General features: G+C 72.9%; 48 protein-coding genes and 1 tRNA gene (2 of these 49 cut by a window edge). 25 read left to right on the forward strand and 24 right to left on the reverse strand.

The window, feature by feature from the left end; translation table 11 throughout:
* On the reverse strand, nt 1-137 hold the start of the coding sequence (locus RNC47_RS07755) for a rhamnogalacturonan acetylesterase (protein ID WP_394814732.1). Its footprint begins 688 nt before the window's first position; 137 of the gene's 825 nt are visible here — the first part of the coding sequence; it begins with the start codon at nt 135-137; the stop codon falls past the left edge of the window.
* A gap of 243 nt (nt 138-380) precedes the next feature.
* On the opposite strand from RNC47_RS07755, the gene RNC47_RS07760 reads away from it, so the two are divergent.
* Nucleotides 381-1202, forward strand: a complete 822-nt coding sequence (locus RNC47_RS07760) for a TIGR04222 domain-containing membrane protein (protein WP_311596763.1) — start codon at nt 381-383, stop codon at nt 1200-1202.
* On the opposite strand, the gene RNC47_RS07765 is transcribed toward RNC47_RS07760, so the two are convergent.
* Nucleotides 1199-1945 (reverse strand): barstar family protein, encoded by a 747-nt coding sequence (locus RNC47_RS07765; RefSeq protein WP_311596765.1) that lies wholly within the window; start codon nt 1943-1945, stop codon nt 1199-1201. The two genes, RNC47_RS07760 and RNC47_RS07765, sit on opposite strands and share 4 nt — an antisense overlap.
* A gap of 26 nt (nt 1946-1971) precedes the next feature.
* Nucleotides 1972-6426, reverse strand: coding sequence for a DUF6531 domain-containing protein (locus RNC47_RS07770; protein WP_311596766.1), 4455 nt, complete (start codon nt 6424-6426; stop codon nt 1972-1974).
* Between the two features lie 258 nt (nt 6427-6684).
* On the opposite strand from RNC47_RS07770, the gene nhaA reads away from it, so the two are divergent.
* From nhaA to RNC47_RS07785, 3 genes are all read left to right on the forward strand, one after another.
* A complete protein-coding gene (nhaA, locus tag RNC47_RS07775; protein ID WP_311596975.1) occupies nt 6685-7914 on the forward strand; it encodes a Na+/H+ antiporter NhaA in 1230 nt (409 codons plus the stop codon).
* A gap of 105 nt (nt 7915-8019) precedes the next feature.
* Nucleotides 8020-8562 carry a GNAT family N-acetyltransferase gene (locus RNC47_RS07780; protein ID WP_311596768.1) on the forward strand — a complete coding sequence of 181 codons (543 nt, stop codon included), beginning with the start codon at nt 8020-8022 and terminating at the stop codon, nt 8560-8562.
* A 1381-nt stretch (nt 8563-9943) separates the two neighbouring features.
* Nucleotides 9944-10954 (forward strand): hypothetical protein, encoded by a 1011-nt coding sequence (locus tag RNC47_RS07785; protein ID WP_311596976.1) that lies wholly within the window; start codon nt 9944-9946, stop codon nt 10952-10954.
* Nucleotides 10955-10960: 6 nt separating this feature from the next.
* Here RNC47_RS07785 and RNC47_RS07790 read toward each other — a convergent pair whose 3' ends face one another.
* The 5 genes from RNC47_RS07790 to RNC47_RS07810 form a co-directional block, all read right to left on the reverse strand.
* Nucleotides 10961-12055 carry an ABC transporter ATP-binding protein gene (locus tag RNC47_RS07790; protein ID WP_311596770.1) on the reverse strand — a complete coding sequence of 365 codons (1095 nt, stop codon included), beginning with the start codon at nt 12053-12055 and terminating at the stop codon, nt 10961-10963.
* Entirely contained in the window at nt 12055-12876 is an 822-nt protein-coding gene (locus RNC47_RS07795; RefSeq protein ID WP_311596772.1) for a carbohydrate ABC transporter permease, read from the reverse strand. The genes RNC47_RS07790 and RNC47_RS07795 overlap by 1 nt, the downstream gene beginning before the upstream one ends.
* Entirely contained in the window at nt 12873-13754 is an 882-nt protein-coding gene (locus RNC47_RS07800) for a carbohydrate ABC transporter permease (RefSeq protein WP_311596773.1), read from the reverse strand. The genes RNC47_RS07795 and RNC47_RS07800 overlap by 4 nt, the downstream gene beginning before the upstream one ends.
* Nucleotides 13744-15111 (reverse strand): extracellular solute-binding protein, encoded by a 1368-nt coding sequence (locus RNC47_RS07805; RefSeq protein ID WP_311596774.1) that lies wholly within the window; start codon nt 15109-15111, stop codon nt 13744-13746. The genes RNC47_RS07800 and RNC47_RS07805 overlap by 11 nt, the downstream gene beginning before the upstream one ends.
* Before the next feature lie 919 nt (nt 15112-16030).
* Nucleotides 16031-17251 carry a pyridoxal phosphate-dependent aminotransferase gene (locus RNC47_RS07810; RefSeq protein WP_311596776.1) on the reverse strand — a complete coding sequence of 407 codons (1221 nt, stop codon included), beginning with the start codon at nt 17249-17251 and terminating at the stop codon, nt 16031-16033.
* Nucleotides 17252-17342: 91 nt separating this feature from the next.
* Here RNC47_RS07810 and RNC47_RS07815 point away from each other — a divergent pair, with 91 nt between their 5' ends.
* On the forward strand, nt 17343-18008 hold the full coding sequence (locus RNC47_RS07815; RefSeq protein ID WP_311596778.1) for a winged helix-turn-helix transcriptional regulator: 666 nt from the start codon (nt 17343-17345) through the stop codon (nt 18006-18008).
* Nucleotides 18009-18049: 41 nt separating this feature from the next.
* On the forward strand, nt 18050-19291 hold the full coding sequence (locus RNC47_RS07820; RefSeq protein WP_311596780.1) for an amidohydrolase family protein: 1242 nt from the start codon (nt 18050-18052) through the stop codon (nt 19289-19291).
* Here RNC47_RS07820 and RNC47_RS07825 read toward each other — a convergent pair.
* From RNC47_RS07825 to RNC47_RS07840, 4 genes are all read right to left on the reverse strand, one after another.
* Nucleotides 19288-20451: an endonuclease/exonuclease/phosphatase family protein gene (locus RNC47_RS07825; RefSeq protein WP_311596782.1), complete on the reverse strand. Its 1164-nt coding sequence runs from the start codon at nt 20449-20451 to the stop codon at nt 19288-19290. The two genes, RNC47_RS07820 and RNC47_RS07825, sit on opposite strands and share 4 nt — an antisense overlap.
* Before the next feature lie 119 nt (nt 20452-20570).
* Entirely contained in the window at nt 20571-20732 is a 162-nt protein-coding gene (locus tag RNC47_RS07830) for a hypothetical protein (RefSeq protein ID WP_311596784.1), read from the reverse strand.
* Nucleotides 20733-20804: 72 nt separating this feature from the next.
* On the reverse strand, nt 20805-21014 hold the full coding sequence (locus RNC47_RS07835; protein ID WP_311596785.1) for a hypothetical protein: 210 nt from the start codon (nt 21012-21014) through the stop codon (nt 20805-20807).
* A gap of 15 nt (nt 21015-21029) precedes the next feature.
* A complete protein-coding gene (locus tag RNC47_RS07840) occupies nt 21030-21842 on the reverse strand; it encodes a class I SAM-dependent methyltransferase (protein WP_311596788.1) in 813 nt (270 codons plus the stop codon).
* Between the two features lie 110 nt (nt 21843-21952).
* On the opposite strand from RNC47_RS07840, the gene RNC47_RS07845 reads away from it, so the two are divergent.
* Entirely contained in the window at nt 21953-22804 is an 852-nt protein-coding gene (locus RNC47_RS07845) for an AraC family transcriptional regulator (protein ID WP_311596790.1), read from the forward strand.
* Between the two features lie 78 nt (nt 22805-22882).
* Here the strand turns inward: RNC47_RS07845 and RNC47_RS07850 are convergent, their stop codons facing one another.
* Nucleotides 22883-23983, reverse strand: coding sequence for an alkene reductase (locus tag RNC47_RS07850; RefSeq protein WP_311596791.1), 1101 nt, complete (start codon nt 23981-23983; stop codon nt 22883-22885).
* Between the two features lie 64 nt (nt 23984-24047).
* On the opposite strand from RNC47_RS07850, the gene RNC47_RS07855 reads away from it, so the two are divergent.
* The 4 genes from RNC47_RS07855 to RNC47_RS07870 all read left to right on the forward strand — a co-directional run bounded on the left by RNC47_RS07855 (nt 24048) and on the right by RNC47_RS07870 (nt 26940).
* Nucleotides 24048-24416 carry a MerR family transcriptional regulator gene (locus RNC47_RS07855; RefSeq protein WP_311596794.1) on the forward strand — a complete coding sequence of 123 codons (369 nt, stop codon included), beginning with the start codon at nt 24048-24050 and terminating at the stop codon, nt 24414-24416.
* Between the two features lie 89 nt (nt 24417-24505).
* The gene (locus RNC47_RS07860) at nt 24506-25474 is read left to right on the forward strand and encodes an aldo/keto reductase (protein ID WP_311596796.1); all 969 of its coding nucleotides are present in this window, start codon (nt 24506-24508) and stop codon (nt 25472-25474) included.
* Between the two features lie 636 nt (nt 25475-26110).
* On the forward strand, nt 26111-26518 hold the full coding sequence (locus RNC47_RS07865; RefSeq protein WP_311596797.1) for a hypothetical protein: 408 nt from the start codon (nt 26111-26113) through the stop codon (nt 26516-26518).
* Between the two features lie 116 nt (nt 26519-26634).
* A complete protein-coding gene (locus RNC47_RS07870; RefSeq protein ID WP_311596799.1) occupies nt 26635-26940 on the forward strand; it encodes a hypothetical protein in 306 nt (101 codons plus the stop codon).
* Between the two features lie 126 nt (nt 26941-27066).
* Here the strand turns inward: RNC47_RS07870 and RNC47_RS07875 are convergent.
* From RNC47_RS07875 to RNC47_RS07905, 7 genes are all read right to left on the reverse strand, one after another.
* Nucleotides 27067-27138, reverse strand: a tRNA-Cys gene (locus RNC47_RS07875).
* Nucleotides 27139-27254: 116 nt separating this feature from the next.
* Nucleotides 27255-28013 carry a GntR family transcriptional regulator gene (locus tag RNC47_RS07880; RefSeq protein ID WP_311596801.1) on the reverse strand — a complete coding sequence of 253 codons (759 nt, stop codon included), beginning with the start codon at nt 28011-28013 and terminating at the stop codon, nt 27255-27257.
* 20 nt (nt 28014-28033) lie between these two features.
* Nucleotides 28034-29071, reverse strand: coding sequence for a Gfo/Idh/MocA family protein (locus RNC47_RS07885; protein ID WP_311596803.1), 1038 nt, complete (start codon nt 29069-29071; stop codon nt 28034-28036).
* A 1122-nt stretch (nt 29072-30193) separates the two neighbouring features.
* Nucleotides 30194-31102: a sugar phosphate isomerase/epimerase family protein gene (locus tag RNC47_RS07890; RefSeq protein ID WP_311596805.1), complete on the reverse strand. Its 909-nt coding sequence runs from the start codon at nt 31100-31102 to the stop codon at nt 30194-30196.
* Nucleotides 31099-31881 carry an ATP-binding cassette domain-containing protein gene (locus tag RNC47_RS07895; RefSeq protein WP_311596807.1) on the reverse strand — a complete coding sequence of 261 codons (783 nt, stop codon included), beginning with the start codon at nt 31879-31881 and terminating at the stop codon, nt 31099-31101. Before RNC47_RS07895 ends, RNC47_RS07890 begins: the two co-directional genes overlap by 4 nt.
* A gap of 5 nt (nt 31882-31886) precedes the next feature.
* Nucleotides 31887-32954 carry an ABC transporter permease gene (locus RNC47_RS07900; RefSeq protein ID WP_311596809.1) on the reverse strand — a complete coding sequence of 356 codons (1068 nt, stop codon included), beginning with the start codon at nt 32952-32954 and terminating at the stop codon, nt 31887-31889.
* Nucleotides 32955-32974: 20 nt separating this feature from the next.
* Nucleotides 32975-33976 carry a substrate-binding domain-containing protein gene (locus RNC47_RS07905; protein WP_311596811.1) on the reverse strand — a complete coding sequence of 334 codons (1002 nt, stop codon included), beginning with the start codon at nt 33974-33976 and terminating at the stop codon, nt 32975-32977.
* 236 nt (nt 33977-34212) lie between these two features.
* On the opposite strand from RNC47_RS07905, the gene iolC reads away from it, so the two are divergent.
* From iolC to RNC47_RS07935, 6 genes are all read left to right on the forward strand, one after another.
* Nucleotides 34213-35262, forward strand: coding sequence for a 5-dehydro-2-deoxygluconokinase (gene iolC, locus RNC47_RS07910; protein WP_311596812.1), 1050 nt, complete (start codon nt 34213-34215; stop codon nt 35260-35262).
* The gene (locus RNC47_RS07915; RefSeq protein ID WP_311596814.1) at nt 35259-36137 is read left to right on the forward strand and encodes a Cgl0159 family (beta/alpha)8-fold protein; all 879 of its coding nucleotides are present in this window, start codon (nt 35259-35261) and stop codon (nt 36135-36137) included. The genes iolC and RNC47_RS07915 overlap by 4 nt, the downstream gene beginning before the upstream one ends.
* A gap of 64 nt (nt 36138-36201) precedes the next feature.
* Nucleotides 36202-37125: a 5-deoxy-glucuronate isomerase gene (gene iolB, locus RNC47_RS07920; RefSeq protein WP_311596815.1), complete on the forward strand. Its 924-nt coding sequence runs from the start codon at nt 36202-36204 to the stop codon at nt 37123-37125.
* A complete protein-coding gene (iolD, locus tag RNC47_RS07925) occupies nt 37122-39002 on the forward strand; it encodes a 3D-(3,5/4)-trihydroxycyclohexane-1,2-dione acylhydrolase (decyclizing) (protein ID WP_311596817.1) in 1881 nt (626 codons plus the stop codon). Before iolB ends, iolD begins: the two co-directional genes overlap by 4 nt.
* A gap of 37 nt (nt 39003-39039) precedes the next feature.
* Nucleotides 39040-40536: a CoA-acylating methylmalonate-semialdehyde dehydrogenase gene (locus RNC47_RS07930; protein WP_311596819.1), complete on the forward strand. Its 1497-nt coding sequence runs from the start codon at nt 39040-39042 to the stop codon at nt 40534-40536.
* 191 nt (nt 40537-40727) lie between these two features.
* On the forward strand, nt 40728-40919 hold the full coding sequence (locus RNC47_RS07935; RefSeq protein WP_311596821.1) for a MerR family transcriptional regulator: 192 nt from the start codon (nt 40728-40730) through the stop codon (nt 40917-40919).
* Here the strand turns inward: RNC47_RS07935 and RNC47_RS07940 are convergent.
* On the reverse strand, nt 40876-41442 hold the full coding sequence (locus RNC47_RS07940; RefSeq protein ID WP_311596824.1) for a DedA family protein: 567 nt from the start codon (nt 41440-41442) through the stop codon (nt 40876-40878). The two genes, RNC47_RS07935 and RNC47_RS07940, sit on opposite strands and share 44 nt — an antisense overlap.
* 188 nt (nt 41443-41630) lie before the next feature.
* On the opposite strand from RNC47_RS07940, the gene RNC47_RS07945 reads away from it, so the two are divergent.
* The gene (locus tag RNC47_RS07945; RefSeq protein WP_311596826.1) at nt 41631-41846 is read left to right on the forward strand and encodes a heavy-metal-associated domain-containing protein; all 216 of its coding nucleotides are present in this window, start codon (nt 41631-41633) and stop codon (nt 41844-41846) included.
* A 1049-nt stretch (nt 41847-42895) separates the two neighbouring features.
* Here RNC47_RS07945 and RNC47_RS07950 read toward each other — a convergent pair.
* Nucleotides 42896-44218 carry a citrate synthase gene (locus RNC47_RS07950; protein ID WP_311596827.1) on the reverse strand — a complete coding sequence of 441 codons (1323 nt, stop codon included), beginning with the start codon at nt 44216-44218 and terminating at the stop codon, nt 42896-42898.
* A 140-nt stretch (nt 44219-44358) separates the two neighbouring features.
* Nucleotides 44359-46623 carry an SF1B family DNA helicase RecD2 gene (gene recD2 / locus RNC47_RS07955; RefSeq protein WP_311596828.1) on the reverse strand — a complete coding sequence of 755 codons (2265 nt, stop codon included), beginning with the start codon at nt 46621-46623 and terminating at the stop codon, nt 44359-44361.
* Nucleotides 46624-46783: 160 nt separating this feature from the next.
* On the opposite strand from recD2, the gene RNC47_RS07960 reads away from it, so the two are divergent.
* The 4 genes from RNC47_RS07960 (at nt 46784) to RNC47_RS07975 (ending at nt 52513) form a co-directional block, all read left to right on the forward strand.
* The gene (locus RNC47_RS07960) at nt 46784-48820 is read left to right on the forward strand and encodes a PEP/pyruvate-binding domain-containing protein (RefSeq protein ID WP_311596829.1); all 2037 of its coding nucleotides are present in this window, start codon (nt 46784-46786) and stop codon (nt 48818-48820) included.
* Nucleotides 48817-49758: a hypothetical protein gene (locus RNC47_RS07965; protein WP_311596830.1), complete on the forward strand. Its 942-nt coding sequence runs from the start codon at nt 48817-48819 to the stop codon at nt 49756-49758. The genes RNC47_RS07960 and RNC47_RS07965 overlap by 4 nt, the downstream gene beginning before the upstream one ends.
* 123 nt (nt 49759-49881) lie before the next feature.
* Complete coding sequence (locus RNC47_RS07970) at nt 49882-50550, forward strand: DUF4142 domain-containing protein (RefSeq protein WP_311596832.1); 669 nt, start codon at nt 49882-49884, stop codon at nt 50548-50550.
* Nucleotides 50551-51076: 526 nt separating this feature from the next.
* The gene (locus tag RNC47_RS07975) at nt 51077-52513 is read left to right on the forward strand and encodes a DUF1996 domain-containing protein (RefSeq protein ID WP_449657346.1); all 1437 of its coding nucleotides are present in this window, start codon (nt 51077-51079) and stop codon (nt 52511-52513) included.
* 223 nt (nt 52514-52736) lie between these two features.
* Here the strand turns inward: RNC47_RS07975 and RNC47_RS07980 are convergent, their stop codons facing one another.
* Nucleotides 52737-53756, reverse strand: coding sequence for a PucR family transcriptional regulator (locus tag RNC47_RS07980; RefSeq protein WP_311596836.1), 1020 nt, complete (start codon nt 53754-53756; stop codon nt 52737-52739).
* 524 nt (nt 53757-54280) lie between these two features.
* Between RNC47_RS07980 and RNC47_RS07985 the strand changes: the two genes are divergently transcribed.
* The 3 genes in view from RNC47_RS07985 to RNC47_RS07995 are tightly spaced (at most 31 nt apart) and all read left to right on the forward strand, a layout consistent with a single transcriptional unit that may run on beyond the window.
* On the forward strand, nt 54281-54880 hold the full coding sequence (locus RNC47_RS07985; RefSeq protein WP_311596837.1) for a hypothetical protein: 600 nt from the start codon (nt 54281-54283) through the stop codon (nt 54878-54880).
* On the forward strand, nt 54867-56342 hold the full coding sequence (locus RNC47_RS07990; protein WP_311596838.1) for an NADH-ubiquinone oxidoreductase-F iron-sulfur binding region domain-containing protein: 1476 nt from the start codon (nt 54867-54869) through the stop codon (nt 56340-56342). The genes RNC47_RS07985 and RNC47_RS07990 overlap by 14 nt, the downstream gene beginning before the upstream one ends.
* 31 nt (nt 56343-56373) lie before the next feature.
* A protein-coding gene (locus RNC47_RS07995; RefSeq protein WP_311596840.1) for an SCO0930 family lipoprotein crosses the window boundary here: on the forward strand, nt 56374-57308 show its 5' portion. It continues 49 nt past the right edge of the window; 935 of the gene's 984 nt are visible here — the first part of the coding sequence; it begins with the start codon at nt 56374-56376; its stop codon lies off the right edge, out of view.

A 57308-nucleotide genomic window follows, 5' to 3' on the forward strand; every position in this document is an offset into this window, starting at 1 on the left:
GTGCGTGGCACCGGGCGGTTGTCCTCTCGGGGGGCGGCGAGGGCCGTTGGGGCGGCGGCGAGGCCGAGCGGCAGGGCGGCCAGGGAAGCGATCACGGCACGGCGGGTGGTCCTGGTGGTCCTGGTGGTCCCGATCACGAGAGCCCCTCTCCCGGGCGATGGAGCAAGCGCTTGCAGGATGGCGAAGACCGGGTTGACGGTAGGAGCGACCCGGGTCCTCGTCAATGGTTCCGGCGGGCAAGGCGCCCTCGGCAGAAAGGGTTTGCGGCCGCCGGAGGAAAGCTCAGATGTAGCTCTGGACTTGGGCCGGCGGCGGGTCGGCCGACGGGCAGGGGGAAGGAAAAGGGCAGAAGTGGGGGTTTCTGGCGCAGGGGGTGCGGCGTGGGTGTCGTGATCGTCGTGTTGGTGGGGAGCGTCGTGGCGAGTCTGGTGGGGCTCGTGGCGACGAGGGCGTGGGCCAGGCGGGAGCCGCCGGTGAAGGGGAGCGGTTCGACGCGCGGCGCCTACGAGTTGGCGTTTCTGGCGGGCGGCCCCGAGGCGGTGGCCGAGGCCGTGGTGCGGGTGATGAGGGAGAAGGAGCGGGTCAGGCTCGCCGGTGACCGCCTGCGGGTGCTGCGGCCGGTGGCGGACGACGATCTGGAGCGGGAGTTCCTCGCGCACTTCGGCACCGACTGGACCGCCTCCCTGGAGGACGTCATGGTCGGTCTCGTGACCTCGGACCCCGTGTGGGCGGTGAGCGACGAACTGGCCAGGCGCGGGCTGCTGTTGGACCTGACGCGGCACGAGACGTGGCGGCTCGCGGGCCGCGTGCACGACGTGGTGTGTCTGGTGGCGGCGCTCGGGCTGTCCGGGGTGCTGCTGGTGACGGACGTGGCGTGGTTCGCCGCCGTGCCGGCGGCGTTCGCCGGCGCGGGCGCGTTGTTCGTGGTCGGCCGCTCGCTTCGCGGCGGCCGGCTGACGCGGGCGGGCCACGAGGCGCTGCTGCGGGCACGGCGGAAGAAGCAGTTCGCGAAGCTGGTCTCCTCGGCCACGCCGGAGCGCCGGCGGGGGCACCGGGTCCGGTTCGGTTCGGGGACCGGCTACGGGCACTACGCCGGCGGCGGCTGTGGCAGCTCGTTCAGCACCGGCGACAGCGGTGGCGGCGGTGGTTCGAGCTGCGGAGGCGGCGGCGGGAGTGGCGGCGGCTGCGGCGGGGGCAGCTAACGCTGTTCGATCTCGACGCCGGCCGCCAGGAGGGGTTCGAGGAGGCGGTCGAGGTCGGGCAGGGCCCGGCGCGCCACCGCGAAGTCGTGCCAGACGAGCCGGAACGGGACGCGGGCGCCGAAGCCGCCGGCCAGGCAGTCGCGGAGGGCGTCGGAGTTGCCGCCGAAGTAGCCGGCCGGGCCGTTGATCGCCTCGCCGAGGGCACAGTAGAAGGCGAGGGGGTCGGTGACGGCCCCGCCGGCCAGCTCGTAGCTGGTGCCGGGGGCCCGGTCCTCCACCCGTGGCAGGCCGGGCGTGGAGGCGCGGACACGGGCGGCCTCCAGCCAGCCGGCGCGGTGTTCCGGGCCGCCGGTGGCCCAGCCGCCGGGGGCGGGTGGGAAGGCGCGGCGCCACTCCTCCCAGACGGGGCCGGCCGCGGGGTTCGGGTAGCGGAAGAAGTAGCCGTTGAGGAGGACGTCGAACCGGCCGTCCGCGGCCGGGTGTTGGGCCAGGACGGTCGGGCCGCCGACGTGGTAGGCGCCGATCACGCGGTCGGCCTGGTCGAGGATGGCGAGTTCCGCGTTCGGGAGTTCACGGCGGCCCGTCACCTCGGGCGACACGGAGCAGCCGAGGAGTTGGAAGGGGCGCCAGCCGCCGGGCTCCTGCTCGCTCTCGCCCTCCTCGGGGGCGGGGAAGAAGCCGGCGAGCTCGCGCGCGTGGACCAGGGTCGGTCCTGCCTCCTCGTGGCGGAGAACGAAGGTCATGGGTTCAGCCTCGCATGCGGGGTCGGTCAGCGGAGCCGGTTGGGCAGCACCCCGCCGTCCGGGAACCAGGGGGCGGGGAAGAGGAACGGGCTGCTGTAGTCGTGGTTGAGGACGAAGCCGAGGCGGCCGTCGGGGCGTTCCAGGATGCGGTGGTTGGTGCCGGGCACGTCCCACTCCAACGAGCCGCGCCACTGGTCGCGTTGGCGCGGCGGCACGTGGTCCGCGCGGTGGATGGTCTGGCGGCCGGTCGCCGGGTCGATGCGCGGGGTGCCCTGGCCCAACCGGATGTTGTCGTACTCGCGGACGATGGAGCCCGGGATGTTGTGCCGGTCGGAGAGCCGCAGCGGCGGGTGGGCCGCCAGGCCCAGCGGGTCGCTCCAGGTGTGCGGGTTGTGGACGTAGCCGTAGTGGTGCGGCGCGGGGGTGAGGCCGAGCGGGTCGGGGCTGGTGTAGCGGGCGATGGCCGGGTCGTAGTGGCGGAGCAGGTTGTAGTGCCAGCCGGTCTCGTCGTCCGCGTACTGCCCGGGGAAGCGCAGCGGGGTGGCGGTGGTCGCGTCGGGGTGGGCGGAGTGGCCCCACAGGGTGCGGCGGGCCTGCCAGGCGATGGTGCCGGTCTCGTCGACGAGTTCGGTGGGGGCGCCGACGAGGTCGGTGACGATGGCGTAGAAGCGGCGGTCGATCTCGCCGCGCAGCGAGCTCTCGGTCTGGCCGACGGGGAGTTCGCCCTGGTAGTCCCAGGTGAGGGTGGCGAGCCTGCCGTGCGGGCCGCCGGTGGAGGTCTGTTCCACGAGGGTGGTGCCGGACCAGACGAAGTCGGTGCGTTCGACGACGCCGCCGTCGGCGTCGAGGCGCTCCTTGGCGATGCGGCGGCCGAGCGGGTCGTAGTGGTACCGCCAGCGGGTGCCGTCGGGGGTGGTGACGGCGGTGAGGCGGTCCTCGGCGTCCCACTCGTAGCGCCAGCTCTCCGGCTTGCGGGAGAGGCGGGTGCGCTGGCGCAGGGTGACGCGCCCGGTGGCGTCGTACTCGTAGCGGACGCCGCCGGCGCGGGTGAGGCGGGTGCCGTCGAAGGCGCGGTCGCCGACGGCGTCGGCGGCGAGGGCGTCGGGCCAGGCGGCCTCGGTCTGCTGTCCCGCCGCGTCGTAGGCGTAGTTCTCGGTCCAGCCGGGGGCGGTGACGGCGGTGACGCGGCCGGCGGGGTCGAGGTGGTAGCTGGTGGCGCCGAGGTGGCTTTCGGCGACGGCGGTGAGGTAGTGGTCGGGCCGGTAGGCGAAGGCGCGCTGCCGCAGTTGGCGGCCGGCGACGTCGAGGCGCTGTCCGGTGAGGCGGCCGGCGGGGTCCCAGGTCTGGGTGAGGGCGAACCGGTCGTCGAGGCGGCGGGTGGTCTCGCGGCCGAGCGGATCGCGGTCGAAGGTGAGGGTGCGTCCCGCGGTGGTCAACGAGACGGCGTCGCCGGCCGCGTTGTAGCTCCAACTGCTGGTGTGCCCGCTGGGGGTGGTGCGCGAGAGAACGCGGCCGAGTTCGTCGTGGGTCTGGTCGACGGTGAGGCCGTTGACGCCCTCGGAGGTGATGCGGCCGAGCCGGTCGTAGACGATGACGACCTCGGCGCCCGGGCACTCGGCGCGGGTCAGCTGGCCGAGCGGGTCGTAGGCGTAGGTGGTCGCGGTGGACTCGGCCGTCTTGGTGGTGATGCGGCCGAGGACGTCGCGTTCGTAGGCGACGGTCTGGCCGAGGGCGTTGACGCGGGCGACGAGCTGCCCGGCGGCGTCGTGCCGGTAGCTGACGGTGCGGCCGTCGTAGTCGGTCTCGGCGATCAGCCGGCCGGCGTCGTCATAGGCGTAGTCCCAGGTGAGCCCGTGGGGTCCGACGACCTGGGTGAGCCGCAGCTCGGTGTCGCGGTGGAAGGCGTAGCGGGCGCCGTCCGGGTCGACGCGGGCGCTCGGCAGGTCGAAGGCGCCGTACTCGTAGGAGGTGACGCCGCCGTTCTCGTCGGTGTGGCTGAGGCAGTTGCCCTCGCCGTCCCAGGTCCAGGTCTGGACGCCGCCGACCTGGTCGGTGTGGCGCAGCGGCTTGCCCTCGGGCGAGTAGCTGGTGGTGGCGGTGGCGCCGAGGGGATCGGTGATCCGCACGAGGCGGCCGAAGGCGTCGCGCCGGTAGTGGGTGACCTCGCCCGTCGGGTCGGTGACGGCGACGGGCAGGCCGGCGGCGTCGCAGCGGACCCGGGTGGTGCGGCCCGACTCGTCGGTGACGGTGGCCAGTCCGCCGTGGGTGTCGTGGGTGTAGCGGGTGCGGTTGCCGGCGGGGTCGAGGACGACGGTGCGGTTGCCCGCGGCGTCGTAGGCGTGGCCCCAGACGGAGCCGTCGGGTTCGGTGATCTCGGTGGGCAGGCCGAGTTCGTTGTACTCGTAGCGGGTGGCCAGGCCGTCGGGGCGGATGACGGCCACGATCCGTCCGTTGTCGTCGAGTTCGTGGGTGGTGGTGCGGCCGAGCGGGTCGGTGGTGGCGACGGCGCGGTCGTAGCGGTCCCAGTCGTGGCGGGTGGTGTGCCCTTGGGGGCACCTCCCAGCGTTAGCTGGGGGAGGGTCGGTCTGGGCGATCAGTTGGTAGCAGTCGTTGAACTGGTAGACGGTGGAGTGGCCGAGGGAGTCGACGGCGATGGTGCGGTGGGCGGCCGGCTGGTAGTGGTAGCGGTATTCGAGGGCACGGTCGGTGCCGGTGGTGAAGACGCAGCGGCCCTCGTCGTCGTACTCGTACGCGTACCAGTAGCCGTTGCGGTCCTCCCAGCGGGCGAGCCGGTGGTGCGCGTCGTAGGTGAAGGTGAGGGGCCGGCCGGAAGAGTTGGTGATCTCGGCGAGCAGTCCCGCGTCGTCGTAGCCGTAGCGGATGAGGGTGGGCTGGTCGGGGTCGTTGAGCAGGCGGAGTTCGGTGACGCGGCCGTGGTCGGTGGTGATGCCGAGGTGGTAGCCGCCGGAGTGGACGACGTCGGTCGGCGCGCCGTGCTCGTCGTAGCGGACGTCGACGCGGTTGTCGTTGCGGTCGGTGACGGCCGCCAGGGGAAGGGTGTTGCCCGGGCGGCCGGGGACGGGCGCGAAGTGCAGGGTGCGGCCGGCCTCCGGCTGGTGCACGGCGAGGGGGGTGCCGGGGCCACCGTCCCAGCTCAGCTCCCAGCGGGGGCCCTCGACCGGCAGCACGGGCGCGTCGGGCAGCGGCCTGGGGTAGAGCAGCGTCATGCCGTCGGCGGTCAGCAGCCGGGCGCCGTACTCGTCGAGAACGATGCGCTGGTCGAGGGTGGAGGCCCAGGAGGCGCCGAACCAACCGCCGTCCCGGTAGGAGGAGATGTGGTGGCGCTCGACCACGAGGGGCAGCACGCCGGGGAGTTCGACGTCGACGGCGGACATCAGCAGCTCGCCGGTGGCCATGTCCACCGGGTCGCCGCAGGCGGTGCGGCCGTTCATCGGAATGCCCTCGCCCCGGGTGCGCCGGCCGAGGCCGAGCGCGCCCTGGCGTAGTCCGCGCAGTCCGGTGGAGCCGAGGGAGCGCATGCCTCGGGCGAGGCCGCCGAGGGTGGTCAGCCCCTTCATGCCGGGGATGCAGTCGAGGGCGGCGAAGGCGACGTCCCAGAGGGAGGCGCGGCCGTTGGCGTAGTCGTAGAGGGTGTCGGCGAGGACGACGAGGGCGGCGGCGAGGACGACCCAGGCCAGCGGTCCGCCGATGATCATGACGACGATGCCGAGGACGGCGACGACGACCTTGCAGATCTCGACGATGGTGTCCCAGTTCTCGGACACCCAGTGGATCGCGTCCTCCCACCAGCGGCGGTTCTGGATACCGGCGTCGGAGGCGGCGTCGATCTCGGAGGCGCAGGTGCGGGCGGCCTCCTCCCGCATCTCCTTGGCATCCAGGGCCAGTTGGCGGGCGGCGGAGAGGGCTTCCTCGGCGGCGTCGACGCGGGACTGGGCGGAGGTGGCGGCCTCGTTGGCGGCGGTGGCATCGCGGGTGGCGGCGCGGACCTCCGCCTCGGAGGGCGGTTCGACGTTCTCGCGTTCGCCCTCGCGTTCCAGGCGTTCGGCCTCGTCACCGGCTCGGGAGACCCAGTCCTGCGCGTCGGAGAGTGCCGCTTGGGCGGTGGAGAGGTCGGCCTGGGCGGATATCGCGCGGTCCAGGGCGCGGTCGGCCATGCCCTGGGCGGTCTCCAGCTTCGGCCAGTACGTCTGGAGGGCCTGGGCGGCCATGTCGTACGACGTCTGGAGCTTCTGGAGATTGGGCGGGACGCCATCGAACTCCGAGCGGAAGGCTTCGGCCGACAGTCCCGCCCAGTCGAGCACGGCCCGGTCCTCCGCCATGCCGCGAATGCGGCCGAGCGCCTCGCCGACGTCGTCCGCGAACGTCTGGAGCGAGTCGGCGAGGGTACGCACCTCGTCCGGGTCGCCGGGCGTCGGGTCCCGGTCCATGTCGACCGGACTCCAGTCGGACGGCCGTGCCACCGCGAAAACACCCCCGGAACCGGACGAACCCCTGTCACGTACCAGGGTCGACCAGCTTGTACGGCAGTTCTGTCACAGCTCCTCGACAGCTTGGCCCCAGCGCACGCGCCGGGCCGGGGGGAGCGAGATCACGCCCGAGCGGGTACGGTGTTAGGGCGGCGTAAAGGAACCGGTCGACCGGTAACCACAGCGTCGAAGGTGTGCCGGGAAGTCTGGTCGGCGGGTGTTGTCGTCGACCCGGAAGGGCCACTCTTCGTGCTGCCGTCGTTCAAGTCGAGCGCTGAGGACACGCGCAACCGCCGCTCCATCGCCGAGTACCTGAGGCTCGAGGTGTCCGGCGGCGTCATGCTGATCATCGCCGCCACGGTCGCCCTGGTCCTCGCGAACTCTCCGGTGAGTGACGGCTACTTCTCGCTCCGTGACCACCACCTGGACCTCCCCTTCCTCGGTCTCGAGCTGTCCGTCGGTCACTGGGCCTCGGACGGGCTGCTCGCCGTGTTCTTCTTCGTCGCCGGCATCGAACTCAAGCGGGAACTGGTCGTCGGCGAGCTGCGACGACCCGCCGCCGCGCTGCTCCCCGTGGTCGCGGCGGTCGGCGGGATGGCGGTGCCGGCGCTGATCTACGTGGCCTTCGCCGCCTCCGGCGGGGGCGACGTCGGCGGCTGGGCCGTGCCGATGGCCACGGACATCGCGTTCGCGCTCGGGGTGCTGGCCGTCGTCGGGCGGAACCTGCCGTCGGCGCTGCGGACGTTCCTGCTGACGCTGGCGATCGTGGACGACCTGATAGCGATCATGGTGATCGCGATCTTCTTCACGTCGACGCTCAACCTGTGGGCGCTGGCCGGGGCGCTGGCCGGTCTCGTGGTCTTCTACCTGCTGCACCGGAGGGACGTGCACGGCTGGTACGTCTATGTGCCGCTGTCCGTGGCGATCTGGGTGCTGATGTACAACAGCGGGGTGCACGCGACCATCGCCGGGGTGGCGATGGGGATGCTGCTGCGGGTGACGGCGGACGAGTTCGAGAAGGAGTCGCCGGCGGAGCGGGTCGAGCACCTGGTCCACCCGATCTCGGCGGGCGTGTGCGTGCCGCTGTTCGCGCTGTTCGCGGCCGGGGTGCCGATCTCGGGCGGGATGCTGGCCGACATGGTGACCGAGCCGGAGCCGCTGGGCGTCGTCGCGGGGCTCTTCCTGGGGAAGACGATCGGCGTCTTCGGCGCGACGTACCTCACGGCGCGGTTCACGCGGGCGCGGCTGAACCCGGCGCTGGGCTGGGCCGACGTGGCCGGCGGCGCGATGCTGGCGGGCATCGGGTTCACGGTCTCGCTGCTGATCGCGGAGCTGGCCTTCGCCGACCAGCCGGGGCTCGAGGAGCACGTGAAGGCGGCCGTCCTCATCGGCTCGCTCGTCTCGGCGATCGTCGCCTCGACGGTGCTGACGCTGCGCGGCCGACGCCACCTGGCGGCGGCACCGCCCACCGACGCTGACTGACGGCGGCGGGTATTCCCCACCCGCCCGCCCTTCCGGCTCCGCCGGGCCGGCGCGGGGGGGTTTATCGGTTTGCCGTGGGGCGGGGCGGTCGGATAGGAAGCTCGCATGTTGAGGGGCAAGAAGGTCGGGCTCAGGGCTCGGCACGAGGACGACATCCCGATCCTGCGGGCCGAGCTCTACGACGACGTGGTCAACGGCTCGCGGGCCGAGGGGCGGCCCTGGCGGCCGATCACGCCCGGCTCGAACGACTCGCGGCTCGTGGTGGACGACACCGTGGAGAGCAACGTCCCGTTCTCCGTGGTGGAGCTGGAGGGCGACACGCTGGTCGGCACCGCGAACCTGTGGGGCATCGACAACCACAGCCGGTCGGCGCACATCGGTCTCGGGCTGCTGCCGGCCGCCCGTGGCAAGGGCTACGGCACCGACGTGGTGGCGGTGCTGTGCCACTACGGCTTCGTCGTGCGCGGCCTGCACCGGCTGCAGATCGAGACGCTGTCGGACAACGTCGGGATGCTGACCGCCGCCGAGCGCAACGGCTTCGTCCGCGAGGGCGTGCTGCGCTCCTCGGCCTGGGTACTGGGCGAGTTCCTGGACGAGGTGCTGCTCGGGCTCCTCGCCGAGGAGTGGAAGCCGGACGCGCGGGGCTAGGTGTGCTGTTCGGGGAGGTGTCAGTGGTCTGCCGCATGATGCGGGGAACGTGACGGCTCACCCGACCGGGGTTCCCCAGGCCGTCCTCGGCGAGAGGTGGGATGCCGTGCGCAGGCCGGTCGCGGGTGAGGTGCCCGTGCATGATCGAAAGATCTACGTCGAGAGCGATCCGGGCAGTGCCAGACCGGACCTCCTCAAGGCGTTCACGGGTCAGAACAGCGGGTTGTGCGGGGCCGCGGTCCCGGGTGTGCTCCTCCTGTACACCGGGCTGTACGCGGGCGACGTCGGCTTCGTCGTGGAGGTCCACGACGAGGCTCCCGCGCTGGACCCGGTCTGGGAGGACGTGGTGGAGGTGTCCTTCCGCCCCAGGTCCGAGCACACACGGTTGGCGCAGTGGAACGGCGAGGCGGCCTGGGAGCTGGGGCTCGCCCGTACCGACTACCGGGTGCGGTACTGCGCCCGGGGCATGGACGAGGCGTCGGAAGTCCCCACCCGAGTGGCCGGAGAGCCACCGGCGGACAGCTACCTCCTGCAGTTCTGGCCCGCCCCACCGCGCCCGGACGAGGTGATCCGCCACACCTCCAGGGCCGCCGGGCAGTCGCACGGCTACGCGCGCGCGACGGCACGCACGCCCGAGCGGCTTGCCGAGGCTGAGCGCCTGACTCGCCAGGTGTTCGAGCGGGCCGCCAGGGAACGGGCCGAACGAGCGGCCGAGGAGCGGCGACTGCACTACGAGAAGTGGGAGTGGGGCGGACGGCTGCCGAGCGACGCGCTGCGCGGTGCCCGTGAGAGCAACGTCCTCGGTCTGCTCCGCTTCGACAGCGACCTGGTGCACGCCCTCGATCTGGCGGGCCCCGAGGTCCAGCGCGCAGTGGCGCTGTTGGCCGCGCGGCGGGCCTGCGAGGTGGCGGGCCTGGCCGAGGGGTCGTGGGTCGCCCGGGCGCTCTCCGAGTTGGCGGAGGGACGCCCGCTGCCACCGCCGTTCGACGACGCGGCCCGGATGTGGGAGGCCCTGGGCTCCGACCCCTCCGTGCCGAAGAGGTCGGTGCTGGGCGCGATACCTCCCGAGCGGGCGCCCTACGTCCCGCCACCGGCCACGGAGCCGGGGCACGAGGTCGTCGTCGTGGCACACCCCTCCGCCACGGCGAGCGTCCCGGGACAGATCTCACAGCCGCACTTCGCCCTTCCCGCCGTGCTCGCCGCCGCCGACCCCGCCCCGCTCACGGCGGCACTCGACGCGGTGTGGCACGCGCTGAACACCTACGGCGAGCACTACCCCGAGCTGCTGCGCGAGATCCGGTCGGCGTGCGTCGAGCGGGTGGGGAGCATCGCCGCCGCGCTCCGCGTCCGTACCACCCCGCCGCGGCCGCTGGACGTCACCATGGTCGTTCCGCGACTGGCCCCGCTGGCACGCACGGCGACCCGGCTGCACCCCCGCCCCGGATCTCCGTCACCGCACGACAGCTCGGTCGGCGGGCCGCTGCTCTGGCCCGCCGACGAGCCGTGGCCGCACTGCGACGGCCCACACGAGTGGGACCGGGTGAACAGGCCCCTCTCACCGGAAGACGTACGGCGGCAGCGGACCGACCAGGTGGCAGCGGCGGGCCGCCCGTGGCCCGATGGCCCGGTCCCCCTGCTGCCCGTGGCCCAGTTGTATGTGCGTGACGTCCCGCTGCCGCGCCCGCCCGGGCAGGCCGAGGCGGATCTGCTCCAGGTGCTGTGGTGCCCCTTCGACCACCCCGCGCAGCCCGAGACCGCGCTGTTCTGGCGGTCCGCCGCCGCGGTCACCGAGGTCCTCGCCACACCTCCCGAGCCTCCCGTGGTCCAGTTCCCCGGCTACCTGCCGGAGCCGTGCCTGCTCGCGCCGGAGCAGGTCACCGAGTATCCCGACCTCCTGGAACTGGGCGAGGAGCTGCGGCGGGAGCTGGCGGACTGGAAGAGGTGGCCGGCCGCCGGCGCCCCGGTGGACAGTGGGGAACGCCACCCGTTGCTGGAGGAGTGGAACAGGTGGCGGGCCTCGGGCGCCGCTGTGGACAGCTCTGAGGTGCCCTACTCGAAGGACTTCTACACGGAGTTCTATCGGGCCAGGCTGTCCCTCGCTCCCGGCTGGAAGGTCGGTGGCTGGACCCGTTGGGGCCTCACCGATCCCGTGCCCCGGATCTGCCGGGAGTGCGGCACCGAGGCGGTCCCGCTGCTGACCATCGCCTCCGGCGAATGGGACTCCGGTACGCACGACTGGATTCCTCACGAGGACCGAGCCCGAACCGCGCCGTCCACCACCGATCCCCAACCGTGGAACCCGACCATGCTCGACCTCGCCGGAGGCTACGACCTGCAGCTGTACGTCTGCCCGACGTCCCCGGACCATCCCCACATCGAGCTGATCCAGTGAGCCGGTTCAGGGGGTGGGTGGCGGAGGGGCGAGCAGTGTGCCGTCGTCGTCCGGGTCGTAGAGGAGGACGCGGTCGGGGCGGGGGCTGGCGTGGGCGGTCGTGCCAGGGCGGGCGTCGGTGTCCTCGGGGATGACGGCCTGGACCGTGCCGGCGGGGCCCTCCAGGGTGACCAGCTGGCTGCTGCCCAGGTTCTCCACGACCGTTATCTCGCCCGAGACGGCGTCCGCCGCGGGGCCCGCGACCAGCCGGACGTACTCGGGGCGGATGCCGTAGACCACCGGCGTGCCGCCCGGCAGGAAAACCGCGGCCGCCGGTGCCGGCAGCCGCGCGTCGCCGACCTGGACGTGGCCGTCGGCCGTGACCGTGCCGGCGAGGAGGTTCATCGGGGTGGAGCCGATGAACGAGGCGACGAAGGTGTTGGCGGGGCGGCGGTACACCTCCGTCGGGGTGCCGACCTGGCGGACCCGGCCGTCGGAGAGCACCGCGATCCGGTCGGCGAGTGCCAGCGCCTCCGCCTGGTCGTGGGTGACGAAGACGGTGGTCACGGCCAGCTCGCGTTGCAGCCGCTTCAGGAAGGTGCGGGCCTCCAGGCGCATCCTGGCGTCCAGGTTGGACAGCGGCTCGTCGAAGAGGAAGACCTTGGGGTGGCAGGCCATCGCCCGCGCGAGGGCGACCCGCTGCTGCTGGCCGCCGGACAACTGCCCGGGCCGTCGGTCGAGTTGCTTGGTGAGGCCGAGCTGGCCGGCCGTCTCGGCCGCCTTGGCGCGCCGTTCGGCGGTCGGGACGCGGCGGATCCGCAGGGGGTAGGCGACGTTGTCGGTGACGGTCATGTGCGGGAAGAGCGCGTAGTCCTGGAAGACCATGGCCACGTCGCGCCGCCCCGGCGGCAGCCGGGTCACGTCGGCGCCGCCGATGGCGACCGTGCCGGCCGTGGCCTGTTCGAGTCCCGCGACGGTGCGCAGGATGGTGGTCTTGCCGCAGCCAGAGGGGCCGAGCAGGGCGAAGAACTCGCCGTCGGCGATGGTCAGTTCGAGGGAGTCGAGGGCGCGGACGCCGCCCGGGTAGTCCTTGGTGAGTCCGGTCAGTTCGATCGCCGCCATCAGCGCTTGATCCCTCCGTGGAAGCGGAACCCGTACCGGGACGAGACAAACAGGAACATCAGCACCACCGGCAGCGAGTAGAGCAGCGAGAAGGTGGAGATCAGGGCCAGGTCCGGCTGCCCGCCCTCGGTGTAGAAGGTGTACATCACCACGGCCGCCGGGGACTTCTCCGGCGAGCGCAGCAGCAGGAAGGGGACGAGGAAGTTGCCCCACACCTGGGCGACCGACCAGACGCCGATGGTGGCCAGGCCCGGCCTGATCAGTGGGACGACGAGGTGCCGGACGATCTGCAGCGGTGAGGCGCCGAAGACGCGGGCGGACTCCTCGTAGGAAGCGGGCGTGGCGTCGGTGAAGTCCTTGAGGATGAAGATCGCGCTGGGCAGCAGCCCGCCGGTGAGCACCAGGATGACGCCCAACTGCGAGTCGATGAGGTCGAGTTCGTAGGCGAGGTTGAACAGCGGCACCATGGCGGCGGTGCCGGTGACGATGGACGACAGCAGCAGCAGGGCGTACAGCAGCGCGTCGCGGCCCGGCAGCCGGACCCGGCTGAGGGCGTAGGCGGCCAGCGCGCCCAGCGTCACCACCAGGGCACCGGTGCCGGCGGCCAGCAGCACGGAGTTCCGCAGGGAGCGCAGCGCGTTCTCGTTGTCCAGCAGCTCGCGGACGTTGGACAGGGTGAACTCGGGGAGCGAGGCGGCGATCTCGGGGGTGCGGTCGAAGGGGGTGGTGGCCAGCCACAGCAGGGGCAGCGCGAAGAACGCGAGCACCAGGCTGAGCAGCGTGTAGCGGCCGACGTGGGCCAGCAGTTCGCGGGGGCTCACGCGGCACGCTCCCGCCGGCGCAGCAGCCGCACGTAGACCAGCGCGATCACCAGGTTGATGAGCAGCATCAGCACCGAGAGGGCGGCGCCGTAGCCGAGTTCGCCGTTGAACAGCGCCGTCCGGTAGATGAAGACCGGCATGATCTCCGTCTCGTCGCCCGGGCCGCCGCCGGTGAGCAGGAAGGGCGTGAAGTCGTTGAACGTCCAGAGGCTGATCAGCAGCAGGTTGGTGAGGACGTGGCCCCGGATGCGGGGCAGCACGACGTCCCGCAGCTGGTGCCAGGCGGAGGCGCCGGCAAGACGCGCGGTCTCCAGCTGGGAGGGCGGCACGGAGCCGAGCGCGGCGGCGTAGAGCATCATCGAGAAGGCGGTGCCGCGCCAGATGTTGAAGACGATGATGGCCGCCATGGGGTGCTCGACCAGCCAGGCCGTGCCGGGCGTGCCGAGGAGCGCGTTGAGGGTGCCGTCCTCGCGGTCGAGCAGCGCGATCCACAGGAACGCGACGACGGAGCCCGGCAGGATCCAGGCGAGCAGCACCAGCGCCTCGACCAACCGCCTTAGCGCGCCGCGTCGTTCGCGCAGCAGCCAGGCGATGGTGAAGCCGAGGAGGGCCTGCCCGAGGACGGCGGAGCCGAGGACGAACTGCAGGGTGAGTCCGAGCGAGTGGCTGAACTGCTCCTCGTCCAGGGCGCGTCGGACGTTGTCGAGTCCGGTGAAGGCGGGCTCGGCGGCGGCCAGGCCGGTGAGCCGGTAGTCGGTCAGGCCCAGATAGACGGTCCACAGGGCGGGGAAGACGAGGAAGCCGGCGATCAGCAGCAGGGCCGGCGCGACGAACGCGGCCGCGCGGGCCCTGCCGAGCCCGGCGGCGTCAGCCGGCACCGCCGACGACCTCCTCGAGTGCCGTGGCGTAGTCGTCGGCGGCCTCCCGGGGCGTGCGCTCGCCGGCGGCGACGGCGCCGGTGGCTCCCTGGAGCAGCACCGACACCTGGGGGTACTCGGCGAGCGGCGGCCGGAAGGAGGTCAGCGGCAGCACCTCGTCGGCGATGAAGGAGAGCATCGGGTCGTCGGCGAGCACGGTTTCGTTGACGTCCTCGCGGGCGGTGATCCGGGCGCTGTCCTCGGCGGCGGCCGTGATGGCCTCGGCGGAGTTCATGAAGGTCAGCAGCTCGTAGGCGAGTTCGGCGTGGTCGCTGGCGGGGTTGACGGCGCGCACGCTGCCGCCCGACATGCTGACGAAGTCCCGGCCCTCGACGCCCTGCCCGGGCGCGGTGGCGGGGATGAGGGCCCAGCCGACGGTCTCGTCGCGGTCGGCCATCGGGGCCGTGCCGCCGTCCGGGTTGAGCACGCTGCGCCAGAAGTAGTCGCCCTCGATGAGGATGCCGATCTCGTCGTCGGCGAACTTCTGGAAGGACCGGTCGCGGCCCTGGGCCTCCTGCTGGAGCACGGGGTCGCCCAGGCCGCCGCCGTAGACGTCCGCGTAGAGCTGGAGGGCGGCGACGAGCCCGTCGCTCGCGCCGGTCCAGCCGGCGGCGTCGTCGTGGACGGCCTCGCCGGCGCCGGCGAGCAGCGGCAGCAGGCCCTGCATGGTGGTGGCCTCGCCCATGGTGGTGCCGGCGTTGAGCTGGATCGGGGTGACGCCGTCGAGTTCGCTCAACGCCTCGGCGGCGTCCAGGAGTTCGTCCCAACTGGTGGGCTGCCAGTCGTCGGTGGGCAGCCCGGCCTCCGCGAACAGCTCCTTGTTGTAGAACAGCACCCGGCCGTCGGTGCCGAACGGGATGCCGTACAACTGGTCCTCGTAGGAGGCGAGTTGCTGGACGGCCTCGGGGATCTGCGTCCAGCCCTCCCAGTCGGTGTCCGGCAGCGGCTCCAGGTAGCCGGCCTGGGCGAACTCGCCGACCCAGATGCCGTCCAGCGTCATGATGTCGGGTCCTGAACCGGCCTGGAGGTCGAGCGCGAGCCTGGTCTTGAACTGCTCGTCGTCGACGCCGCTGGGCTCGAACTCGACGTCCACCTCGACGCCGGCGGCCCGCTGTTCCTCCTCGAAGGCGGGGATCACCCAGTCCTCGATCCAGGCCGCCTCCTCGGTGTTCTTGCCGTCGCGCACCGCGTTGGCCGAGATGGTCAGGTGGACGGCGTCCCCGTCGCCGTCCGCGTCGGACCCCCCGCAGGCGGCGAGCGTGGCGGCGAGGACCGCCGTCCCGGTGAGTACTCCGGCTCGTCTGGTCAGCGTTCCCATCACCCATCTCCTCATCGAGACGACGCGGTACGGCTCATTGATCAGTACCCGACAAACCACCCCCCGAAAAACGTGCGCGCTACCGCGCCGGCCGACCACGCTGGCGCCGTGGCGCCACCGGGCCTCCGGCCCGGCCCCGGACGAGCGCGCCGGCCGTGGCCGGCCGCCGGCCGCCGGCCGTGGCCGGCGAGGAAGCGCGGCTGTGCCGCCGGCAGGCCCGGCGCGACGAAGGCCCGACGGGCCAACCGGCCGCCGTCTGCGGTGCGACTACCGCCGCGGGCGTGCCGGACACGGCCGGCGCCGACGGATCAGATGGCCCCGGTCTGGGGAACGGCTGCCGGCGCGGCTGCGCCGCCGGCAGACCCGGCGTGACGGAGGCGACGGACCAACCGGCCGCCGCCTCTGGCGCGGCTACCGCCGCAGGCACGCCGGACGCCGGCCCGCGAAGAACCGCGGCTGCGCCGCCGGCAGGCCCGGCGCGACCGAGGCCCGACGGGCCAACCGGCCGCCACCTGCGTTGCGACTACCGCCGCGGGCAGGCTGGCTGGCGGCCGGCGAGGAGGCGCGGCTGCGCCGCGGGCGGGCCGGCCACGGCCGGCGCCGACGGATCAGATGGGCGCGGTCCGGGGCACGGCTGCCGGCGCGGCTGTGCCGCCGGCAGGCTCGGCGCGACCGAGGCCCGACGGGCCAACCGTCCGCCGCCTGCGGCGCGGCTACCGCCGCAGGCAGGCCGGACGCGGCCGAGGCCCAGTGAGCCAACCGGCCGCCGTGTGCCGCCGCCGGCGGGGCGGACCAGCCGTCCGCGGCGGTAGGCCGGGTCGCTGAGGCCCAGCGAACCAACCGGCCGGCGCGGCTGGGACGCCGGCAGGGCGGACGCGGTCTGCCGGCGTGGCCGCGCCGCCGGGAGGGCGGATGTCGATCAGGCGGATTGCTGGCGGTAGCTGGTGAGGAAGCGGCCGATGCGGCTGATGGCGGATTCCAGGACGTCGGCGTGGGGGAGGGTGAGGATGCGGAAGTGGTCGGGGCGGGGCCAGTTGAAGCCGGTGCCCTGGACCACCTGGATCTTCTCGCGGAGGAGCAGGTCGAGCACGAAACGCTCGTCGTCGACGATCGGGTGGACCTTGGGGTCGATCCTGGGGAAGGCGTAGAGCGCGCCCTTCGGCTTGACGCAGGAGACGCCGGGGATCTCGTTGAGCTTCTCCCAGGCCACGTCCCGCTGTTCGCGCAGCCGGCCGCCCGGCAGTACCAGGTCCTGGATGGACTGCCGGCCGCCGAGGGCGGCCTGGATGGCGTGCTGCGCGGGGGTGTTGGCGCACAGCCGCATGGAGGCGAGCGTGGTCAGGCCCTCCAGGTAGTTCTTCGCGTGCTGGCGCGGTCCCGAGACGACGACCCAGCCGCTGCGGAAGCCGGCCACCCGGTACGCCTTGGACAGGCCGCTGAAGGTGAGGCACAGCAGGTCGGGGGCGAGCAGGGCGGCGCTGTGGTGGACGGCGTCGTCGTAGAGGATCTTGTCGTAGATCTCGTCCGAGAACACCATCAGGTGGTGGCGGCGGGCGAGGTCGAGGATGCCCTCCAGGATCTCGCGCGGATAGACCGCGCCGGTGGGGTTGTTGGGGTTGATGATGACGACGGCCCGGGTGCGGTCGGTGATCTTGGCGGCCATGTCGGCGAGGTCCGGGTACCAGTCGGAGGACTCGTCGCACAGGTAGTGCACCGCCTTGCCGCCGGCCAGCGTCGTCACGGCCGTCCACAGCGGGAAGTCGGGGGCCGGGATGAGGATCTCGTCGCCGTCCTCGACGAGCGCCTGCACCGCCATGGACACCAGCTCGGAGACGCCGTTGCCGAGGAAGACGTCGTCCACGTCGACGTCCGTCATGCCGCGCTCCTGGTAGTGCTGGGCCACGGCCCGGCGCGCGGGGAGGATGCCCCGGGAGTCGCTGTAGCCGTGGGCCTTCGGGAGGGTCCTGATGATGTCCTGCAGGATCTCCTCGGGCGCCTCGAAGCCGAAGAGCGCCGGGTTGCCCGTGTTGAGCCGCAGCACGCTGTGGCCGGCCTCCTCCAGGGCGTTGGCGTGCTCGATCACCGGCCCGCGGATCTCGTACAGGACCTGGCTGAGCTTGCTCGACTGCCGGAACTCCATGGCGCCGGACCTCCCTGTGGCGTGTGCGTCCACTTGGTTCTACCAAGTGATGACTTGGAAAGTCCAACCAAAACTTCCTACACTGACCGCCATGCCACGCCGAAGCTACGACCAGTACTGCGCCATCGCACGGGCCCTGGACACCATCGGTGACCGCTGGACCCTGCTGATCGTGCGGGAGTTGCTGGCCGGCCCGCGCCGCTACACCGACCTGCACGCCGACCTGCCGGGCGTCAGCACCGACGTGCTGGCCTCCCGGCTCAGGGACATGGAGCGCGACGGCCTGCTCACCCGGCGCCGCCTCACCGTGGGCGGCGCCGCCAACGCCTACGAACTCACCTCGCACGGACGTGCGTTGCTGCCGGTGCTGGGCGCGCTGGCCACCTGGGGCGGCCCGGCACTCGACGAGCGCCGCCCCACCGACGCGGTGCGCGCCCACTGGTTCGCCATCCCGCTGATGGACCGGCTCCGCCCGCTCGCCGCCGAACACCGGGGCGTGGTGGAGGTGCGGCTGCCCGAGGGCGTCTTCCACCTGCTCCTCTCCGACGGCCAACTCGCCTACCGCGACGGCCCGGTCGAGTGGGCCGACGCCCGCCTCACGCTGGACGTGGACACCTGCCGGGCGCTGGCCGCCGGCACCCTGACCGCCGAGGACGCCATCGCGACCGGCCGCCTCGACCTCGCCGGCGACACCCCGCTCGCCGACGCGGTGCGCGGCCGGACGCCGGCGCCCGCCCAGGAGCCCGCCTCGGCGTAGGAGCTCCGGAGACGGCCGGAAACGTGATAAACCGGGCAGCCATGGAACGTCTGCTGATCCGCACCGCCCTGCTGATCGACACCGACCCCGAGGCCGTCGCCCTCCCGGCCCACGACCTGCTGATCGAGGACGGCCGCATCGCCGCCGTCGGCCCCGGCCTCGCGACGCCGCGCGAGGCGACGGTGATCGACGGCCGCGAGCTGATCGTGCTCCCCGGCTTCGTCGACGCCCACCGCCACGTCTGGCAGGCCGCGCTGCGCGGCGTCGCGGCCGACGACTCCGACCTCGGCGGGTACCTCACCCGCGTCCTCGGCGAGATCGCACCCCGCTACCGCCCCTCCGACGTCCACGTCGGCACCCTGGCCGGCGCGCTGGAGTGCCTGGCCTCCGGGATCACCACCGTCCAGGACTACGCGCACATCCTGTTCACCCCGGACCACGCCGAGGCCGCGATCCTCGCCCTGCGCGGCGCCGGCATCCGGGCCGTACTCGCCCTCGGCCAGCCGCCGTTCGGCGAGGGGCTGACCCCGGACCAGGTCCGCGCCGTCCACCGCGAGCACTTCGTGACGGCCCCCGACGACCTGGTCACCCTGGCGCTCGCGCCGCTGGGCCCCGCCTACTCCCCCATGGAGTCCGTCGAGGAGCACTGGGGGCTCGCCGCCGAGCTCGGCCTCCGCCTCTACACCCACATCGCCAGCGGCCCGGTCGCGGAACGCCCGATCGCCGCCCTGCGCTCGGCCGGCCTCCTCGGCCCGCACCTCACCTTCGCGCACGGCAACTCGCTCCCCGACGACGAGCTCGTTCTGATCGCCGAGGCCGGCGCGGCCGTCGTCGCCTGTCCCGTCGTCGAGGCCCGCATGGGCTTCGGCCCGCCGCTCCCCGACCGGCTGCGTGAGCACGGCGTCACCGCCGCCCTCGGCGTCGACATCGTCAGCGCCACCGCCGGCGACATGTTCTCGCTGATGCGCGCCGCCCTGGCCGGTGGCCGCCTCTCCCCCGCCGACGTCCTGCGCCAGGCCACCATCGGCGGCGCCACGGCCCTCGGCCTCGCCGACCGCGTCGGCTCCCTCGGCGTCGGCAAGCAGGCCGACCTCGTGCTGCTGCGCGCCACCGACATCAACCTGCTCGGCGGCCGCCACGACCCCGTCGCCACGGTCGTCACGGCCGCCCACCCCGGCAACGTCCACACCGTCCTGGTCGCCGGGCAGCCCGTCCCGCTCGACGTGCCCGCCGACCTCACCACGGCGCTGGCGGCCTCGGCGGCGCACGTCACCGCCGGCTAGCCGGCCGTCGCCCGCACCTCCCGACACTCCTTCTCGACCGTGCCCTGGTAGAGGCACACCCGCACCACCGGCGAACTCACCGTGCCGGCGGGCGCGTTGAAGGTGTAGCAGCGGTCGGCGAAGGCCGGGTCGTTGCCGGTGAGGAGGCGGGTGGAGCCGGAGTTCGCGGAGACGTAGGCGCGGACGCCCCAGCCGTCGGCGAGGTTGTCGCAGACCCGGAGCCGGACGCTGTTGTCGGCGTAGGCCGTGGCGTTGGCCCAGCCGGCGTTCTGCCCGGCGCCGGCCAACACCGTGCCGGTGGTGGCGAGTCGGGGCTCGTGCACCGCCACGTCGACCACCACCGGGCGGTGGTCGGAGGCCGAGGTCGTCACCGTCCTGGCCGCCGTCACGTCGAACGACGGGGTGGCGTAGACGTAGTCGATCCGCGCGTCGTCCCCGTTGCCGGGCAACGTCACCGTTCCGGCACCCGTGTTGGGGTTGAGCTGCGTCCAGGCGTCGAGCCAGCCGGGGGCGGCGAACCAGGGCCGGATCTCGTTGTCGGGGCGGGCGTTGAGGTCGCCGGTGAGCAGCATCGGCGTGCGCATCGTGGCGGACGAGGAGACCCGGTCGACGACCTCACGCGCCTGCCGGTTGCGTCGTTCGGTCGCCTCCGCGCCGACGCCCGAGGACAGGTGCGTCGTGTAGACCCGCACATCCGTGCCGCCGACGTCGATCCGCACCCCGCCGAGGCTGCGCCGCACGGCGGTCGTGTCCGCCGGGTACTGCGGCAGCAGCGCGGTCAGCCGCTCCAGGATCGGGTACCGGCTGAGGATCAGGTTCCCGGCCGAGCCGCCGAACGCGTTGTCGTCGCTGCGCGCGAAGTGCGCCTGGTAGCCGGGGAACGCGTCGAGCAGCGTCTGCCACTGGTTCTCGCCACCGATCGCGCGGTTGTCGTGCAGTTCCTGCAACGTGACGACGTCCGGGTTCTGTTGCCGGATCACCGACACGATCCGGCTGAAGTCCGTGACGCCGTCCGTGCCTTGGCCGCCCTGCACGTTCCAGTTCAGCACCCGTAACGACACCGGGGCGGCCGCGGCCTGACCCGAGCCGGTCGTGACCACGCCCAGCACGGCGAGCAGGGCCGCCGCCAACGCACCCACGAGTCCACGCCTTCGACGCACGATCGCCTCCACTCGCCGATTGTCATGTCGGCGACAGGATGCGCTACGCGGGTAGCGCGGTCAAGACCACGAGGACGGCACCGTTCCGACGGCTACCCGCCGAACGTGACCATCCACCGCTACGCGGCGCCGGGCGAGGCCGCCTGACGGGCGAGGGCGCGACGAGCGAGGACTGCGCCGGTGAGGCAGGCCAGCGACGCGGTGATCAGGCCGAAGAACACGGGGTTGACCCAGGTGGGGACGATCTCGACGCCACCGCACACGGTGCTCAGGGGGATCAAGCTCTCGGAGTCGGGAGGGACGTCGCGGTCGGCCTTGAGCTCGCACACCCCCATGTGCAGGAAGCCGCTCGCCTAGGTCCACTGAGCGTAGAGGAGGAAGAGGACCGCGCCGCTGACGGTGATGCCGGCGAGGTGGGTGAACGGCTTGGGGCTGGCGAGGCGCGGGCGGCCGCCCTCCCGCAGGCGGCGGACGGTGTGGGCGACGAGGCCGAAGGTGGACATGAGCAGGACCGTGGGCACCGCGTAGACCGCGAAGGCTGCGAAGACTAAGAGGATCTCCATGCCGCATGGTGCGCGCTACGCACGCCCCCTCGCCAGCAGCGCCGCGTGCGGCAGCAGCAACTCGCCGTCCGGGGTGGTGAACTCGGCGCTCAGCGCCTCGAAGCGGGACCTGATCTCACCGACGACCGGCGCCGGTTGACGGGCGATCAGCTGGCCGATGGTGGCGACGCCGGCGGCCGGTCCGGCCCACCACTCCTCGATCGTCGTGCGGTGGTCCCAGCGCAGCGTCTCGCCGGAGGCCCGCGTGAGGCCGGCCCCGGTCAGCAGCGCCGCGAGGCCCTGCTCGGTGCGCGGGAAGTCGTCCTCGGCCGCCAGCGCCGGCAGGTCGGGTGGCCGGGTGACGCCGGCGGCCTCGACGGCGCGGCCGAGCAGGGTCTGTCCCGGGGCGGCCGGGGTGGCCCAGACGGTGACGGCCAGATGCCCGCCGGGGCGGGTGACGCGATGGAGTTCGGCGAGGGCGGCGCGCGGCCGGCCCACGTGGTTGACGACGAAGTTGCCGACGACGGCGTCGAACTCGCCGTCCGCGAAGGGGAGGTTCGGCAGCGTGGCGAGCCGCACGTCGGCGCCCGGCGCGGCGCGGGCGGCCGACTCCACCATGCTGGGCTCGGCGTCCACCGCCGTCACCCGGGCGCCGCGGGCGATGGCGGCCGCGGCGACGGTCCCGGTTCCGGTGCCGACGTCGAGCAGCCGGGTGCCGCGGCCGACCTCGGCGGCGTCCAGGAGCCGCGGCACCGGGTGGGCGCAGAGCCGCGCGAAGCCGGCCGCGTAGGCGGCGGCCCGCCCCGCCCAGGCGCGCCGCTCGGACTGGTCGAACGCGGTCGTCGTCATCCTGCCAGCGTAGGCGGAGGCCGGGCCCGACCGAATCGGGCACGGATTGTCGGGTCCGGCCCCGCGCGCTGCTCCTAGCGTGGCGGTCAGGGAAAGGAAGGAGTCCGCGGATGCTGGACGGGCTGAACCGGGCGTTGGCGGAGATCGAGTCACGCCTCGACCAACCCGTCGACGTGGCCGAGTTGGCGCGCCTCGCCGTGACGTCGGAGTACCACTTCCGGCGACTGTTCCGGGCGCTGGCCGGGCTGCCGCTGTCGGAGTACGTGCGGCGCCGGCGGCTCACGGTGGCCGGGGCGGAGGTACTGGCCGGGGAGCGGACGCTGTTGGAGATCGCGGTCCGCTACGGCTACGGCTCGGCCGAGGCGTTCGCGCGGGCGTTCCGGGCGATGCACGGCGTCGGTCCCGGCGAGGCCCGGCGGACCGGGGCCGCGTTGCGGTCGCAGCCGCGGATGTCCTTCCGGCTCGTGATCGAGGGGAATGGTGAGATGCGCTACCGGATCGTGGAGAAGGACCGCTTCCGGGTGGTCGGTTGGAAGGCCCGGGTGCCGATCGTGCACGAGGGCGAGAACGCGGCGATCGTCTCGTTCGTGCGGGGCATCGGGCGCGCGGCGTTGGACCGCCTCGCGGCGCTGTCCGACGGGGAGCCCGAAGGTCTGCTGCAGGTCTGCGACAGCGTGGAGACGGACCGTCCCGAGGGAACCGAGATCGACTTCTACCAGGGGGTGGTGACGGGCGCGGACGCGCCCGAGGGGCTCCCCGGCCTCGACGTGCTGGACGTTCCGGCCGGGACGTGGGCCGTGTTCGAGGCCACCGGGCCGGCGCCCGAGGCGTTCCAGTACCTGTGGCGTGACGCGTTCACGGAGTGGTTCCCGTCCAACCCGTACCGCAGCCGTCCGGGTCCCGAGCTCCTGAGCGTGCGCGGCGCGGAGGGGCGGCTCTGGCTGCCCGTGGAACGGGTGTGAGCCTTCCGGATGGGGCGGGTTCGTGGGGGGCTCGGTCTCCCGCTGCCGCGCCGGGCGGCCCGCGACGGATCGCCCGCCTCATGCCGCTAGCGTCGGGTAGTCGGTGTAGCCGGTCGGGCCACCCACGTACATCAACTGCCCGTCGCGGAGCGGGTTGAGGGGCGCCCCGAGGCGCAGGCGTGCGACGAGGTCGGGGTTGGCGATGAAGGCGCGGCCCAGCGCGATCACGTCGGCGCCCGCGGCCAGCAGCCGTTCGCCGGCCGCGCGGCCGCCGTCGGCGGGGAGCGGGCCGCCCCAGCCCAGGTTGGGGTTGGCCATCAGGGTGCCGGGCCAGCGCTTGGCGAGCTCCTGGTACAGGGCGTCGTCCGCGTCGGCGGAGACGACGTGGAGATAGCCGAGTTCGAGGTCGGATAGGGCGTCGACCAGGGCCGGGTAGAGCTCCTCGGTCTCGCCCTCGGCGATGCCGTTGACGGTGTTCCGCGGCGAGATCCGCAGGCCGACCCGGTCCTGGCCGATCGCCTCGGCGACGGCCCGGACCACCTCCACCGCGAACCGGACCCGGCCGGCGACGGAGCCGCCGTAGCCGTCGGTGCGGCGGTTGGTGTTGGCGGCCAGGAACTGGTGCAGCAGATGGCCGTTGGCCGCGTGCACCTCGACGCCCTCGAAGCCGGCGGCCCGGGCGTTGCGCGCGGCGGTGGCGAAGTCGGCGACGGTGGCGCGGATGTCGTCGAGGCTCATCTCGCGGGGCGTGACGGACGGTTGGCGGCCGGTCGGGGTGTGGATCGTCTCCGGCAGCGGGATCGGTGACGGGGCGACGGGGACCAGCCCGCTGGTATCCGGGTGCCCGACCCGGCCGCCGTGCTGGAGCTGCACGAACATCCGGCCGCCGGCGGACCGCACCGCGTCGGTGACCCGGCGCCAGCCGGCGACCTGGGCCTCGGTGTGCAGCCCCGGGATGTCGGGGTAGGTCTGGCCGGTCGCGTTGGGGGTGGTGGCCTCGGCGATGATCAGGCCGGCCGAGGCCCGCTGCGCGTAGTAGGTGACCATGAGGTCGCCCGGCACGCCGTCCGCGCCGGCGCGGTTGCGGGTCAGGGGCGCCATGACCAGGCGGTTGGGGAGGTCGAGCGGGCCGAGGCGGGTGGGTTCGAGGAGGGCGGCGGATTCCGGTGCGTGCGTCATGCCGGTACGGTAGAACTTGACATCAATGTCAGATTCAAGTCCGACTCTTCGCCGAGGAGGCACCATGCGCGTCGGTGAGCTGGCCCGCCGCACCGGGGTGAGCGAGCGTTCGCTGCGCTACTACGAGCAGCAGGGCCTGCTGCGTGCCGAGCGCACCCCGGGCGGCCACCGGGAGTACGGCGACTGGGCCGTGGACCGGGTGGTCCGGATCCAGGCGCTCTACGCGGCCGGGCTGAACAGCGCGACCATAGCGCGGCTGCTCCCCTGCATGCGCGACACGGACGGCGGCCTCTCGGAGCGCGGCGACGAGAAGCTGGTGGCCGAGCTGACCGCGCAGCGGCACCGCATCGACGGCCTGATCAGGGACCTGCTGCGCTCCCGCGACGTGTTGGACGAGGCGATCGACACGGCCTCGGCGGATCTCGCCCGCTGACCTCGCGCCCGGCCGTCGCCTCCCCCGGCCCTCGGTGCGAGGATGCGGTCGTTGGTCGCTGGTGTGCGCGACGAGGAGGGGTCGGCGGAATGCGAAGGAACAGGCTGGGCCGCAGCACGGTCGAGGTGACGGAGCTCGGCTGCGGCGGCGGGCCGCTCGGCGGCCTCTTCGCCTCGCTCGACGACGAGACCGCCGCGGCCACGCTGGCCGCGGCCTGGGACGCCGGGATCCGCTACTTCGACACCTCCCCGCACTACGGCATCGGCCACTCGGAGCGCCGCGTCGGTGCCTTCCTGCGCCACATGCCGCGCGCCGAGTTCATCCTCTCGACCAAGGTCGGCCGCCTCCTCGTCCCGCAGGACGCGGCGGGGCGCGTCGACGAGTTCCACGTGCCCGCCACCCACCGCCGGGTGTGGGACTTCTCCCGCGACGGCGTGCTCCGCAGCGTCGAGGACTCGCTCGCCCGCATGGGCGTCGACCGCGTCGACACGCTCTTCCTGCACGACGCCGAGGAGCACTTCGACGCGGCGCTGCGCACCGGCTACCCCGCGCTCGCCGAGCTGCGCGAGCAGGGCGTGGTGGGCGCCATCGGGGCCGGCATGTGGCACACCGGCATGCTCACCAGGCTGGTGCGGGAGACCGACGTCGACGCGGTGATGCTCTCCGGCCACTACACGCTGATCCAACACGGCGCCCTCGACGACCTGTTGCCGGCCTGCGCCGAGCGCGGCGTCTCCGTCCTCGCCGCCTCGGTCTTCAACTCGGGGCTGCTCGCCACCCCACGCCCCACCGAGGCCGCGACCTTCGACTACGCCCCCGCGTCGCCCGAGATCCTGCGCCGCGCCCACCGGGTGGCCGACGTCTGCGAGGCGCACGGCGTGACCCTGCCGCAGGCGGCGATGGCCTTCCCGCTGCGCCACCCGGTGGTCGCGGGCGTCGTGGTCGGCATGCGCTCCCCCGAGGAGGTCGAACGGAACGCCGCCCTGTTCGCCGCGGACGTCCCCGACTCGCTCTGGGACGACCTGCGCGCCGAGGGCCTCATCGACGAACGGGCGTGATCGTGATGGTTGAGGCCGTGACGAGAATCGAACCCACACAATGCGCTTTGCACTGGTCGCCGATGATCCGGAGAGCCGCCTCCCGCAGACCGTACGAACTGAAGGCCGTAGAACCGAGTGGATCCTCTTGGACGGGCGCGTACGCCGACAGGTCCAGAGGCCTATGCGAGGTAGCTGCCGCAACGAAGTTGTGATCCCTCGCCACCAAGCTCGGTGGCTAGAATACAGTCTCGACAATAAGTGAACTGTCCGGCGCAAGATCAGAGTTAGGACCAGGGCATCGTGGAAACGGGGCGGATTCTGTTCGGACTGTCAGCAGCACTGTTGGTCCCATGGGGGCTCGGCTGGCAGCGATCACGCCCCTACCTCATGGTCTTCTTCACCGTCCTCTACGGAAGTTACGCGATCGGACCATACCGAAGCGAGCAGAGACCTTGGCTAGCATTAGCCGCAATCACATTAGCCACTCTAGCCTTAATCCTTCTACAGAGCGCACCACGCACACCTTCGGTAACATTTTCAATCAGACTGTCTGTCGCCTCTGGTCCGGCGCCGACGGCAAGAAACATCGGGTTCGGCATGCTGGCGGCCGCAGCAATCTTGTCATGGTGGGCCGCCGGTCCAACCACTCGGGAGATGGGCGAAGCGCTGCTGCTGAACGACAGGGTGGCGATCTTTATGTCAACCGGGCTTGTTGCCGTGTTTGGCGGGGGAGCCTTAGCCAGGGCTGCGACCGCTCCAGTGCGGCGGGCGGTTGACGCGCTCCCCGAGGGCGACGCTCAACGTGGTCTCGCTGAAGACTTCATGATGGGCAGCCGCAGCATCGGCTTGCTGGAGAGAGGCCTCATGTTCGCCTTCCTAGCCGCCGGTCGACCTGAGGCCGCAGCGCTCGCCTTGACGGCCAAGTCCTTAGCGCGTGGTCCAGCATCCGACCATGGCAAGTATGCGTCTGAGTACTTCCTGCTCGGTACCCTGGCGAGTGTCATTGCTTCATTGGCCATGAGCATGACTGCTCGCGCGGCGGTCGGGCTGCCAGTCCTGTAGGAGGCGCGTTGGAGCTAAGCCAACATCCGCTCATCGAGAAGCTTCGCTCCCTCCAGTTGCCTGTCACGGACTTCGTCGTTGCCGGCAGTGGCCCGCTACTGGCCCATGGACTTCGCATGGACATCAGAGACCTGGATGTCGTGGCGCGGGGAGTCGCCTGGAAGTTTGTGCTCGATCTTGCCGACCCGATGATCCCCCCCTCCGGCTATGGCCACATGGTCGCGCTATTCGATGGAACCATTGAAATCTTCGACCGATGGCTCCCAGGCTCAAAAGAGCCTGACGAACTGATCGAAAAGGCGGAAATTATTGACGGAATTCCGTTCTGCCCTTTGCGGGAAGTTCTGGATTGGAAGCTGCGTTCGGCTCGACACAAGGATCGTACAGATATCCGAATCCTTGAAAAACACCTACGGAGCTAGCGCTACACGGAACCAACTCATCACACATCTGCATTGATAATGAGAGGCGATCGAGCCGCAGGCGCCAAGAAAACGACAGCATCTCTCGCTAATGCAATCTCTTCACCTTCGAATCCGCAAGACTTGAGGCCGTGACGAGAATCGAACTCGTGTAATTCGCTTTGCAGGCGAACCCCTGAACCACTCGGGCACACGGCCGGGCGCTTTCGCGTACTCACGACTCTGCCGCCCCACCGGTGGAGGGTCAACGGATCCGGGTGATCCGCAACGGGAACGGCACGGTGGTACACGCGCCGTTCATGAACGCCCCCGGCTCAGGGCCGGATCAGGAGCTGGAGTTCGAAGGTGTAGCGGGACGCGCGGTAGAGGTGGGCGCCGTACTCGACGGCCCGGCCGGTGTCGTCGAAGGCGGTGCGCTGCATGCTGAGCAGCGGGGCGCCCGGCGACTCGCCGAGGAGCGCGGCCTCCTCTGCGGTGGCGGCGCGGGCGCCGATGGACTGGCGGGCGCTGTGCAGGGCGGTGCCGGCGGCGCGCATCAGCCGGTAGAGGCCGGTGGCCTCCAGGTCGTCGCGGCCGAAGTCGTACAGCTCGCGGGGCAGGTAGTTGCACATGTGCGCCAGCGGCTCGCCGTGGGCGAGGCGGAGCCGCTCGACGCGCTGGGTCTCGGCCCCCTCGGCGATGCCGAGGGCGGCCGCGACCTCGGCCGGCGCCGGCACGGTGGCCACGTCGAGGACCCGGGTGGCCGGCCGCTGCCCGGCGGCCTCCAGGTCCTCGTACAGGCTGCTCAGCTCCAGCGGCCGCCGCACCTGGCTGTGCACGACCTGGGTGCCGACGCCGCGGCGGCGGACCAACAGGCCCTTGTCGACGAGGGCCTGGATGGCCTGGCGAACCGTGGGCCGGGAGAGGCCGAGCCGCGCGGCCAGGTCGATCTCGTTGCCGAGGCGGGTACCGGGTGACAGCCTGCCCTGCTCGATCGCCGCCTCGAGTTGCTGCGACAGCTGGTAGTAGAGCGGCACGGGGCTGTTGCGGTCGATGCTGAAACTCACGTCCACCGCGGTTCCCTCCTCGGTCATCGGGTGCTGAATATACGACCTCAGCGGTAGAAGGCCGGGCGGTCGACCATCTCCACGGCGACGCGCTGCCCGGTGCGTTGGGCCTCGACACCGGCCTCGCAGGCGGCGGCGACGGCGTAGCCGTCCCAGGCGCTCGGCCCGGTGACCTCCCCGCGCCGGGTCGCGTCGACCCACGCCTGCACCTCGCGGTCGTAGGCGTCGGCGAACCGCGCGATGTAGTCCTGCGCGATGGGCCCGCCCCAGCGGCCGGCGGTGTTGGTGAGCAGGCCGTGCGCCTCGCCGATGCGGGCGGTGCCGTTCTCGCAGACGGCCTCGGCCTGCACCTGGTAACCGAAGCCGGCGGTGGCGAAGATCTCGACGTCGACGAGGACGCCGGCGTCGGTCTCGAAGACGACGAGCTGCGGGTCGCCGATGCCGGCTGCGGCGTGCCGGCTCGGGGTGGGCCGCAGCACGGTGACGGCGGCGATCTCCTGGTCGAGCAGCCAGCGGGCGGCGTCGAACTCGTGCGCCACCGAGTCGTTGATCAGCATCGGCTCGGTGAAGTAGGAGTGGACCGAGACATTGCGGTGCCGGCAGTGCAGCATCAGGGCCCGGCCGAGCTCGCCGGCGGCCAGTACCTGCTTGAGTTGGGCGTACTCGGTGTCGTAGCGGCGCATGTAGCCGACCTGGATCCGGCGGGTGCCGTGCGCCTGCTCGGCTTCGAGGACGCGGAGGGCGCCGGCGGTGTCGGGGGTCATCGGCTTCTCGCACAGCACGGGCAACCCGCGGTCGAGCGCGGCGAGCAGCGTCTCCTCATGGGCCGGCCCCGGCGAGGCGATCAGCACGGCCTCGACGCCGGGCGCGTCCAGCGCGGCGGTGGCGTCGGCGTGCGCGGTACAACCGTCGATGCCGGCGGCGAGTCCCTTGGCCCTGGCCTCGTCCGGATCGGCGACGGCCATCACGCGGGCCCCGCTGACCACCTCATCGATCCGGCGGACGTGATCCGCGCCCATCGTTCCGGTCCCGATGACGGCGACGCCGAGCGTGTTCCTGGCCGTGGCGGTGGTGGTGCTGGTCATGCGCTGTGCACTGCCTTCTTCTCTAGAGATTCCATGAACTATCAACGAGCGAGCCGGGCCATTGGCCCGGGAAGAACCACCCCGGCCCCGCGAGGGGCCGGCTCCGGTTCGGGGGCTTCGCCCCCGAACCCCCGGCGCTCCCGGGCTTCGCCCGGGCCCCAGGGCTGCGGGACGGGCTGGCCCGAAGGGCTCGCGGGGCCCGGGCGAAGCCGCCAGGCCGCCCGCCGGGCCGGAGGCCCAGGCGCCCGGCCCGGAGCGCAGGGCCGGAACCACTGTCCCCAGCTCGCCAGGTCCCGGAGGACCAGGCGCCCGCGCGGGGCACAGCCTGGCAGGCGCCCCCTGAGCGTCCGCCCCGACGGCCGACCCTCCGGTCCCGGCCTGAACCCCACCCACCGGGCTGGGACCCAGGCGCTGCCCGTCCGGCGCGAGCCGGCCCGCCAAGCGCCGGACGGAACCAAGCCGTTCGGACCACCGATCCCACAGCGCCACAGGCCCCAGGGCCTGGAGCCCCGCGCACCCGGCGCGAGCCGGCCCGCAGGCCCGAGGCGAAGCCCCGGCGAGCCGGGCGGAGGCCCACCGGGCCTCGGGGCGAAGCCCCGTGGGCCCGTCGCCCGCGTGGAGGTGCGGACGTCCGGCGCGAGCCAGGGGGCCGGTCCCGGAACCGGGGACGCCCGCCCGCCGGGGTCCGGGGCGAAGCCCCGGGGGATCCGGCGTGGGTCCCGCCGCCCGAGTCCGGGGCGAAGCCCGGCCAGCCTGGCGGCGGCCCACCGGGCCTCGGGGCGAAGCCCCGTGGGCCCGTCGCCCGCGTGGAGGTGCGGACGTCCGGCGCGAGCCAGGGGGCCGGTCCCGGAACGGGGGCGCCCGCCCGGGTCCGGGGGCGAGCCCCGCGAGCCCTTCGGGCCGGCCGGCTCCGCAGCGCCACAGGGCCCGGGGCGAAGCCCCGGCCGGCCTGGCGGCGGCCCACCGGGCCCGGGCCGGAGGCACGGACCTCCGGCGCGAGCCGGGCATCCGCCCGCCGGGGGCCGGGGCGGAGCCCCGCACCCGCGGCGCGGTCCGCCGGGGGCCGAAGGCCCCCGGCGTGGTGGGCCCGCGCCGCCGCGCCGAGGCTTCGCGCCGCCGCGCCTAGGCCCCGCAGGAGGCCAGGAAGCGGCGCGTGCGGTGGGCGATGGGGAGTGGCTGGTCGGGTGCGCAGGGGTACATGTCCTGTTCGACGATGGCGAAGAGGTCCGTGCCGAGGCGTTGGGCCGCCGCCAGGACCGGTGGGAGGGCCGGGACGCCGGTCGGCGGTTCGCACATGACGCCGCGTTTCACGGCCGGCCCGAAGGGGACCTCGTCGGCGATGACGTCGGCGAGGATCGCGGGGTCGACCTGCTTGAGGTGGAGGTAGCCGATCCGCTCGCCGTAGGTCTCGATGAGCTTGACGCTGTCGCCGCCGCAGTAGGCGTAGTGGCCGGTGTCGAGGCACAGGTTGACGGCCGCGGAGTCGGTCGCGTCGAGGAAGCGGGTGACGTGCTCCTCGGTGGCGATGTGGGTGTCGGCGTGCGGGTGGACGACGATGTCGAGGCCGAACTCGTCGCGGACGGCGCGGCCGAGGCGTTCCATGCCGGTGGCGAGGTCGGCGAAGCCGGCGGCGGTGAGCTCGGGTTCGTCGGTGCGTTCGCCGGTCACCGGGTCGCGCCAGAACTCGGGGATGACCACGAGGTGGCCGGCGCCGACGGCCCGGGTGAGGGTGGCGACCTTCGCCACGTGGGCCCAGGTCTCGTCCCAGACGGCCGGGCCCCGGTGCAGGGCGGTGAAGACCGTGCCGGCCGAGACCCGCAGTTCGCGGCGGCTCAACTCGTCGCGCAGCACGGCGGGGTCGGTGGGGAGGTAGCCGTAGGGGCCGAGTTCGATCCACGGGTAGCCGGCCTCGGCGACCTCGTCGAGGAAGCGGTGCCAGGGCGTCTGCCGGGGGTCGTCGGGGAACCAGACGCCCCAGGAGTCGGGGGCCGAGCCGACCCTGATCCGGTCCAGTACCGGCGCGTCGCTCATGGTGCGGAGTCTCCTGTCAGTTCGTGGCGCAGCTCGTCCAACTCGGCGCCGCCGGCCATCTGGTGGGTGAGGTGGTCGAGGTCGACGTCGGCCCGGTCGGCGCTGAGTTCGACGGTGCCGAGCCGCAGCACCGTGAAGTGGTCGCCGACGAGGTACGCGTGGTGCGGGTTGTGGGTGATGAAGACGACGCCGAGGCCGCGTTCGCGGGCGGCGGCGACGTAACGCAGCACGACGCCCGACTGTTTGACGCCGAGCGCCGCGGTCGGTTCGTCGAGGATCAGGACCCGGGCGCCGAAGTGGACGGCGCGGGCGATGGCCACGGACTGCCGTTGGCCGCCGGAGAGCGAGCCGACGGGCTGGTCGACGTCGTCGAGGACGATGCCCATGGCGCGCAGTTCGGCGTCGGCGACGGACCGCATGCGGGGGATGTCGAGACGCTGGAACGGCCAGCGGCCACGGGTGAGTTCGGAGCCGAGGAAGAAGTTGCGCCAGACCGGCATCAGGGTGACGGTGGCGAGGTCCTGGTAGACGGTGGCGATGCCGCGGTCGAGGGCGTCGCGGGGCGTGGAGAACCGGGCCGGTTCGCCGTCGACGAGGAGTTCGCCGGTGGTGTGCCGGTGCAGCCCGGAGATGATCTTGATGAGGGTCGACTTGCCGGCGCCGTTGTCGCCGAGGACGCAGGAGACGCGGCCCGCGTGGACGGCGAGGTCGACGTCGCGCAGGGCGTGGATGTTGCCGTAGGACTTGCCGACGGCACGGAGTTCAACGATGGGAGCCATGGTCGTCACCTCCGGGTGGCCTGGCGTCGGACCCACAGGTTGAGCAGCACGGCGAGCAGCAGCATGGCGCCGAGGAAGAACATGAACCAGTCGGGGTCCCAGTTGGCGTAGACGATGCCCTGGTTGGCCATGCCGAACAGGAAGGCGCCGATGGCCGGTCCGGCGATCGAGCCGTAGCCGCCGGTCAGCAGGCAGCCGCCGATGACGGCGGCGGCGATGTAGAGGAGTTCGTTGCCGATGCCGCCGTTGGACTGGACGGTGTTGAACGCGAACAGCTGGTGCATGCCGACGAACCAGGCGGCGAGGCCGACGGTCATGAAGAGGCTGATCCGCACGAACGCCACGGGCACGCCCACGGCGCGAGCGCTCTCCGGGTTGCCGCCGACCGCGAAGACCCAGTTGCCGTAGCGGGTGCGCAGCAGCACCCAGGTGGCGAGGGCGGCGAAGCCGAGCCACCACAGGACGCTGATCCGCAGTTGGGTGTCGCCGATGGTGAGGGTGGCGGCGAAGACGGCGCGGGCCTGGTCGAAGCCGTCCATGTCGCGGATGGAGTCGGTGGCGACGTTGCCGGTGATCCCCTTGGTGACGGCGAGGTTGAGGCCCTGGAGCATCAGGAAGGTGGCCAGGGTGATCAGGAAGCTGGGCAGTTTGGTGCGGACCAGCAGCACGCCGTTGAGGGCGCCGATGGCGAGCGAGAGGACGAGCGCGACCAGCACCCCGGACCAGACGTTCAGGGTGAGTTGGAAGGCGAACATGCTGGCGGTGAGCGCGGAGGTGGTGACGGCGACGCCGGCCGACAGGTCGAACTCGCCGCCGATCATCAGCAGGGCGACGGCGACGCCCATGATGCCGAGGGTGGACGCCTGGTAGAGGACGGTGGAGAGGGAGTCGAGCTGCCGGAAGGTGGGCGCGACGGCGTAGAAGAGCGCGTAGACGGCGGCGGCGCCGACCAGCGCGCCCATCTCGGGGCGGCCGAGGAGCCGGCGGAGCGGGGAGCGGCGGGTGGTGCGCCCGTCGGCGTCGCCGCGCCGCCGGGGCGCGGCGGCGGGTTCCACGGTGGTGTCAGCGGTCATGTCGTGGCTCAACTCCCCGCTCACCTGGTGCCGTTGGCGGCGAACTCGGCGACGTCGGCGACGTTGTCGCGGTCGACGAAGGCGGGTCCGGTGAGGACGGGTTCGACGCCGCCGCCGCTGACGTTGCCGTTGGCGGCGTACAGCCAGAGGGCATCGACGGCCAGGTAGCCCTGGAGGTAGGGCTGTTGGTCGACGGCGAACTCGATGTCGCCGTCCTCGATGGCGGTGACCAGTTCGGGGTTGAGGTCGAAGGTGGCGATCGCCGCGTCGCTGCCGGCGCCGGACACGGAGTCGACGGCGGCGAGCGCGTAGGGGGCGCCGAGGGTGGCGACGTAGTCGATGGAGCCGTCCTGGCGGAGCTTGGCCTCGATGGTGGAGCGGACGGCCGGCAGGTCGGCGCCGTCGACGTACAGGGTCTCGGTCTCGCCCTCGAAGGTCTCGGCGAGGCCGCCGCAGCGCTGTTCCTGCGAGATGTTGCCCTGTTCGTGGATGACGCAGACGGTGTGCCGGGCGTCGAGCTCGTTGAGCCGGTCGCCGAAGGCGCGGCCGGCGACGCCCTCGTCCTGGCCGAAGTAGGAGAGCAGGCCGGCGTCCTGCCAGGCGGGGAGGCCGGAGTTGAGGCCGACGACGGGGATGCCGGCGGCCTGCGCCTCGGCTATGGCGTCGGCCAGCGCCTCGGGGTCGGCCATGGTGAGGGCGATGCCGTCGACGTCCTGGTCGACGGCATTCTCGATGAGGCTGGCCTGGCCGGCGGCGCTGGGGTCGGACGAGTAGATGAGCTCGGCGTTGTCCTTGCTCGCGGCGTCCTCGGCTCCCTTGCGGACGATGTCCCAGAAGGTGTCGCCGCGTCCGCCGTGGGTGATCATGGCGATCCTGATGCGGGGGGTGTCGGCCTGGCCGGCGGCGAGCCCGTCCGCCTCCTCCTGGGCGCGTCTGCCGCCGGACTCGCTGGAGCACGCGGCGACGAGCAGCAGGGCCGTGGCGCAGCCCGCCGCGAGCAGGGGGCGACTGATCCGGTTCATCGTTCCTACCTCACTTCGGTGTGAGCGTGGAGGGTTGGTGGAGGCGGGTCGCAGTGGGGAGCAAACCGCCGGGTGGCCTCGCCTGTCAATGGATTGTCAGGACAACACTTCATCTTTACGTCTTCGAGATGTCCATATGTAAAGACAAACCATTGACAGGCGAGGCCGACTGGGCCGACGCTGGGGGCGGCGCGAACACGGCGACCACACACCGGGACGGCGGAGGGAGAGCGCGGATGACGACGGTCGGGACAGCACTCGACGTCATCACCATGGGGCGCATCGGGGTCGATATCTACCCGCTGCAGACGGGCGTGCCACTGGCGGAGGTCGAATCGTTCGGCAAATTTCTCGGCGGCTCCCCGACGAACGTGGCCGTCGCCGCCGCCCGCCTCGGCCGGGCCGCCGCCGTGATCAGCCGAACGGGGGACGACCCGTTCGGCGAGTACTGCCATCGCGCGCTGCGGGAGTTCGGCGTGGACGACCGGTGGGTGACGGCGGTGCCCGAGTACCCGACGCCCGTCACCTTCTGCGAGATCTTCCCGCCCGACGACTTCCCGCTCTACTTCTACCGGCTGCCCAAGGCACCCGATCTGGTGATCCACGCCGACGAACTCGACCTGGCCGCCGTCCGGTCGGCGCGGATCTTCTGGATGAGCGGCACCGGCCTGTGCGAGGAGCCGAGCCGGAGCGCGACGCTCGCCGCGCTCGCCGCCCGCGCCGAGGGCGGCCGGGCCGCCGACCAGGTCGCCACGGTCTTCGACCTGGACTGGCGGCCCATGTTTTGGAAGAGCGGGGCCTGGAAGGGCGGGGCCCGGGGGGACGGCTCGCCCGAGGCCGCGCGCCCGGTCTACCGCGCGGCGCTGGCCCACGCCACCGTCGCCGTGGGCAACCTGGACGAGTGCGAGGTGGCCACCGGCGTCCGCGAGCCGCGCGCCTGCGCCGAGGCGCTGCTGGCGGCCGGCGTGGAGCTGGCCGTCGTCAAGCAGGGGCCCGCCGGGGTGCTGGCCGTGCACCGGGACGGCACCGTGGTCGAGGCCCAGCCGCACCCCGTCGAGGTGGTCAACGGCCTCGGCGCCGGGGACGCGTTCGGCGGCGCCCTCTGTCACGGGCTGCTGGCCGGCTGGGACCTCCACCGGCTGACCCGGTTCGCCAACGCGGCGGGCGCGCTGGTCGCCGGCCGGCTCGCGTGCTCGTCCGCCATGCCCCACCCCCACGAGGTCGAGGAGTTGCTCGGCGGCGGCCCGGCCGACCGCGGCACCGACCGGGAAGGAATCCTTCCGTGAGCATCAGCATCTCGGAGCTCGTCACGGTACGCAGCCGACATCCCGAGGCCATCGCCGAGGCCGCGGCGCGCCGGGCCCGCCGCCCGCTGCTCGGCGAGAGCGGCCGGCTGATGATCATCGCCGCCGACCACCCGGCGCGCGGCGCGCTCGCGGTCGGCGGCCAGCGGCTCGCCATGGCCAACCGGGTGGAGCTGCTGGAGCGGCTCACGCTCGCGCTCGCCCAACCGGGCGTCGACGGGGTGCTGGCCACCGCCGACGTCCTGGACGACCTGCTGCTGCTCGGCGCGCTCGACGGCAAGGTGGTGCTCGGCTCGATGAACCGCGGCGGCCTCGCCGGCGCCTCGTTCGAGCTCGACGACCGGTTCACCGGGCACCGCCCCGAGGACATAGCGCGCCTCGGCTTCGACGCCGGCAAGCTGCTGCTGCGCGTGGACTACTCGGATCCCGGGTCGCTGGAGACGCTGCACAGCACGGCCCGGGTGATCGACGAGATGGCGCGCCGCCGGCTGCCGGTGTTCGTCGAGCCCTTCATCTCCCGTCGAATAGCGGGCAGGTTGACCAATGACCTGAGCGCCGAGGCCGTCGCCACGTCCATCGCCATCGCCTCTGGCCTGGGCGGCACCTCCGCCTACACCTGGCTGAAGGTGCCGGTCACCGCCGACCCCGACGACATGGCGCGGGTGATGGAGACCTCGACGCTGCCGGCGGTGCTGCTCGGCGGCGAGGTGACCGGTGACCAGGACGGGCTCTACGAGAAGTGGCGCAAGGCGCTGCGGCTGCCCACCGTCCGGGGCCTGGTGGTGGGCCGCTCACTGCTCTACCCGCCGGACGGGGACGTGGCCGGCGCCGTCCGCACCGCCGCGGGGCTGCTCTAGGTCCCGTCCGACACCCCAACCGTTCCGCGCAAGCCGACAGCCATCGAAGGAGAGGTCGTCGACGGTGACACCCCCGAGCGCCCCTTCCCCACGCCACCACCTGCCGGCCGGCAGCGCCGCCGCCGGCCCCTACACCCTGGACATCAGCCCGGAGTCGGCCGGTTGGGGCTACTCCAGCCTGCGCGTGCTGCCGCTCGCGCCCGGCGGCACCCACCGCTTCGCGACCGGCGACAGCGAGTGGATCGTGCTGCCGCTGGCCGGCGGCTGCGTCGTGGAGGCCGCCGGCGAGCGGTTCGAACTGCGCGGCCGCAGCGGCGTGTTCGCCGGCCTGACGGACTTCGCCTACGTGCCGAGGGACGCCCAGGTGACGGTCTCCTCGACCGCCGGCGGCCGGTTCGCGCTCACCGGCGCCCGCTGCGCGCGCCGGCTGCCGGCCCGACACGTCACGGCCGACCGGGTGCCGGTCGAGCTGCGCGGCGCCGGCTCGTGCAGCCGCCAGGTCAACAACTTCGCGGCGGCCGACGTGTTCGAGGCCGACCGGCTGATCGCCGTCGAGGTGCTGACGCCCGGCGGCAACTGGTCCTCGTACCCGCCGCACAAGCACGACGAGTCGCGTCCCGGCGAGGAGTCGGAGCTGGAGGAGATCTACTACTTCGAGATCGACGCCGCCGAGGGGAACCCGGCGGCCGAGGGCCTCGGCTACCAGCGGGTCAGCCCCTCGGGGCACGGCCGCGGCACCGACGTGCTCGCGGAGGTCCGCACCGGGGACGCGGTGGTCATCCCGGACGGCTGGCACGGCCCGTCGATCGCCGCGCCCGGGCACGACATGTACTACCTCAACGTGATGGCCGGGCCCGACCCCGACCGCGCCTGGCTGATCCGCGACCATCCGGACCACGCCTGGATCAGGGGCAGTTGGCACCACCAGGAGACCGACCCCAGGCTCCCCAGGTACCGCACGCAGGAGAACGGGGAGGCCGCCCGATGAGCGGAACCGTCCGACTGACCGTCGCCCAGGCCCTGGTGCGGTTCCTCGCCAGGCAGTACACCGAGCGGGACGGCCGCAGGCACCGACTCGTCGCCGCCTGTTGGGGCATCTTCGGGCACGGCAACGTGGCCGGCGTCGGGCAGGCGCTGGTGGCGAGCGGCCAGGGCCCCGGCGCCGAACTCCCCTTCTTCCAGGGCCGGAACGAGCAGGCCATGGTGCACGCCGCGGTGGGCTACGCGCGGCAGCGCGACCGGCTCTCGGCGCACGCCGTCACCACCTCCATCGGCCCGGGCGCCACCAACCTGGTGACCGGCGCCGCCCTCGCCACCATCAACCGGCTCCCGGTGCTGCTGCTGCCCGGCGACACCTTCGCCACCCGGCCGGCCGACCCGGTGCTCCAGCAGCTCGAACACCCGGGCGCGGGCGACGTGTCGGTCAACGACGCGCTGCGGCCCGTTTCCCGCTGGTTCGACCGGGTGCACCGCCCGGAGGCGCTGGTCCCGGCCGCCCTCCAGGCCATGCGGGTGCTCGCCGACCCGGTGGAGACGGGCGCCGTCACGCTGGCGCTGCCGCAGGACGTGCAGGCCGAGGCCTTCGACTGGCCCGAGGAGTTCTTCGCCGAGCGGGTGTGGCGGGTGCCGCGCCCGGCGCCCGACGCGGACGCGCTGGCCGAGGCGGTCACCGCGATCCGCGCCGCCCGCCGGCCGCTGATCGTCGCCGGCGGCGGCGTGCACCACAGCGAGGCCGAGGAGGCGCTGCGGTCCCTGGCCGACGCCACCGGCATCCCGGTGGCCTCCACCCAGGCCGGCAAGGGCTCGCTGCGCCACGACCACCCGTGCGACGTGGGCGGCATCGGCCACACCGGCACGGCCGCCGCCAACGAACTGGCCCGCGCCGCCGACCTGGTGATCGGCGTGGGCACCCGCTACTCGGACTTCACCACCGCCTCCGCCACCCTGTTCGCCGACCCCGGCGTGCGCTTCGTCAACCTCACCATCGCCCCGTACGACGCGCACAAGCTGGCCGGCCTCCCCCTGGTCGCGGACGCCAGGGCCGGCCTCACGGCGCTGACCTCGGCGCTGGCCGGGCACCGCGTCGAGGACGGGTACGCGGCCGGCTACCGGGCGGCCAAGGAACGCTGGGAGACGGTCGTCGGCGCCGCGTTCGCCCCGGAGAAGGAGAGCGACCGGCCGACCCAGACCCAGGTGCTCGGCGCGCTGGACGCGGTCGTCGGCGACGAGGACGTGGTGATCAACGCGGCCGGCTCGATGCCGGGCGACCTGCACAAGCTGTGGCGGGCCAGGTCGCGCCGCCAGTACCACGTGGAGTACGGCTACTCCTGCATGGGCTACGAGATCCCGGCCGCGCTCGGCGTGAAGCTGGCCGCGCCGGAGCGCGTGGTGTGGGCGCTGGTCGGCGACGGCACCTATCTGATGGGGCCGACCGAGCTGGTGACGGCCGTGCAGGAGGGCCGGCACCTGGTCCTGGTGCTGGTGCAGAACCACGGCTACGCCTCGATCGGCGGGCTGTCCGAGCTGACCGGCGCCGAACGCTTCGGCACCGCCTACCGCTTCCGGACGCCGGACGGCACCTTCACGGGCGAGCCGCTCCCCGTCGACCTGGCCGCCAACGCCGCCTCCCTCGGGCTCACGGTGCTGCGCGCCACCACGTACGCCGAGCTGCGCGCGGCGCTGGCCGAGGCACGCGAGGCCCGGGGCCCGGTCTGCGTCCATGTGGAGACGGACCCGGCGGACACCGCGCCGCCGGCCCAGGCGTGGTGGGACGTGCCGGTGGCGGCCGTCGCCGACCGGCCGGCGGCGCGCCGGGCGCGGGAGGCGTACGAGCGCGGCGCGGCGGCGCGCCGCCGGCACCTGTAGGCCACCGGATCGACTCGGAGCGAGGGAAGGCACCACCGTGAAGACCATCGGACACTTCATCGACAACAAGCCCGTGCCGGGCGCCTCGGGGCGGTTCGGCCCGGTCTGGGACCCGGCGACCGGCGAGCAGGCGGGGCGGGTCGCGCTGGCCTCGGCCGCCGAGGTGGACGCGGCGGTGGCGGCGGCCGTCGCGGCGCACCGGTCGTGGGGCGGGTACTCGTTGGCCAGGCGCACCGCGCTGCTGTTCCGCTACCGGGAGCTGCTGGTGGCGCGGCGCGACGAGTTGGCGGCGCTGATCACCGCCGAGCACGGCAAGGTCCACGGCGACGCGCTCGGCGAGGTGGCGCGCGGCCTGGAGATCGTCGAACTGGCCTGCGGCATCACGGAGAAGCTGAAGGGGGAGCTGTCCACGCAGGTGTCGACGGGCGTGGACGTGGCGTCGATCAGGCAGCCGCTGGGCGTGGTGGCGGGCATCACGCCGTTCAACTTCCCCGCGATGGTGCCGCTGTGGATGTTCCCGGTGGCGATCGCCTGCGGCAACACGTTTGTGCTGAAGCCGAGCGAGAAGGACCCGTCGGCAGCCCTGCTGTTGGCCGAGCTGGCGGCCGAGGCCGGTTTCCCCGAGGGCGTGTTGAACGTGGTCAACGGCGACCGGGAGGCCGTGGAGCGGCTGTTGGCGCATCCGGACGTGGCGGCGGTCAGCTTCGTCGGTTCCACGCCGGTGGCGCGGGCGATCCACCGCGGCGCGGTGGAGCACGGCAAGCGGGTGCAGGCGCTGGGCGGCGCGAAGAACCACATGCTGGTGCTGCCGGACGCCGACCTGGACGTGGCGGCGGACGCGGCGGTCAGCGCGGCCTACGGCTCGGCCGGCGAGCGCTGCATGGCGGTGTCCGTGGTCGTCGCGGTGGGCGAGGAGACCGGCGACGCGCTGGTGGCGCGGATCGCGGAGCGGGCGCGCGCGCTGGTGATCGGGCCCGGCGACGACCCGGCGTCCGAGATGGGCCCGCTGATCACCGCGGAACACCGGGAGAAGGTGGCGTCCTATGTGCGGGGCGCGGCCGCGCAGGGCGCCGAGGTGGTGGTCGACGGCACGGGGTTGACGGTGCCCGGGCACGAGGCGGGCTTCTTCCTCGGGGTGTCGCTGCTCGACCGGGTGTCGCGGGAGATGGACGCCTACCGGGACGAGATCTTCGGCCCGGTGCTGTGCGTGGTGCGGGCCGGCGACTACGAGGAGGCGATCGCGCTGATCAACTCCTCGCCGTGGGGCAACGGTTCGGCGATCTTCACCCGGGACGGCGGGACCGCGAGGCGGTTCCAGCTGGAGGTCGAGGCCGGCATGGTCGGGGTGAACGTGCCGATCCCGGTGCCGGTGGGCTACCACTCGTTCGGCGGCTGGAAGGAGTCGCTCTTCGGCGACCACCACGTCTACGGCGAGGACGGGGTGCGCTTCTACACGCGCGGCAAGGTCGTCACCACCCGCTGGCCGGAGCCGGCGGAGAGCGCGGTCAACCTCGGCTTCCCGAACCACACCTGATGCGCTTGTCGGTTCAGCGGTTCATCGGCTTCATCTAGGGAACGCGACAGCCGTCACCGTTACGCGCCTTACCCGTCACAGATGATCAACAGGCCCGGCCCCGGCGTCACCGTGCGTCGTTCTCGGGGGCAGTGGCCCACTGGTTATCCACGGAGCCCCGTCGGACGGCGGGGCGAGGGAGGTGCGTAGAGATGACGGACCGCGAACTCTGGTCGTACCGGGAGATCGCCGCCCACATCCAGGTGCAGCCGGACACCGTCCGTTCCTACCGGAAGCACGGCCTGCTGCCCCCGCCCGACGTGGTGGAGGGCGGCCGGCCCTTCTGGTACCCGGACACCATCAGGGAGTGGGTGCGGCGGCGTCCCGGGAACCGGCGCCGCTGAACAGCCGGGCGAGGCAGGCGACGAGGACCGAGATCCCACAGGCGATCAGCACCGAGGGCAGCGTGCCGCCGAGCGCCCCGGCGCCCCAGTAGCCGAGGGCGACGGAGTAGGAGGCCCAGACCGCCTGGGCGATGCCCATGCCCAGCAGGTAGCGGCGGGCCGGGAAGTCGACGAGCGCGGCGGTGAGTCCGCCGATGACCCGGCCACTCGGCAGGAACCGCGCGCCCACCACGAACGGCAAGCCGTGGGCGTGCATCCGCTCCCCGGTCCACTGGAGCGCGGCCCGCCGCCGGGCCGACCGGCCGAGCCAGCCGAGCGCCCGGCCGCGGGCGAGCCGGCCGACGGCGAAGATCACCGCGTCCCCGGCGAGCGCGCCCGCCGCGGCCGCCAACACCACCAGCGGCAGACTGAGTTCCCCCGCGTGGACCATGGCGCCCGCGGAGGCGATCAGCGCGGCGTTGGGCAGATAGGGCGGCGCGCTGGTGAGTACCAGCAGCGCGTACATCCACAGAGCGCCATCCATCCCGCGTGTTCCTCCCGCCGTGCAACCTGTCAGTAGAAGTTGACACGTGTCGGCGACGGGAGGGAAGAGCGCCAGGAGCGTTCCCGGGACGATGCCGGGTCCCCCTTAGGGGCACCCCCGATCGCTATACCCCGGGCGGGTATATAGTCGGAGCCGGACCGACAGTCGTTGGAAGCGAGGCGATCGCCATGAGCGAGACCATCACCTACCGGGTCTCCGGGATGAGCTGCGGACACTGCGAGAAGGCCGTCTCGGCCGAGATCGGCGCCCTGCCGGGCGTCACGGACGTCTCCGCGACCGCGGACACCGGCCTGGTCACCGTGGTGACCGAGACCCCCGTCACGGACGACGCGATCCGCACGGCCGTGGACGAGGCGGGCTACGAGCTCGTCGACCGCGCGTAGTCGCGGCGCTCCTCGCAAACCAGGCACCGGGGGCCTGGCGGCCCCCGTGCCGGCACGCTGCGCTCGGCCCGGGCGGGGGCATCGAGGCCTGGCGGCCTCGGGCCGCGACGCGATGCGTCAGCCCGACCGGGCACGCCGGGGGCAACACCCCGACCGCCAGCGCGAGCCAGACACCGGGACCCGGCGCCCCCGCGCCGGTGCACCGCGCTCGGCATCGACCGGGGGCGTCGGGGCCCGCCGGCCCCGGACCGCAACGGCCCGGCACCCCCTACGCCGGTGCGCCGCGCTCGGCTCGAGCGCGGCGTCGAGGCCTGGCGGCCTCGGGCCGCGACGCAGCGCGTCAGCACGATCCGGGCACGCCCGCCCGACCGTCGGCGCGAGCCGGACGTCGGAGCCCGGCGGCCCTCGCGCCGGCGTGCCAGGCCGCCGCGCTCGGCATCGGTCGGGGGAAACTCGGGTCGCGACACGGCGTCCAGTCCGATCCGGGCGCACCAAGGGCGGCGCCCCAACTGCGGGCGCGGGCCCAAAGGGCCCGCAGCGCCACGCCGGCGCGCCGCACTCCACCTTGACCGGGAGATCGCGGCCCCGGGCCGTGTGACCGTCAACAGCCCCGTCCCGGCCGGGCGGAGCCCAGCCACGGGCGGCGCCGCCCATGCCCAGCGCCGCAGTCCGGCACGGGGCCGCCAGGCCCCGATGCCCCCACCCAGCCAGAGCGCCACGCTCCGACCGCCAGGCGCCGGCGCCGCCGCTCAGGCCAAGCGCAGCGACCCGGCGCCGTCGCCCAGGCCGAGCGCAGCGACCCCGCATCGCCGGAAATGAAAAGCGCCCCGCCGACGGGTCCCCCCACAGGGCCCGGCGCGGGGCGCTTCCTGCCGCCCGCTCAGAGCGTCCCCCCACGGGACCCCGGCTGGACGGCCGCCGGCGTGGATCCAGCCGAATCCGCGCCAACGTCGACGGGTTAGACCGACGAGACCGTGGAAAGTTGCACGACCAGATATGTGACCTGCGTCACATATCCGCGCCGCGCCACCATGTCACAGCGACCAGCGTCACCGCTGCTCGACCGGCAGGTAGTCCCGCTCGACGACGCCCGTGTAGACCTGGCGCGGACGGCCGATCCTGGTGGTCGGGTCGGTGATCATCTCGTGCCACTGGGCGATCCAGCCCGGCAGCCGGCCCAGCGCGAACAGCACGGTGAACATGCTGGTCGGGAAGCCCATGGCCCGGTAGATCAGGCCGGTGTAGAAGTCGACGTTCGGGTACAGGTTGCGCGAGACGAAGTAGTCGTCGCTGAGGGCGTGCTCCTCCAGCTTCAGGGCGATGTCCAGCAGTTCGTCGGACTTGCCGAGCGCCGAGAGCACGTCGTGCGCGGCCGCCTTGATGATCTTCGCGCGGGGGTCGAAGCTCTTGTAGACGCGGTGCCCGAAGCCCATCAGGCGGACGCCCCGCTCCTTGTTCTTCACCCGGCGGATGAAGGCGTCCACGTCGCCGCCGTCGGCCTGGATGGCCTCCAGCATCTCCAGCACCGCCGCGTTGGCGCCGCCGTGCAGGGGGCCCCAGAGCGCGTTGATGCCGGCGGAGATGGAGACGAACAGGTTGGCCTGCGAGGAGCCCACCATGCGGACCGTGGAGGCGGAGCAGTTCTGCTCGTGGTCGGCGTGCAGGATCAGCAGCTTGTCCAGCGCGTTGGTGACCACCGGGTCGAGCTCGTAGTCCTCGGCCGGTACGGAGAACGTCATCCGCAGGAAGTTCTCCACGTACCCGAGGTCGTTACGCGGGTAGACGACGGGCTGGCCGATGGCCTTCTTGTAGGCGTAGGCGGCGATCGTCGGCAGCTTGGCGAGCAGCCGGATGGTGGAGATGTGGCGCTGCCGCTCGTCGAACGGGTTGTGGCTGTCCTGGTAGAAGGTGGACAGCGCGCTGACCACGGAGGTCAGCATCGCCATCGGGTGGGCGTCCGTCGGGAAGCCGTCGAAGAAGCGCTTCACGTCCTCGTGGAGGAGCGTGTGCTTGGTGATCTCGCCCTGGAAGGTGGCCAGCTCGTCCACCGTCGGTAGCTCGCCGTTGATGAGCAGGTAGGCCGTCTCGATGAACGAGCCGCGCTCCGCGATCTGCTCGATCGGATACCCACGGTAGCGAAGGATGCCCTTCTCGCCGTCCAGGTAGGTGATCTCCGATTTACACGTGGAGGTGTTTCCGAAACCGGAGTCCAGGGTCACCAGACCGGTCTGGGCCCGGAGCTTGCTGATGTCGAAGCCACGGTCACCCACCGTGCTCTCTACCACCGGGTAGCGGTACTCGTCTTTTCCGTACCGCACGAACACTGCGTCGTCCGCGTTGCCTGCGCTGTCGCTGATGCGGTTTTCGCTCACGTCATCCCTCACCGACGTTGTGCCTCTTCTTCGAGGTGCCCTGACTCCCTCCTACTGTCCCCCATCTGGGCGCAGAATGTGCACTCGGGGTCGGCCAAGTGGCCATTTTCTGGCACGGCGTGCCGCGCGAATGCGGATTTTTACGGGCGCTCCGGACGAAGAATTTTGCCCGCGAGGCGGGCGTCGAGGGCCGTGCAGCGGCTGCCGGCCGAGACCGAGCGCACGGCCTGCCCGAGGGCCCGCCGCGAGCCCACGAGCACCACGAGCTTCTTGGCGCGGGTGACGGCCGTATACAGCAGGTTCCGCTCCAACATCATCCAGGCACTCATCGTGACCGGGATGACCACGCAGGGGTACTCGCTGCCCTGCGAGCGGTGGATGGTGACGGCGTACGCGTGGGACAGCTCGTCGAGCTCGGCGAAGTCGTAGGGGACCTCCTCGTCCTCGTCGGTGAGCACGGTGAGCCGCTGCTCGTCCAGGTCGAGCCCGGTGACCACGCCGACCGTGCCGTTGAAGACGCCGTTGCGCCCCTTGTCGTAGTTGTTCCTGATCTGGGTGACCTTGTCGCCGACGCGGAACACCCGGCCGCCGAAGCGCTTCTCCGGCAGCCCGGGCCTGGCCGGGGTGACGGCCTGCTGGAGCAGCCCGTTGAGCACGCCGGCGCCGGCCGGGCCGCGGTGCATCGGGGTGAGCACCTGCACGTCGCGGCGCGGGTCGAGGCCGAACTTCGCCGGCACCCGGCGGGCGGCCACGTCGACGGCGAGCCGCCCGGCCTCCTCGGTCTCCTCCTCGACGAAGAGGAAGAAGTCGGCCAGGCCCGAGGTGACCGGCGGGATCCCCGAGTTGATCCGGTGCGCGTTGGTGACCACGCCCGACTGCTGGGCCTGCCGGAAGATCCTGGTCAGCCGAACGGCCGGCACCGGGCTGTCGGGGGCGAGCAGGTCGCGCAGCACCTCGCCGGCGCCCACCGACGGCAGCTGGTCCACGTCCCCCACGAGCAGCAGGTGGGCGCCGGGTGCCACCGCCTTGACCAGCTTGTTGGCCAGCAGCAGGTCGAGCATGGACGCCTCGTCCACCACCACCAGGTCGGCGTCGAGCGGGCGGTCCCGGTCGAAGGCCGCGTCGCCGCCGGGCTTGAGCTCCAGCAGCCGGTGCACCGTGGACGCCTCGGCTCCGGTGAGCTCGGCGAGCCGCTTGGCGGCCCGGCCGGTGGGCGCGGCGAGCAGCACCTTGGCCCGCTTGGCGCGGGCCAGCTCGACCACCGAGCGGACCGTGAAGGACTTGCCGCAGCCGGGGCCGCCGGTGAGCACCGCGACCCTGCGGGTGAGCGCGAGCCGCACCGCCTCCTCCTGCTCGGGCGCGAGCTCGGCGCCGGTGCGGCCGGCCAGCCAGGACAGCGCCTTGGCCCAGTCCACGTCCTGGAAGGCGGCGAGCCGGTCCTCGTCCGCCGCGAGCAGCCGGCGCAGCTGCCCGGCCAGCGACAGCTCGGCGCGGTGGAAGGGCACCAGGTAGACGGCGGTGACGGTGGAGTCCTCGCCCTGCCCGTCCGGGTGCGGCACCTTCTCGCGCGCCAGGCCCTCCGGGTCCTCGGCGAGCTCGCCGAGGCACTCGATGACGAGGCCAGTGTCCACCTGGAGCAGCTTCACCGCGTCCGAGATCAGCCGCTCCTCGGGCAGATAGCAGTGGCCCTGGTCGGTGGCCTGCGACAGGGCGTAGGACAGGCCGGCCTTGACCCGCTCCGGGCTGTCGGCCGGTATGCCCACGGCGCGGGCGATCCGGTCGGCGGTGAGGAAGCCGATGCCCCACACGTCGGCGGCGAGCCGGTAGGGCTGGTTCTTCACCACGGAGATGGAGGCGTCGCCGTACTTCTTGTAGATCCGGACGGCGATGGAGGTGGAGACCTCCACGCTCTGCAGGAAGACCATCACCTCCTTGATGGCCTTCTGCTCCTCCCAGGCGGCGGCGATCAGCGCGGTGCGCTTGGGGCCGAGCCCGGGCACCGCGATCAGCTTGCGCGGGTCCTCCTCGATGACGTCGAGGGTGGCCGTGCCGAAGTGGTCGACGATGCGCTCGGCGGTCTTCGGGCCGATGCCCTTGATGAGGCCCGAGCCGAGGTAGCGGCGGATGCCCTGCACGGTCGCGGGCAGCACCGTCGTGTAGTTCTCCACGGTGAACTGCCGGCCGTAGCTGGGGTGTGAGCCCCAACGGCCGGTCATCCGCAGCGACTCGCCCACCTGGGCGCCGAGCAGCGAGCCGACCACCGTCAGCAGCTCGCCGCTCCCCCGGCCGGTGTCCACCCGGGCGACCGTGTAGCCGTTCTCCTCGTTGGCGTAGGTGATGCGCTCCAGGACCCCTTCGAGCACCACCGCGCCGTGTGACACGCCCTGCGACACCCCTTGCGACATGGCACCGACGGTAGCCGCCGGCGGTGACACCCCGCGGCCGGCCGTCCACAGCCGAGAGGAGTTGGACTATTTTCCGACACATCCCGTCTTTCTGTCAGGTGCCTGACGTTTTCCGGCGTCTGTCCCTGGGGTGGCCGCGCAGAACGTCTTGAGGTGGGCGATGGACATCAGGGACATCGAGATCAACGGCGACGAACCACGCACGATCCAGGCGGAGACGACCCTCTCGCTCGACGACCCGCGCGCCTGCCGGGTGGCCCTCACCGGCGGCAAGGCGGCGGCCCTGGCCCGCGCCACCCGGGCGCGGCTGCCGGTGCTGCCGGGCTTCGTGGTGCTGCCGCCGGGCGCCGGCGGCGACCACGAGGGCCACGACCTGTGGCCGGCGTGGCGGGAGTTGAGCGGCGACGGCAGCCGGCCGCTGGTGGTCCGCTCGTCCTCGGCCGCCGAGGACACCGAACAGTCGTCGATGGCCGGCCGGTTCACCTCGGTGCTCGACGTGCGCGGCTGGGCGGCCTTCCGCGACGCGCTGCGCGTCGTGCGGGAGTCGTCGGCCGAGTCGCCGGGACACGCGATGGCGGTGCTGGTGCAGCCGATGGTGCGCTCCCGGATCGGCGGGGTGCTGTTCGGCGTCGATCCGGTGGCGGGACGCACCGACCGGATGCTGCTGAGCGCCGTGCGCGGCGGCCCCGACCGGCTCGTCAGCGGCGAACTGTCCGGCACCGACCTGCGGTTGACGCGGCGCGGCCGGCCGGTGCGGGACGACCGCGCGGCGGCCGGCCCGACCCTGCTGACGGGCGGCGAGCTGCGCCGCCTCACGGCGCTGGCCGCTCGCGCCAGGTCGGTCCTCGGCGGCGCGCAGGACATCGAGTTCGGCTTCGACGAACTCACCGGCCGGCTCTGGCTCTTCCAGTCCCGGCCCGTCACGGCGCTCGCCTCGCGGCCACGGCCGCCGCGCCGCGCCCGGCTGCTGGGCCCTGGCCCGGTCGCGGAGACCCTGCCGGGGCCGCTGCTGCCGCTGGAGGAGGACCTGTGGGTGACGCCGATGGCACACGGCCTGGCCACCGCGCTCCACCTGGCCGGCGCGGCGGGCCGGCGCCGGCTGCGGACGACGCCGGCCGTGACGACGGTCGGCGGACAGGCGGTGGCCGACCTGCGGCTGCTCGGCGTCGAACCGCCACGGCACCGGCTGCTCGCCCTGCTCGACCCGCTGCCCGGCGCCCGCCGGCTGGCCGCCGCCTGGCGGGTGGGCCGGCTGCGATCCACCCTGCCCCGGCTCGCGACGGCGCTCTGCGCCGAGGTGGACCGCGCCCTGTCCGAGGTGCCGCCGCCGGCCCGGCTCTCGACGGCCGAACTGCTGGCCGCGCTGCGGTGGAGCAGGTCGTCGCTGGTCGCCCTGCACGCCCAGGAGTCGCTGGCCGGCGCCCTGCTGCCACCTGGCGCGGGTACCGCGACCGCCGCCGGCCTCGCGGCCCTGCGGGCCGGCCGCGCGGCCGGCCTCCCCGACGACGAACTGGCCGCCACCCACCCCGAGGCCCTGGCCCTCACCACCCCGAGCCTGACCCGCCCCCTGCGCCTCCCCCCACACCCGCCGACCGGCCGCGCCGACCCGCCACCCGCCGACCGCGCCGCGCTGCCCGCCCGCGAGTCCCTCAGGCTGCGGATCCGCTGGGTGCACGAGTTCCAGGTCCGTCTGGTCCACGAGGCCGCCGCCAGGACCCGACCGCCTGCCGCGCTCGGTCTCCTGCGGTGGGCGGAGCTGGTGCGGCTGCTCCGGGACGGGGCCGGCCCCGCCGACTGGGGTGAGCGGTCCGTGTCGGTCGGGGTGCCGGTGCCGGACCGGTTTCGGGTGGCGGACGGCGGCGTCGTGGTCGCCGAGGGCGACCGACGAACCGGCCGCGGGGTGTCCGGCGGGCGGGTCGCCGGCGTGGCCTGGGACGGTGCGCCGGGTTCCCGCCCGGCGGAGGCCGTGCTGGTGGTCAGGCACCTCGACCCGTCGTTGGCGCCGCTGCTGCCCTCCCTCACCGGGCTGGTCGCCCAGACCGGCAGCCCGCTCTCCCATCTGGCGGTGCTCGCACGGGAGTTGGGCCTGGCCACGGTCACCGGCGAGGCCGACGCCGTGCGCCGGTTCCCGCCCGGCACGCCGCTGCTCGTCGACGGCTCCACCGGCGAGGTGGCCGAGCTCGGCGGGCGGCCGTGAGGGGCGCGCGGCTCGCCGCCTACCTGTTCGGCGGCGCCGCCGCGTTGGGTGCCGCCGCCTACCTGGTGATCTACCTCTACCGCTGGCAGTGGCAGCGCACGATCCTCTGCGGCGTGCTGCTGCTGGTCGTGGAGGTGCTGCTGCTCGGCCTGGCTCTGCTGGACCGCGTCGGCCGCCTCGAACAGCGGTTGCGCGACGGCGACCGGCGGCAGGAGGAGGCGCGGGAGCGGCTGCGCGCCGAGCTCCTCGGTGAGTTGCGCGGCGCCGCCGCCGAGGCCGGGGCGCGGCCGCCGGGGCCCCGCTTCGGCTGGCTGCTCGACGACCGCCGGGACGCCGGCCGGACCTTCGTCTTCGTGCCGGTACTGATGGCCACCGGGGTGGCCCTGTCCGGCCTCGCGTGGCTGGTGGAGCGGGTCGCCGGGGCGACCGTGCGGCCGGCCGCCGAGCGCCGCCTGGCCGGCCGGCTCGCGCCGCTGGCGGCGCCGCCCGGCGGCCCGACCGCCGGCGCCCCCGAGCTGCCGCCAGAGCCGCTGGACGCGCCCCGCCGTTGGCCGCGCGCCGCCGGCCTGCTGCTCGTCGCGCTGGCCGGTCTCGGACTCTTCGAGGCGCTGGCCGAGTTGACCGAAACCCGCCCCCCGGAACGCGGCGCCGAGACCGCCACCTCGGTACTGTTCCGCGTCGAGGGCAACGGCGTCGACGGCGATCGCGTCGCCCTGGCCGCGCGCCAACTCTGGGAGCGCTGCCGGGACTCCACCGCCGTCCCGCTCGAACGGGCGGGTCTTGCCGCCCTCGGTGACGACGGCCTGTTCGCGGCGACCACGTACCCGTCGCTCAGCGACCACGACACGCACCGGCTGCTCGGCTGTCTCGAGGACGCGAGCGTCGACCGGGTACGCCTGCGGATCGTCGGCGACGGATCCATCGGAGCCAGCGGATAGTAGCAGCAACTCCCAAGGCCGAGTTGGACTTTGTCGGTTGGTGATGATTCCGGTAGCGCGCCGCGCCACCGCCACTAGCGTCCACCGCACTCCCCCGTAACCGGCCTGGAGGGCGCAGTTCGCATGGCTAAGAGACGATCCGGCATCGCTGGCGCGTTCACGTCCGCTCACACCCTGGGCACCGCGCTCGTGATCGGCGCGCTGGCGCTGACGTTGGCCGCCCTGCTCATCCCCGTCAGCCTGTTCGAGCGCGTGGCCAACGCGGGCCCGTCCATCGAGGTCGGCCCGCCGGCCACCTTCACGGACGACGGCCGCGGCACCCTCGACACCCAGTACGGGCCGCTGACCGCGCTGGACCGCGACTTCGTGCGCCGGGTGCGGCTGGCCGGGCTCTGGGAGGGGCCCGCCGGCCGCCAGGCGATCGAGCGTGGGAGCAGCGAGGAGATGCGGACCGCCGGGGAGCACCTGGTGGACGGGCACGCGCTCCTCGACGAGATGTCGGTGAACGCGGGCCGGGAGCTCGGCATCGACATGCCCACCCAGCCGAACGAGCAGCAACAGGGATTCCTCAACCAGTTCTCGGCCGCCAGCGGCGCCGAGTACGAATACCTGTTCGCCAACATCCTGCGTCGGGCCCATGGCCAGGTGTTCGGGCTCGTGGCCGCTGTGCGGCATTCCACCGAGAATTCCATGGTTCGGGAGCTGGCGGACCAGGCCAACGAGACGGTGCTCGACCACATCACACACCTGGAGTTGACGGGACTGGTCGACTACGCGCTGCTGACCGATTAGCCCCGATTGCCTTGAGGGCTGTCATTCCGGATCCCAAATCGCTGGATCCCTGTACGAGACGGAGTAATTCATGAGTCGTCAGACACACAAACGCTCACGAGGCAGAACAAAAGTCGTGGCGTTGGTGACCGCGCTGGTGGTCGGGGGCGGTGGAGCGGTGGTCATCGCGCAGCAGGCGTCGGCCGGTTGGGGTCGGGGCGGCGACGGCCAGAGCCAGGGTTGGTCGCGCGGCCACCAGGCGGCGTGGCGACCCGGCGGCACGATCCAGTGCCCGGACGTCGGACAGAACATGGAGGAACTGCCCGACGACGCCAGGACGGACGTCGGCCAGCTGCTCGCCGACCTCGACCAGCAGGTCGCCGACGCCTACGGGCAGATACCGACCAACGAGGCCGAGGTCGCCGAGGCCGAGCCGGCCGACTCCCGGCAGGTGCTCGACGAGTTGGAGAGCCAGCGCGAGGAGACCATCGAGGGCATCGTCCAGGCCACCGGGGTCGACGGCGGGCAGGCCGAACGGCTGCGCCGGATGAGCCCCTGCCAGGTGATGCCGCCGGCCAACCCGGTGGACACGGCGCCGCCCCCGGCGGACGGCGGCTCGGGCGGTGGCGGCGGTTCCGTCGAGTGCCCCGAGGTCCAGGTCTCGGACGTGCCGGCGGCCGCCCAGGCGGAGGTGGACCGGGAGCTGGCCAACCTCCAGCGGCAGATCGAGGAGGCCAACGCACGGCTGGTGAGCTCGGCCGGTGAGGGCGGCCCGAACTTCGTGGACAACGCGATCCTCGGCCCGCTGCAGGGCAAGCGGACCGCGGCGCTCGACCGGATCAGGATCGCGATCGAGCGGCAGGGCGGCACGGCCCCGGCCGGGCTCCAGGACCTCGCGGCCTGTGAGGTCGGCGAGGGCGGGAACGAGCCCGTCGACACGCCCCCCGACGAGGGCGAGGCGCCCGGGGACGGCGGCGGCGAGGAGCAGGCTCCCCCGCCGGTGTCCGGCGGCCCCTTCCCCGAGGACTTCGTGGACATCACCACGGTGACGCCCAACGTGACCCCGCCGCCCGCGAACAACGGGGCGGGCTCGACCGGCACGTTCTCGGTGGACTGCGGTACCAACGAGGAGGGCCAGTTCAACTCCGACAACGTGATCGTGGCCCCCGGCGTCTCCAACGGCGCCCACCACCTGCACGACTACATCGGCAACATCGGCGTCGACGCCTTCTCGACGGACGAGAGCATGGCGGCGGCCGACACCACCTGCACCAACGGTGACCAGTCGACCTACTACTGGCCGGTGCTGCGCGTCCTCGACGAGGACGGCGACGGCACCATCGACGCGGCCGGCGGCCACAACGGCGACCACAACGGCGGCGGCGCCGGCGAGGACGCCGGCCAGATCGGCCGGGACGACGTGCCGCCCATCGACGACGAGCTGGACAACGCCCACAACAGCGGTCGCGTCCTGGAGCCGGTCGAGGTCAGCCTCACCTTCCAGGGCAACCCGACCAGCCCGGTGGTCGACATGCCGCGCTTCCTGCGGATCATCACCGGTGACGCCAAGACGCTGACCAACGGCACGGCCAACGCCAACGCCTCCTGGAGCTGCACCGGCTTCGAGGACTCGGTCCAGCTGACCGACAAGTACCCGCTCTGCCCCGAGGGCAGCGACCTGGTCCGCACCTTCGACTTCCAGAGCTGCTGGGACGGGGTGAACGCGGACAGCGCCAACCACCGCACGCACGTGGCGTTCGCGCAGGCGGACGGCTCCTGCCAGGAGGGCTTCCAGGCCATCCCGCAGCTGGTGCAGCGGATCGTCTACGACGTCCCGCAGGGCCCGGTGTTCGCGGTGGACAGCTTCCCCGAGCAGTTGCACAACCCCTCGACGGACCACGGTGACTTCATCAACGTGATGAACGAGCAGCTCATGGCCGAGGCCGTGGCCTGCATCAACGAGGGCCGGGAGTGCGGCCCCTGACCGGGCGGCGCTAGCCGCGCCGCCCACCGACTGACGGGCACCTCCGGGGCGCCAAGCGCCCGCCCCGGACGGTGCCCGTCCTGTTGTCCGCGCCGCACGCCGAACGTCGGCGCGGGCGCGAACGAGGAGGGCCTGCCGGGCGATTCGCCCGGCAGGCCCTCCTCGTTCGCGCCTGCGCGCTGCCCCGTTCTGTCGGTCGGTGCGAGCTCTGGCTCCCCCTCGGCTAGCGGCCGTTGACGCGCGCCTCGCGGGCCACGTCCATCGGCTTCAGCGACATCGCCGCGGTCCTGGCGCGCCGGCTGATCCTGGCCTGCACGTCCCGCACCTGGGCCAGCAGCCGGCGGCTGTGCAGCGTCATCTCCAGCTCGAACCGGCTGCGCGGGTCCCGCAGCACCGGGCCGAACAGCTTCTCCAGCTGCCGCAGCCGGTAGTGCACGGTCTGCGGGTGCACCTTGAGGGTCTTGGCCGCCTCCGGCGCGCCGCCGCCCTCGAGCCAGGCCAGCAGCGTCGTCTCGAGGCGCGCGCTCTGCGCCGGCTTCAGCGCGTCGAGCGGCCGCAGCCAGCGGGCCGAGAGCGCGCGCACCAGGGACTCGTCCTGGAGCAGCAGCAGCGCGGGCAGGTGGTCCTCGACGAACAGCAGTTGGGCCTCGGGCGCCAGGTCCACGAGCCGCCGCGCCCAGCGCAGCGAGGAGCGGGCCTCGCCCAGCGGCACCACGTGGCCCACGGCGGCCGCCCGACCGCGCGGCAGGGCGCGGCGCAGCAGCGAGCGGGCCTCGGGGTCCGGGTCGGGGAGCAGGGCGCAGGGCCTGCCGTCGGTGATGCCGATCAGCGGGTCGCCCAACGCGTCGGTGGCCAGCTGGAGTTCGCCGGGCGAGCCGAGCACCACGGCCCGCACCGCGGCGGGCAGCTGCCAGGCGGCGCGCCGGGCGAGCGGGGCGAGCGAGGCCAGGGCCTCGGCGGAGAGCGGCGAGCCGGCGGTGAGCGCGGCGAACAGCTCCTGGCGGGCCCGCTCGCGGGTCAGCGAGCCGTACTCGCCGTCCGCCTCGTCGAGGTTCTCGGGCTCCGGCCGGCTGAGCGCCCCGCGCAGGGCCGTCTCGACCTCGGACCGCAGCTCCGCGCGGCGGCGCCGCTCGGGCAGCGCCGACATGGCGGACACGCGGTCGACCAGCGCCTCGACCACCTCGTCGGCCAGGGCGGGGAGTTCCCTGGGGCTTAACCAGACGTGGTCCAGAAGGGCACGCATCTCGCATCTCCTTCGCGTCGGGTGTGGACCCGACAGATCGCGGGCATTGCGTCAGTAGAACGCCGGAAGAACACCGCACAAGGTACTTTCAAAAAACCTGCCATCGCGTTTTCCGGGGCGTCTTCGCAATTTCTTAAGTCGCCTTTAAGGGCTCTTTCAGGTTCCCTTGAATTACCGGATCGACGACAGCAGGACGGGCATTTTCATTGCCCTTGCCGCAGGTGGCGGCCGGACGCTCGGAAATTTATCACGACCGGATAAGCGCGCAATCCTGCGCGCTGGAATTCGACATGCTGCGGTCACGGCGCTTGTCCCGGAGGTTTGCTTCGATGACCACCTACCCACCCCCAGAGATCAGGACGGCATCCCGTCGTCAGGGGTCTCACCGTGCCGCGGCGAAATCGCCGCAGCGTGCGCTCCGCGGCCAGGTCCGCGGCCCGGTCCAGGCCCCGGGCCGCGGACCCGTCGGCGGAGCGCGCCGGGTCCGGAGCGAGGACCGGGGGCCACGGCTGATCGCGGCCTATGTGGCCGGCGCCCTCATGGTGGTGCTGCTCGCGGCCGCCAACGCCGGGGTCTTCGGTCACCTCTGGTACTTCCTCGACTGGGGAGCCGGGGTGGCGGCCCTGGTGTCGCTGAGCGGCACCGTCCTGTGGGGCGTGGCGGCCACCGACCGGATCGTGCTGGCGCCGGGCCACCGGCTGCTGGCCCAGGGCGTGCACCGCGGCTTAGCCGTCGCGGGGCTCACCTTCCTGGTCCTGCACGTCTGGGTGAAGATCGCCAACGAACGGGTCACGTCCTCCATGGCCTTCGTCCCGTTCACCGACGACCGACGCCCGGTGCTGGTCGGCCTCGGCACCCTGGCCGCCTACCTGTTCCTGGTGACCGCCGTCTCGGGCGCCGTGCGCAGCGCGTTCGCCACGCCGCGCAAGGCCCGCTGGTGGCGCGCCATCCACATGAGCGCCTACCTGGCCTGGGGGGCCTCGATGGTGCACGGCCTCAAGGCGGGCCGGCCCGTGAGCGGTTCCTGGGTCACCATCGCCTACTTCGCCGCCGTCATCGGGGTGGCCGTCGTGCTCGCCCACCGGATCGTCGTCCGCAGGAGGCTCGTCAATGAGCGTTCCTAAGCGTCCCGCGCTCGCCGTCGTCGGCCAACCGCGCCTGCTGGCCGGCCTCGACGTCACCACCCGCCTGGACCGTGTCGCGCACCTCACGGTTCACGGCCCGTTGCCCCGACTGCGCCTGGAGGAGGTGATCGCGCTGGCCGAGAACATCGATCTGCGCGGTCGGGGCGGGGCGGGCTTCCCGTTCGCCAGGAAGCTGAAGGGCGTCGTCGAGGCCGCCGGGCGGCGCGGCATGGCACCCAACGTGGTGATCAACGGCAGCGAGGGCGAACCCAGTTGCCTCAAAGACAAGGAACTGCTGCTGCGCACCCCGCACCTGGTGCTGGAGGGCGCGCTGCTGGCGGCCGAGGCGCTGGGCGCGGACCGGGTCGCCATCGGCGTCACCCGCTCCGACGTGGAGAAGTCGGTGCGGGAGGCGGTGGCCGAGATGCCGCCCGGCACCCGGCCGATCGAGGTGACCTACCTGCCCGAGCGGTTCGTCACCGGCGAGGCGTCCGCGCTGACCCGCGGCATCGAGGGGCTGCAGGCCCTGCCGGCCGGGCGCAAGGTGCGCTCCACGGAGAGCGGCCTGGCCGGGGCCCCGACGCTGTTCTCCAACACCGAGACCTTCACCCAGCTCTCGGTGGCGGCCAGGATCGGCGCCCTCGCCTACCGGGAGACGGGCCTGCCGAACGAGCCGGGCACCGTGCTGCTGAGCGTGGCCGGCAGGTTCGTGGTCGAGGCCCCGGCCGGCACGCCGCTGCGCGACGTGCTGTGGCTGTGCGGCATCACCGACCCGGGGCAGGGCGTGCTGATCGGCGGCTACCACGGCCGCTTCATCGACGCCGACGCGGCCAAGGAGACCACCCTGGACCGCGACGCCCTCAAGCGGTACGACGCGGTGCTGGCCGCCGGCGCGGTGATGCCCGTGCCGCACGAGACGTGCCCGGTGGGCGAGACCGTGAAGGTCGCCCGCTGGATGGCCGACCAGTCGGCCAACCAGTGCGGACCCTGCGCGCTGGGGCTGCCCTCGATCGCCGAGGCGCTGAGCCGGGCCGCCAACGGCGGTGGTCTCAACGCGCTCGACGCGGTGCGCGACCGGGTGCTCGCGGTCCGCAAGCGCGGCGCGTGCAGCCACCCGGACGGCACCGCCAACTTCGTGAACTCCGCGCTGAACTCGTTCCTCACGGAGTTCACCGACCACGCCGTCGGCCGCGGTTGCGGCCGACCCACCATCGGCTCGCTCGCCGTCCCGCCGGAGCCGATCGCGCTGCCGGCGGCCAAGGAGGGCGGCCCCAAGCTGCTCGTCGACTGGACGCTCTGCCGCGGTCACGGGCTCTGCGCCGACGTGGTCCCCGAGGTCGTTCGGCTCGGCCCGGACGGCTACCCCGACAGCGCCACCTACAACCTCCCGGCGGACTCCAGGAACCAGGCCGTACGCGCCATCCGCCGCTGTCCCGAACTGGCCCTACGACTGGCCAACTGACCATCCCCCACCCCGATTTCAAGGAGCGATCATGACAACCCAGCTCACCCGCCAGCGCCTTCCGCACCGCTCCGCGCTGACCGTGGCGGCGGTGGCCAGCCTCTTTCTGACCGTCGCCTGTGCCGGATCCGACGGGGACGGCACCACGACCATCGAGAACGCGGCCAACGACGCCGGAGCGTCCACCGAGAACGGCTACGACTACGGCGACGGCTACGGCAGCGACACCGGCGCGGCGACTCAACTGGGCGAACCCGCAGGCCAGTTGACCCTGGCCGACGACTCGGAGCTGGGGGAGGTGGTGACCGACTCCGAGGGCTTCACGCTCTACCGCTTCGAGAACGACACCGCCGACCCGCCCACCTCCAACTGCGAGGGCGACTGCCTGGTGGCCTGGCCCGCGGTCCCCGCCGAGGACGCCTCGGCGACCTCCGGCATCGACCCCGACCTGCTGGGCGAGGTCGAACGCTCGGACGGCAGCCTGCAGTTGACCCTCAACGGCTGGCCGGTCTACCGCTACGCGGAGGACACCGCGCCGGGCGACATCAACGGCCACGGCGTCGGCGGCGTCTGGAACGCCCTGGCCCCGAGCGGCGCCCCGGCCGGCTCCGACGCCGCCGAGGGCGGTGGCGGCGAGGCCGGCGGCGAGGAGTTCGACGCGCTGAACATCGTGGACGACCCGGAGCTCGGCGAGATCGTCTCCGACTCCGAGGGCCGGACCCTTTACCGCTTCGACAACGACACCGCCTGGCCGATGTCCACCGGGTGCGAGGGCGCCTGCCTCGACACCTGGATCCCGGCCGAGTTCATCGAGCCCGAGGTCGCCGAGGAACTGGGCTTCGACCCCGAGCTGATCATCCCCTTCGAGCGCCCCGACGGCACCATCCAGCTGACCATCGACTGCTGGCCGCTGTACTACTTCACCGGCGACCAGGAGCCGGGCGACACCACGGGCCACGGCGCCCA

This window comes from Streptomyces millisiae (assembly GCF_031845425.1).
Taxonomy (GTDB): Bacteria; Actinomycetota; Actinomycetes; order Streptomycetales; family Streptomycetaceae; genus Streptomyces; species Streptomyces millisiae.

Coding starts and splice junctions, on each gene's coding strand:
- RNC47_RS07785 (WP_311596976.1), top strand. CDS start 9,944: ATGGTCGTTCCGCGACTGGCCCCGCTGGCACGCACGGCGACCCGGCTG.
- RNC47_RS07840 (WP_311596788.1), bottom strand. CDS start 21,842: ATGACGACGACCGCGTTCGACCAGTCCGAGCGGCGCGCCTGGGCGGGG.
- RNC47_RS07885 (WP_311596803.1), bottom strand. CDS start 29,071: ATGACCAGCACCACCACCGCCACGGCCAGGAACACGCTCGGCGTCGCC.
- RNC47_RS07935 (WP_311596821.1), top strand. CDS start 40,728: ATGACGGACCGCGAACTCTGGTCGTACCGGGAGATCGCCGCCCACATC.
- RNC47_RS07960 (WP_311596829.1), top strand. CDS start 46,784: ATGGACATCAGGGACATCGAGATCAACGGCGACGAACCACGCACGATC.
- iolC (WP_311596812.1), top strand. CDS start 34,213: ATGACGACGGTCGGGACAGCACTCGACGTCATCACCATGGGGCGCATC.
- RNC47_RS07765 (WP_311596765.1), bottom strand. CDS start 1,945: ATGACCTTCGTTCTCCGCCACGAGGAGGCAGGACCGACCCTGGTCCAC.
- RNC47_RS07860 (WP_311596796.1), top strand. CDS start 24,506: ATGCGAAGGAACAGGCTGGGCCGCAGCACGGTCGAGGTGACGGAGCTC.
- RNC47_RS07845 (WP_311596790.1), top strand. CDS start 21,953: ATGCTGGACGGGCTGAACCGGGCGTTGGCGGAGATCGAGTCACGCCTC.
- RNC47_RS07815 (WP_311596778.1), top strand. CDS start 17,343: ATGCCACGCCGAAGCTACGACCAGTACTGCGCCATCGCACGGGCCCTG.
- RNC47_RS07990 (WP_311596838.1), top strand. CDS start 54,867: ATGAGCGTTCCTAAGCGTCCCGCGCTCGCCGTCGTCGGCCAACCGCGC.
- RNC47_RS07900 (WP_311596809.1), bottom strand. CDS start 32,954: ATGACCGCTGACACCACCGTGGAACCCGCCGCCGCGCCCCGGCGGCGC.
- RNC47_RS07980 (WP_311596836.1), bottom strand. CDS start 53,756: ATGCGTGCCCTTCTGGACCACGTCTGGTTAAGCCCCAGGGAACTCCCC.
- RNC47_RS07780 (WP_311596768.1), top strand. CDS start 8,020: ATGTTGAGGGGCAAGAAGGTCGGGCTCAGGGCTCGGCACGAGGACGAC.
- RNC47_RS07970 (WP_311596832.1), top strand. CDS start 49,882: ATGGCTAAGAGACGATCCGGCATCGCTGGCGCGTTCACGTCCGCTCAC.
- RNC47_RS07945 (WP_311596826.1), top strand. CDS start 41,631: ATGAGCGAGACCATCACCTACCGGGTCTCCGGGATGAGCTGCGGACAC.
- RNC47_RS07805 (WP_311596774.1), bottom strand. CDS start 15,111: ATGGGAACGCTGACCAGACGAGCCGGAGTACTCACCGGGACGGCGGTC.
- iolD (WP_311596817.1), top strand. CDS start 37,122: ATGAGCGGAACCGTCCGACTGACCGTCGCCCAGGCCCTGGTGCGGTTC.
- RNC47_RS07940 (WP_311596824.1), bottom strand. CDS start 41,442: ATGGATGGCGCTCTGTGGATGTACGCGCTGCTGGTACTCACCAGCGCG.
- RNC47_RS07865 (WP_311596797.1), top strand. CDS start 26,111: ATGGGCGAAGCGCTGCTGCTGAACGACAGGGTGGCGATCTTTATGTCA.
- RNC47_RS07855 (WP_311596794.1), top strand. CDS start 24,048: ATGCGCGTCGGTGAGCTGGCCCGCCGCACCGGGGTGAGCGAGCGTTCG.
- RNC47_RS07905 (WP_311596811.1), bottom strand. CDS start 33,976: ATGAACCGGATCAGTCGCCCCCTGCTCGCGGCGGGCTGCGCCACGGCC.
- RNC47_RS07890 (WP_311596805.1), bottom strand. CDS start 31,102: ATGAGCGACGCGCCGGTACTGGACCGGATCAGGGTCGGCTCGGCCCCC.
- RNC47_RS07810 (WP_311596776.1), bottom strand. CDS start 17,251: ATGGAGTTCCGGCAGTCGAGCAAGCTCAGCCAGGTCCTGTACGAGATC.
- RNC47_RS07975 (WP_449657346.1), top strand. CDS start 51,077: ATGAGCCCCTGCCAGGTGATGCCGCCGGCCAACCCGGTGGACACGGCG.
- RNC47_RS07820 (WP_311596780.1), top strand. CDS start 18,050: ATGGAACGTCTGCTGATCCGCACCGCCCTGCTGATCGACACCGACCCC.
- recD2 (WP_311596828.1), bottom strand. CDS start 46,623: ATGTCGCAAGGGGTGTCGCAGGGCGTGTCACACGGCGCGGTGGTGCTC.
- RNC47_RS07880 (WP_311596801.1), bottom strand. CDS start 28,013: ATGACCGAGGAGGGAACCGCGGTGGACGTGAGTTTCAGCATCGACCGC.
- RNC47_RS07895 (WP_311596807.1), bottom strand. CDS start 31,881: ATGGCTCCCATCGTTGAACTCCGTGCCGTCGGCAAGTCCTACGGCAAC.
- RNC47_RS07790 (WP_311596770.1), bottom strand. CDS start 12,055: ATGGCGGCGATCGAACTGACCGGACTCACCAAGGACTACCCGGGCGGC.
- RNC47_RS07870 (WP_311596799.1), top strand. CDS start 26,635: ATGGACATCAGAGACCTGGATGTCGTGGCGCGGGGAGTCGCCTGGAAG.
- RNC47_RS07850 (WP_311596791.1), bottom strand. CDS start 23,983: ATGACGCACGCACCGGAATCCGCCGCCCTCCTCGAACCCACCCGCCTC.
- RNC47_RS07835 (WP_311596785.1), bottom strand. CDS start 21,014: ATGGAGATCCTCTTAGTCTTCGCAGCCTTCGCGGTCTACGCGGTGCCC.